The sequence below is a fragment of the Stenotrophomonas sp. TWI1151 genome (genome assembly GCF_039673135.1).
Classification (GTDB): domain Bacteria; phylum Pseudomonadota; class Gammaproteobacteria; order Xanthomonadales; family Xanthomonadaceae; genus Stenotrophomonas.
Genome location: NZ_JBDJLA010000010.1, coordinates 1 through 56,990, shown reverse-complemented (window position 1 = coordinate 56,990; position 56,990 = coordinate 1). Strand labels below are relative to the sequence as shown.

At 67.0% G+C, this 56,990-nt stretch carries 51 protein-coding genes, 1 other RNA gene and 1 riboswitch (1 of these 53 running past the window's edge); of the genes, 16 read left to right on the top strand and 36 right to left on the bottom strand.

The window, feature by feature from the left end; genetic code table 11:
• Nucleotides 1-921: the beginning of a prolyl oligopeptidase family serine peptidase gene (locus ABE422_RS12910; RefSeq protein WP_346483116.1), read on the bottom strand. It extends 1,614 nt beyond the left edge of the window; 921 of the gene's 2,535 nt are visible here — the first part of the coding sequence; its start codon is at nt 919-921; its stop codon lies beyond the left edge, outside the window.
• Between the two features lie 126 nt (nt 922-1,047).
• A riboswitch (S-adenosyl-L-homocysteine riboswitch) is annotated at nt 1,048-1,137 on the top strand.
• A gap of 35 nt (nt 1,138-1,172) precedes the next feature.
• On the opposite strand from ABE422_RS12910, the gene ahcY reads away from it, so the two are divergent.
• The 4 genes from ahcY to ybaK all read left to right on the top strand — a co-directional run bounded on the left by ahcY (nt 1,173) and on the right by ybaK (nt 4,196).
• Nucleotides 1,173-2,618, top strand: a complete 1,446-nt coding sequence (gene ahcY, locus ABE422_RS12905; RefSeq protein WP_313210192.1) for an adenosylhomocysteinase — start codon at nt 1,173-1,175, stop codon at nt 2,616-2,618.
• A 59-nt stretch (nt 2,619-2,677) separates the two neighbouring features.
• On the top strand, nt 2,678-3,412 hold the full coding sequence (locus ABE422_RS12900; RefSeq protein ID WP_346483115.1) for a hypothetical protein: 735 nt from the start codon (nt 2,678-2,680) through the stop codon (nt 3,410-3,412).
• Nucleotides 3,413-3,414: 2 nt separating this feature from the next.
• Complete coding sequence (locus ABE422_RS12895; RefSeq protein ID WP_346483114.1) at nt 3,415-3,654, top strand: hypothetical protein; 240 nt, start codon at nt 3,415-3,417, stop codon at nt 3,652-3,654.
• A 68-nt stretch (nt 3,655-3,722) separates the two neighbouring features.
• Complete coding sequence (gene ybaK, locus ABE422_RS12890) at nt 3,723-4,196, top strand: Cys-tRNA(Pro) deacylase (RefSeq protein ID WP_346483113.1); 474 nt, start codon at nt 3,723-3,725, stop codon at nt 4,194-4,196.
• Between the two features lie 130 nt (nt 4,197-4,326).
• Here ybaK and ABE422_RS12885 read toward each other — a convergent pair whose 3' ends face one another.
• From ABE422_RS12885 to ABE422_RS12865, 5 genes are all read right to left on the bottom strand, one after another.
• Nucleotides 4,327-4,884, bottom strand: coding sequence for a DUF3228 family protein (locus ABE422_RS12885; protein ID WP_346483112.1), 558 nt, complete (start codon nt 4,882-4,884; stop codon nt 4,327-4,329).
• A gap of 53 nt (nt 4,885-4,937) precedes the next feature.
• The gene (locus ABE422_RS12880) at nt 4,938-5,678 is read right to left on the bottom strand and encodes a LytTR family DNA-binding domain-containing protein (RefSeq protein WP_346481794.1); all 741 of its coding nucleotides are present in this window, start codon (nt 5,676-5,678) and stop codon (nt 4,938-4,940) included.
• Nucleotides 5,675-6,745, bottom strand: a complete 1,071-nt coding sequence (locus tag ABE422_RS12875; RefSeq protein WP_346483138.1) for a histidine kinase — start codon at nt 6,743-6,745, stop codon at nt 5,675-5,677. The genes ABE422_RS12880 and ABE422_RS12875 overlap by 4 nt, the downstream gene beginning before the upstream one ends.
• Before the next feature lie 20 nt (nt 6,746-6,765).
• Nucleotides 6,766-7,686 (bottom strand): alpha/beta hydrolase, encoded by a 921-nt coding sequence (locus ABE422_RS12870; protein ID WP_346483111.1) that lies wholly within the window; start codon nt 7,684-7,686, stop codon nt 6,766-6,768.
• Between the two features lie 121 nt (nt 7,687-7,807).
• A complete protein-coding gene (locus ABE422_RS12865; RefSeq protein WP_346483110.1) occupies nt 7,808-8,698 on the bottom strand; it encodes a TIGR01777 family oxidoreductase in 891 nt (296 codons plus the stop codon).
• Nucleotides 8,699-8,822: 124 nt separating this feature from the next.
• Between ABE422_RS12865 and metF the strand changes: the two genes are divergently transcribed.
• A complete protein-coding gene (gene metF, locus ABE422_RS12860; protein ID WP_313219979.1) occupies nt 8,823-9,650 on the top strand; it encodes a methylenetetrahydrofolate reductase [NAD(P)H] in 828 nt (275 codons plus the stop codon).
• Between the two features lie 50 nt (nt 9,651-9,700).
• Complete coding sequence (locus tag ABE422_RS12855; protein WP_346483109.1) at nt 9,701-10,267, top strand: hypothetical protein; 567 nt, start codon at nt 9,701-9,703, stop codon at nt 10,265-10,267.
• Here the strand turns inward: ABE422_RS12855 and ABE422_RS12850 are convergent.
• From ABE422_RS12850 to ABE422_RS12840, 3 genes are all read right to left on the bottom strand, one after another.
• Complete coding sequence (locus tag ABE422_RS12850) at nt 10,257-11,216, bottom strand: Nudix family hydrolase (protein ID WP_313219981.1); 960 nt, start codon at nt 11,214-11,216, stop codon at nt 10,257-10,259. The two genes, ABE422_RS12855 and ABE422_RS12850, sit on opposite strands and share 11 nt — an antisense overlap.
• 237 nt (nt 11,217-11,453) lie before the next feature.
• Nucleotides 11,454-14,186: a preprotein translocase subunit SecA gene (gene secA / locus ABE422_RS12845; RefSeq protein WP_346483108.1), complete on the bottom strand. Its 2,733-nt coding sequence runs from the start codon at nt 14,184-14,186 to the stop codon at nt 11,454-11,456.
• A gap of 168 nt (nt 14,187-14,354) precedes the next feature.
• Nucleotides 14,355-15,305, bottom strand: coding sequence for a M23 family metallopeptidase (locus ABE422_RS12840; protein WP_019182479.1), 951 nt, complete (start codon nt 15,303-15,305; stop codon nt 14,355-14,357).
• Nucleotides 15,306-15,317: 12 nt separating this feature from the next.
• Here ABE422_RS12840 and ABE422_RS12835 point away from each other — a divergent pair, with 12 nt between their 5' ends.
• Entirely contained in the window at nt 15,318-15,758 is a 441-nt protein-coding gene (locus tag ABE422_RS12835; protein WP_282258203.1) for a DUF721 domain-containing protein, read from the top strand.
• A 294-nt stretch (nt 15,759-16,052) separates the two neighbouring features.
• Here the strand turns inward: ABE422_RS12835 and lpxC are convergent, their stop codons facing one another.
• The 15 genes from lpxC to mraZ all read right to left on the bottom strand — a co-directional run bounded on the left by lpxC (nt 16,053) and on the right by mraZ (nt 32,937).
• Nucleotides 16,053-16,964: a UDP-3-O-acyl-N-acetylglucosamine deacetylase gene (gene lpxC, locus ABE422_RS12830; protein ID WP_313210219.1), complete on the bottom strand. Its 912-nt coding sequence runs from the start codon at nt 16,962-16,964 to the stop codon at nt 16,053-16,055.
• A 216-nt stretch (nt 16,965-17,180) separates the two neighbouring features.
• Nucleotides 17,181-18,413, bottom strand: coding sequence for a cell division protein FtsZ (gene ftsZ, locus ABE422_RS12825; protein ID WP_019182482.1), 1,233 nt, complete (start codon nt 18,411-18,413; stop codon nt 17,181-17,183).
• Between the two features lie 195 nt (nt 18,414-18,608).
• A complete protein-coding gene (gene ftsA, locus ABE422_RS12820; RefSeq protein ID WP_017355446.1) occupies nt 18,609-19,844 on the bottom strand; it encodes a cell division protein FtsA in 1,236 nt (411 codons plus the stop codon).
• A complete protein-coding gene (locus tag ABE422_RS12815) occupies nt 19,841-20,593 on the bottom strand; it encodes a cell division protein FtsQ/DivIB (RefSeq protein ID WP_313210222.1) in 753 nt (250 codons plus the stop codon). The genes ftsA and ABE422_RS12815 overlap by 4 nt, the downstream gene beginning before the upstream one ends.
• Entirely contained in the window at nt 20,590-21,573 is a 984-nt protein-coding gene (locus ABE422_RS12810; protein ID WP_313210224.1) for a D-alanine--D-alanine ligase, read from the bottom strand. The genes ABE422_RS12815 and ABE422_RS12810 overlap by 4 nt, the downstream gene beginning before the upstream one ends.
• Nucleotides 21,570-23,006, bottom strand: coding sequence for a UDP-N-acetylmuramate--L-alanine ligase (gene murC, locus ABE422_RS12805; protein ID WP_313210226.1), 1,437 nt, complete (start codon nt 23,004-23,006; stop codon nt 21,570-21,572). The genes ABE422_RS12810 and murC overlap by 4 nt, the downstream gene beginning before the upstream one ends.
• Before the next feature lie 37 nt (nt 23,007-23,043).
• A complete protein-coding gene (murG, locus tag ABE422_RS12800; protein WP_346483107.1) occupies nt 23,044-24,138 on the bottom strand; it encodes an undecaprenyldiphospho-muramoylpentapeptide beta-N-acetylglucosaminyltransferase in 1,095 nt (364 codons plus the stop codon).
• Nucleotides 24,135-25,463 (bottom strand): putative lipid II flippase FtsW, encoded by a 1,329-nt coding sequence (ftsW, locus tag ABE422_RS12795; RefSeq protein ID WP_070471723.1) that lies wholly within the window; start codon nt 25,461-25,463, stop codon nt 24,135-24,137. Before ftsW ends, murG begins: the two co-directional genes overlap by 4 nt.
• A complete protein-coding gene (gene mraY, locus ABE422_RS12790; RefSeq protein ID WP_088433957.1) occupies nt 25,463-26,548 on the bottom strand; it encodes a phospho-N-acetylmuramoyl-pentapeptide-transferase in 1,086 nt (361 codons plus the stop codon). The genes ftsW and mraY overlap by 1 nt, the downstream gene beginning before the upstream one ends.
• Nucleotides 26,538-27,932, bottom strand: a complete 1,395-nt coding sequence (gene murF, locus ABE422_RS12785; RefSeq protein ID WP_346483106.1) for a UDP-N-acetylmuramoyl-tripeptide--D-alanyl-D-alanine ligase — start codon at nt 27,930-27,932, stop codon at nt 26,538-26,540. Before murF ends, mraY begins: the two co-directional genes overlap by 11 nt.
• Nucleotides 27,929-29,410, bottom strand: a complete 1,482-nt coding sequence (locus ABE422_RS12780; RefSeq protein WP_313210235.1) for a UDP-N-acetylmuramoyl-L-alanyl-D-glutamate--2,6-diaminopimelate ligase — start codon at nt 29,408-29,410, stop codon at nt 27,929-27,931. The genes murF and ABE422_RS12780 overlap by 4 nt, the downstream gene beginning before the upstream one ends.
• Nucleotides 29,407-31,251: a penicillin-binding transpeptidase domain-containing protein gene (locus ABE422_RS12775; RefSeq protein ID WP_121042695.1), complete on the bottom strand. Its 1,845-nt coding sequence runs from the start codon at nt 31,249-31,251 to the stop codon at nt 29,407-29,409. Before ABE422_RS12775 ends, ABE422_RS12780 begins: the two co-directional genes overlap by 4 nt.
• Nucleotides 31,248-31,511, bottom strand: a complete 264-nt coding sequence (gene ftsL, locus ABE422_RS12770; RefSeq protein WP_019182492.1) for a cell division protein FtsL — start codon at nt 31,509-31,511, stop codon at nt 31,248-31,250. Before ftsL ends, ABE422_RS12775 begins: the two co-directional genes overlap by 4 nt.
• Nucleotides 31,508-32,476, bottom strand: coding sequence for a 16S rRNA (cytosine(1402)-N(4))-methyltransferase RsmH (gene rsmH, locus ABE422_RS12765; RefSeq protein WP_313219984.1), 969 nt, complete (start codon nt 32,474-32,476; stop codon nt 31,508-31,510). Before rsmH ends, ftsL begins: the two co-directional genes overlap by 4 nt.
• A 14-nt stretch (nt 32,477-32,490) precedes the next feature.
• On the bottom strand, nt 32,491-32,937 hold the full coding sequence (gene mraZ / locus ABE422_RS12760) for a division/cell wall cluster transcriptional repressor MraZ (RefSeq protein WP_019182494.1): 447 nt from the start codon (nt 32,935-32,937) through the stop codon (nt 32,491-32,493).
• A 324-nt stretch (nt 32,938-33,261) separates the two neighbouring features.
• Here mraZ and ABE422_RS12755 point away from each other — a divergent pair, with 324 nt between their 5' ends.
• The 3 genes from ABE422_RS12755 (at nt 33,262) to rnpB (ending at nt 35,150) form a co-directional block, all read left to right on the top strand.
• A complete protein-coding gene (locus ABE422_RS12755; protein WP_346483105.1) occupies nt 33,262-34,038 on the top strand; it encodes an NRDE family protein in 777 nt (258 codons plus the stop codon).
• A 237-nt stretch (nt 34,039-34,275) separates the two neighbouring features.
• Nucleotides 34,276-34,755, top strand: coding sequence for a DM13 domain-containing protein (locus tag ABE422_RS12750; protein ID WP_313210244.1), 480 nt, complete (start codon nt 34,276-34,278; stop codon nt 34,753-34,755).
• 44 nt (nt 34,756-34,799) lie between these two features.
• Nucleotides 34,800-35,150, top strand: an RNA gene (rnpB, locus tag ABE422_RS12745) — RNase P RNA component class A.
• A 354-nt stretch (nt 35,151-35,504) separates the two neighbouring features.
• On the opposite strand, the gene rsmI is transcribed toward rnpB, so the two are convergent.
• The gene (gene rsmI / locus ABE422_RS12740) at nt 35,505-36,326 is read right to left on the bottom strand and encodes a 16S rRNA (cytidine(1402)-2'-O)-methyltransferase (protein ID WP_313219986.1); all 822 of its coding nucleotides are present in this window, start codon (nt 36,324-36,326) and stop codon (nt 35,505-35,507) included.
• A gap of 79 nt (nt 36,327-36,405) precedes the next feature.
• Here rsmI and ABE422_RS12735 point away from each other — a divergent pair, with 79 nt between their 5' ends.
• From ABE422_RS12735 to ABE422_RS12720, 4 genes are read left to right on the top strand one after another with little or no spacing between them, the layout of a single operon-like run.
• A complete protein-coding gene (locus tag ABE422_RS12735; protein WP_313210249.1) occupies nt 36,406-38,127 on the top strand; it encodes a penicillin-binding protein activator in 1,722 nt (573 codons plus the stop codon).
• Nucleotides 38,128-38,132: 5 nt separating this feature from the next.
• Nucleotides 38,133-38,501: a YraN family protein gene (locus ABE422_RS12730; RefSeq protein WP_346483137.1), complete on the top strand. Its 369-nt coding sequence runs from the start codon at nt 38,133-38,135 to the stop codon at nt 38,499-38,501.
• Nucleotides 38,501-39,040 carry a metal-dependent hydrolase gene (locus tag ABE422_RS12725; protein ID WP_346483104.1) on the top strand — a complete coding sequence of 180 codons (540 nt, stop codon included), beginning with the start codon at nt 38,501-38,503 and terminating at the stop codon, nt 39,038-39,040. Before ABE422_RS12730 ends, ABE422_RS12725 begins: the two co-directional genes overlap by 1 nt.
• Nucleotides 39,040-40,431: an FAD-linked oxidase C-terminal domain-containing protein gene (locus ABE422_RS12720; protein ID WP_346466260.1), complete on the top strand. Its 1,392-nt coding sequence runs from the start codon at nt 39,040-39,042 to the stop codon at nt 40,429-40,431. The genes ABE422_RS12725 and ABE422_RS12720 overlap by 1 nt, the downstream gene beginning before the upstream one ends.
• A gap of 48 nt (nt 40,432-40,479) precedes the next feature.
• On the opposite strand, the gene ABE422_RS12715 is transcribed toward ABE422_RS12720, so the two are convergent.
• From ABE422_RS12715 to ABE422_RS12670, 10 genes are all read right to left on the bottom strand, one after another.
• Entirely contained in the window at nt 40,480-42,480 is a 2,001-nt protein-coding gene (locus ABE422_RS12715) for an acyltransferase family protein (RefSeq protein WP_346483103.1), read from the bottom strand.
• 324 nt (nt 42,481-42,804) lie between these two features.
• Nucleotides 42,805-44,016, bottom strand: a complete 1,212-nt coding sequence (locus tag ABE422_RS12710; RefSeq protein ID WP_346483102.1) for a hypothetical protein — start codon at nt 44,014-44,016, stop codon at nt 42,805-42,807.
• Nucleotides 44,017-44,037: 21 nt separating this feature from the next.
• The gene (locus tag ABE422_RS12705; RefSeq protein WP_346483101.1) at nt 44,038-46,509 is read right to left on the bottom strand and encodes a TcfC E-set like domain-containing protein; all 2,472 of its coding nucleotides are present in this window, start codon (nt 46,507-46,509) and stop codon (nt 44,038-44,040) included.
• Between the two features lie 92 nt (nt 46,510-46,601).
• Nucleotides 46,602-47,105, bottom strand: coding sequence for a CS1 type fimbrial major subunit (locus tag ABE422_RS12700; RefSeq protein ID WP_313209319.1), 504 nt, complete (start codon nt 47,103-47,105; stop codon nt 46,602-46,604).
• A gap of 113 nt (nt 47,106-47,218) precedes the next feature.
• Nucleotides 47,219-47,953, bottom strand: coding sequence for a CS1 fimbrial subunit B flags: Precursor (locus tag ABE422_RS12695; RefSeq protein ID WP_313209317.1), 735 nt, complete (start codon nt 47,951-47,953; stop codon nt 47,219-47,221).
• 198 nt (nt 47,954-48,151) lie between these two features.
• Nucleotides 48,152-49,132, bottom strand: coding sequence for a hypothetical protein (locus tag ABE422_RS12690; RefSeq protein ID WP_346483100.1), 981 nt, complete (start codon nt 49,130-49,132; stop codon nt 48,152-48,154).
• A gap of 63 nt (nt 49,133-49,195) precedes the next feature.
• The gene (locus ABE422_RS12685) at nt 49,196-49,861 is read right to left on the bottom strand and encodes a hypothetical protein (RefSeq protein ID WP_346483099.1); all 666 of its coding nucleotides are present in this window, start codon (nt 49,859-49,861) and stop codon (nt 49,196-49,198) included.
• Between the two features lie 141 nt (nt 49,862-50,002).
• The gene (locus ABE422_RS12680; RefSeq protein WP_346483098.1) at nt 50,003-51,004 is read right to left on the bottom strand and encodes a fimbrial protein; all 1,002 of its coding nucleotides are present in this window, start codon (nt 51,002-51,004) and stop codon (nt 50,003-50,005) included.
• A gap of 64 nt (nt 51,005-51,068) precedes the next feature.
• Nucleotides 51,069-51,578: a fimbrial protein gene (locus ABE422_RS12675; RefSeq protein ID WP_346483097.1), complete on the bottom strand. Its 510-nt coding sequence runs from the start codon at nt 51,576-51,578 to the stop codon at nt 51,069-51,071.
• A gap of 32 nt (nt 51,579-51,610) precedes the next feature.
• Nucleotides 51,611-54,055, bottom strand: coding sequence for a fimbria/pilus outer membrane usher protein (locus tag ABE422_RS12670; RefSeq protein WP_346483096.1), 2,445 nt, complete (start codon nt 54,053-54,055; stop codon nt 51,611-51,613).
• Between the two features lie 460 nt (nt 54,056-54,515).
• Between ABE422_RS12670 and ABE422_RS12665 the strand changes: the two genes are divergently transcribed.
• Complete coding sequence (locus ABE422_RS12665; protein ID WP_070471763.1) at nt 54,516-55,028, top strand: fimbrial protein; 513 nt, start codon at nt 54,516-54,518, stop codon at nt 55,026-55,028.
• Between the two features lie 76 nt (nt 55,029-55,104).
• A complete protein-coding gene (locus ABE422_RS12660; protein ID WP_346483095.1) occupies nt 55,105-55,827 on the top strand; it encodes a molecular chaperone in 723 nt (240 codons plus the stop codon).
• 79 nt (nt 55,828-55,906) lie between these two features.
• Here ABE422_RS12660 and thiL read toward each other — a convergent pair whose 3' ends face one another.
• Nucleotides 55,907-56,872: a thiamine-phosphate kinase gene (thiL, locus tag ABE422_RS12655; protein WP_313219993.1), complete on the bottom strand. Its 966-nt coding sequence runs from the start codon at nt 56,870-56,872 to the stop codon at nt 55,907-55,909.
• Between the last annotated feature and the right edge of the window lie 118 nt (nt 56,873-56,990).

Sequence of the window (56,990 nt, the reverse complement as noted above, 5' to 3'; positions counted from 1 at the left end):
CAGATAGGAATACGGACGCACCACCCGCTCGCTCAGCAGGTAACGGCCATCCGGGGAGAGGGTGACATCCCAGTACACCCCACCGGTGGACAGCGGCGTGGTCACGCCGTTGAGCGCGACCTTGGCCGGCTGCGCGCTGGCGTAGTAGTCGAAGAGGCGGGCATCGGCCTCGTTCTTGAGCATGTCCTGGTAGGTACGGATCGTGCGCACACCGGCGTCGGCCTCGGTCTGCTGGATCGCAGGGCCGGTCGGGATGCCGCCGGCGGCCGGTGCCGCACCCTGCCCCTTGAGCTGCTGCATCACCAGCAGGCCGCGGCTGTCGGGCTGCCAGCTGTAGCCATCGCCCATCACGGTGTTCAGATCACCGACCAGGCGGCGCGCCGAACCGGCCTCGACATCGACGATCCACAGCTCATTGGTGCGGGTGACCGCTTGCACCTGGTTGAAGGCGATGTACTTCTGGTCCGGCGACCAGGCAAAGGTGGCGATCGACAACGGCTGCGGCAACCCGCTGATCTGGCGCTCCTTGCCATCGGCGACGCTCATCAGCCACAGCTTGTCGGCGAAGCTGAAGCGGCTGGCCGAATGCGTGGCCGGGTTGATGCGCAGGCCGGCCAGCTTCAGTTCGGGCTGGGCCACGTCGTTGATCGACGGCAGCGGCGGTGTCTGCAGCAGCGCGGCCAGGTCACGGCGCGGGGACAGGCTCAGGGTCGGGGCACGCGGCGCATCGACCACGGCCTGCAGGGCCGGCGACGGTAGCTCGTAGCCGCCCTGATCGCCCTTGGCGGCGGCTGCGGTCGGCGCAGTGGTCTTCGCGGCCGGGGCGGCGGCCAGCGCCAACGGCGGCACCGCCAGCAGGGCCAGTCCGAGGATCAAGGTATGGCGCCACTGTGGAGCGCGTCGACCGGGGGTGCGTGTCATGGTGTGTGCCTGTGCTGATACGAACCCCCGACCTTAACAGCCGCGCGCCGATCGCCCCCCTGCCGATGGTTGGGGGCAGGGACCGATTCATGCCAATGCAACCGGCCGCGATATAATGGGTGACCCTCCACCGAGGGGCGCTGCGACCGTTCCGGACCTTCTCCGGGGGCGGCCAGGCTCGGTGGCCAGGATTGGTTCCAACGGCGCCCGGCGAACACGAGTATCGACTCGTCATTACACCGGAGCTTTGAATGAACGCTGTTGCCAAGACCTTCTCCACCGAAGGCGATTACAAGATTGCCGATATCTCCCTGGCCGATTGGGGCCGCAAGGAGCTGGACATCGCCGAGCATGAAATGCCGGGCCTGATGTCGATCCGTCGCAAGCACGCCGCCACCCTGCCGCTGAAGGGCGTGCGCGTGACCGGCTCGCTGCACATGACCATCCAGACCGCGGTGCTGATCGAGACCCTGAAGGACATCGGCGCGGACGTGCGCTGGGCCTCGTGCAACATCTTCTCGACCCAGGACCACGCGGCGGCGGCGATTGCCAAGTCGGGCACCCCGGTGTTCGCCTGGAAGGGCGAGTCGCTGGAGGAATACTGGGACTGCACCCTGGACGCACTGACCTTCACCCTGCCCGACGGCACCCTGACCGGCCCGGAGCTGGTGGTGGACGATGGCGGTGACGTGACCCTGCTGATCCACAAGGGCTATGAGCTCGAAAACGGCAGCGACTGGGTCAACGAGAAGGCCGCCTCGCACGAAGAGCAGGTCATCAAGAACCTGCTCAAGCGCGTCGCCAAGGAGCGCCCGGGTTACTGGGCCCGCGTGGTCAAGGACTGGAAGGGTGTCTCCGAAGAGACCACCACCGGCGTGCACCGCCTGTACCAGCTGGCCCAGGCCGGCACCCTGCTGATCCCGGCGATCAACGTCAACGACTCGGTCACCAAGAGCAAGTTCGACAACCTGTACGGCTGCCGCGAGTCGCTGGCCGATGGCCTCAAGCGCGCGATGGACGTGATGCTGGCCGGCAAGGTCGCCGTGGTGTGCGGCTACGGTGACGTGGGCAAGGGCTGCGCCGCGTCGCTACGCGCCTACGGCGCGCGCGTCGTGGTCACCGAGATCGATCCGATCTGCGCCCTGCAGGCCGCGATGGAAGGCTTCGAGGTCAACACCCTCGAATCCACCCTGGGCCGTGGCGACATCTACGTCACCACCACCGGCAACAAGGACATCATCCGCATCGAGCACCTGAGCGCGATGAAGGACCAGGCCATCGTCTGCAACATCGGCCACTTCGACAACGAGATCCAGGTCGATGCGCTGAACGCGCTGGCCGGCGTGCAGAAGATCAACATCAAGCCGCAGGTCGACAAGTACATCTTCGACAACGGCAATGCGATCTTCCTGCTGGCCGATGGCCGTCTGGTCAACCTGGGCTGCGCGACCGGCCACCCGAGCTTCGTGATGTCCAACTCGTTCGCCAACCAGACGCTCGCGCAGATCGACCTGTGGGCGAACAAGGACAGCTACGAGAAGAAGGTATACCTGCTGCCGAAGAAGCTGGACGAAGAAGTGGCGCGCCTGCATCTGGAAAAGATCGGCGTGAAGCTGACCACCCTGAGCCAGGAACAGGCCGATTACATCGGCGTGCCGGTGGAAGGTCCGTTCAAGCCGGAGCATTACCGCTACTGATCGGCGTGAGAACCGCAGGGCTGCCACGGCAGCCCTGCCAGCTTTAGGAGAGAGGTGCCTTGCTGAGCAATAGTCGCGTCACTAAGTTGGGTGACCTGCTAAGAGGGGGTTACGACGATGCATCGACCCTTACCGAACTTGAAGAATACAGATCCGAGTTCATCCCCTCCTACAACTATGTCGTCCGCATTCTTCAAGAGAAGCTATATCTTTCAGTCACAGGACGGTTTAAGTCTACGTTGTCGATTATTGAGAAGCTTCGCAGGAGCAGTTCAAGGCTAGCCCAGATTCAGGACATCGCCGGATGTCGAGTTGTCGTTGCTTCCACAATGGAGCAAAGACGGGTTACTGACAGCCTTCGCCAGTGGTTCCTAGACATCAGAATCGTGGATCGGACCATCGATTCAAGCCATGGTTACAGAGCCATTCACGTCTTGGTAAAGCACGGCGGCAGAATTGTTGAAGTTCAGATCAGGACGATGATCCAGAACTTCTGGGCCAGCATCTCAGAGAAGATGGCCGATATTCATGGCCAGGAAGTGAAGTATGGGGGCGGCCCTCCCGACCTTCAGGAGCACTTACTTTTCTTAGCAGAGTCCTTCGAAGTAGCAGAAAGAGCAAACGAAGATTACGCGAAAGCAACAGTGCGATTTAACAGCGCAAGGAAGGCCGCTGTACCGAACAGCGTCTGGAAGGCACTCCGCGAGGAGAAAGCGGACGCCAAGAAGAGATTTGATACGTCTATGCGTCAGGTATCGCGCTTACTCGGCAGCGATAAATTGAGAGGAATTTAATAATGTTTTACCTCGTCCACTACAATCGCAAACTGAGAACAGTAGTGAGACTGTCTGAATTCACCGACAGAAGCTCTGCTTCTAGCGAGAAGCTAGCAGTCGAAATTCAGATGCTGGGACATCAAGATGGCGATGAAGTTGTCGTCCTTGAGGCCAACGACATGTCTGATCTGAAGCTGAGCCATAGTCGTTATTTTGACGATCTGACAAAGATGAAGCCGTTTGGCCGGAGAAATGATTAGACCCCGCTCGTTGAGTGAACCAATTGATTTGGCCAGCTCAGCATTACTCGTCGCGCTAGGATGCCGCCATGACGCCCGCCATCAACCTGCTGAAGCAATCCGGCATCGCGCACAGCGTGCTGTCCTATCACCATGACGCCGCCGCCGACTCCTACGGTGGCGAGGCAGTGCAGCAGCTCGGCCTGGATCCAGCGCAGGTATTCAAGACGCTGCTGGCCAGTACCGAGAAGCACGAGCTGCTGGTGGCGATCGTGCCGGTGAGCGGCACCCTTGACCTGAAGGCGCTCGCCGAAACAGCCGGCTGCAGGAAGTGCGAGATGGCACAGGTCGAGCAGGCACAGCGCGCCACCGGTTACCTGGTCGGCGGGATCAGCCCGCTGGGGCAAAAGAAAAAGCACCGCACCTTCCTCGATGCCAGCGCGCAGGCGCTACCGACGCTGCATGTCAGCGCCGGCCGGCGCGGGCTGGAGGTGGCGCTGGCACCGGCCGATCTGCTGCAGCTCACCGGCGGCAGCTACGCGAGCGTCGGCAAACCGCGTTGACCGGTAGTGCCGGCCGCTGGCCGGCTCCCCGTGACGCTTGCCTCATGCGTCAGACAGACTGAGGAGCCGGCCACCGGCCGGCACTACCCGTCGTCTTCGATCAACGTGCCATCGCTGCGGCTCCAGCGCCTCAGGGCCGCCAGTTGGCGTTGCGGTCCCAGAACGTCACGGCGCGCTGATACGCCTCGCGATCCAGCGGCACGCCCGAGCCACCCTCTTCCACGCCCAATGCGTTGCGCATCATGGTGATCGGGGCCATCGGCACTTCCTCCGGTTCGGCGGTGTAGATGCAGCCGACGATGCCCCACTCCGCATCGATGGGTGAGCCCTCTTTGGCCAACTGCTCGGCGCTGTACAGGATCACCACCAGGTAGTTCGCGCGCGGCGATTCCACGCCTTCGAACCAGCGCACCAGCACCGGCAGTTCCTCGCGGTTGCGCGCCTCGTAGCCACTGCGCAGCTGGTGGCGGTTGCCCTCCGTGATCGGCACGGTCAGGCAGCGCGTGGAGGTCCAGTTTTCGTACACATGCAGTTTGCAGAACGGCGCGTAGCCATCGAGCACCTTGAACGGCGCATGCGTGTTGAGGTGCTGTTTGAACTGCTCGGCGGTGCAGTCCTGGATGGTGTTGCCGCGTGGGACGCGCGGGAACAGGCGGGGACGGGCGAACGCAGTGAGAACGATGGACATGGGCACAATCAGGCGGTGGAGATCCCCACAGGGTAACGCGTGCGGCGCGTGCCCTACAGCGCCAGCCGCTCACGCAGCTCGCGGGCCTGCCGCCGCGACACCTCCACCTGGCTGCCATCATCCAGGGTCAGGTCGTAGCCATCGCCGAGGGACGGTTCGATCGCACGCACACGTCGCAGATTGACCAGGGTGTTGCGGTTGGCGCGGAAGAACAGCGCCGGCGACAGCCGTGCCTCCAGCGTGCTGAGGCTGCGTGCCAGCACCGCGTTCTGGTCGCGGAACCACAGCCGCGCGTAGTTGCCGTCAACCACGACCTTGCGGATCTCCCCGAGCGCCACGAACCAGCAGCGCTCCCCATCGCGCAGGAACACCTGATCCTCGGCACCCAGCGCATCGCGCACGCTGTCCGCCGCAGTGGGGGCGGCCGGTGCCGAGAGGCGCTCCCGGCCGCGTTCCAGCGCCGCCTGCAGGCGGCCTGCCTCCACCGGCTTGACCAGGTAGTCGAGCGCGTTGGTTTCGAAGGCGCGCACCGCGTACTGGTCGTAAGCGGTGACGAACACCACCATCGGCACCGTCTCCAGAGCCTCGAGCACATCGAAGCCCTCGCCCGAGGGCATCTGCACATCGAGCAACACCAGATCGGGCTGCTCGCGCAGGATCGCCTCGCGGGCCGCGGGCACGTCGTCGGCCTCGCCGACACACACCACCCACGGGATCGCCGCCAGCAGGGTACGCAGCTCGCGGCGCGCCAGTCGCGCATCGTCCACGATCAACACCCGCAGTAAGGCGCTCATTGCTGCACCTCCAGGCGGGCCAGCATGCGCTCACCCTGTCGCTCCAGCAGGAACGTGCCCCGGCTGGATGAAGAGGGCGCCGCGTCGATGCCCAGCTGCGCGCGCAGATAGGCCAGCCCGATGCCGTGGCCTTCGCTGCTGGCGTCGTGCGCGGCGGGATTGTCCACCGCCACCCGCAGCCGGCCGCCATCGAGGCGCACGCGGATCGTCAGCTCACCGCCGCCGGGATGGACGGCGATGCCGTGCTTGATCGCATTTTCCACCAGCAGCTGCAGCGCCATCGGCGGCAGCCGTGCGGACAGCGCGGCCGGCTCGATGTCGGTGTGAACGCGCAAGCGGTCCTCGTAGTGGATCGCCTCCACCGCCAGGTAGTCCTGTACCACGCGCCACTCCTCGGCCAAAGTGACCCAGCCCCCGTCGGTATGCACCAGGGCGTGCCGCAACGTGCTGGAGAGATGGGTGACCATGTCGCGTGCACGCGCCGGGTCTTCATTGATCAGGGCGCGCAGGTTGTTGAGCGCATTGAACACGAAGTGGGGATTGAGCCGCGCACGCAGCGCCTGGTGCTCCAGCGTCGCCCGCTGCGCTTCGGCGCGCAGCTGCGCCATCTCGCTGTGGCGCGCACGCTGCAGCGCGCGGCGACCGGTCCACAGTGCGCACCACACGCTCAGAACGATGGCGGTGCTGAGCCAATAGTTGAAGATGTCGATCGGCCTGTAATAGGCGCGTTGCCCCGGCAGCTTCACCCACTCCCAGGCCACCGCGGGCAACAGCACAGCCGCGGTAGCGAGCTGGATGGCGGCCGCGACGATCACCACGGCCAGCGTCATCCGCCACGTGATTCCCAGCAGATCGCGCTGCAACCAGGCATGACGAAGCGCCCAGGCGCGAATCGCTGCGCTGCCGGCGAACAGACCAAGCGCGACCATTACGTAGATCAGGGTCCCGCCGGACCAGTTGCCGCGGTAAGCGATGCCCATGCCGAGGCTCAAGCCCAGGTAGCAGGACCATAGACCCGCATTCGCCCACCAGAAACCGGTATCGCGTGCTGTCCGCTTCTCGCTCATCGTCTCCACGCCGGCCTCGATCAGGGCGCTGCAGGCAGATCAAGGAAGCCCCGGATCTGCGTCTGCAGCCAGCGCGGATCATCCCACATCAGGAAGTGGTAGCCGGCGCGGCTCATCTCGATCCGCACGCCGGGCAGCGCGGCGTACTGGGTGGCGAATACCTGCCGCGTACTGGCTTCGGTCGCACCGAACGGCTGATAGGCCGCCCACGCGCCCAGCACCAGCACCGGGGCCGTGATGCCGGCGATCGGCTGGCGCAGGTCGGTCATCGTCATCGAGTACATCGCGTTGGCGGTGGTGGCGCGGTCACTGTCGCGTCCCCACAGCTTCAAGGTCGCAACCTGTTCGGGGGCGTGCGCCATGTTGGCGACGGCGGCGTCGGTCTGCGCCGCGTACTGCGTGGCGTCGGCGGCGAGCATGCCGGCCCGCATCTGCTCGGCCATCGGCTTGAGCGTGGCCGGCGTCGCGGCCGGATTCTGGACCGCGCCGAAATACGGCAGGGCATCGACGATCACCAGTGGCCCGATCTTCTGCGGCGCCGCGATCGCCATCTGCAGCGCCAGCACACCACCGAGGCTGTGGCCGATCACGGCCGGATGATCGAGCTTGCGGTCCGCGCTGTAGGCCAGCAGGCGGTCACGCATGGCGCTCAGAAAGTCATCGCTGACCACCGCAGGCGCACCAGCAAAGCCGGGCAGCTGTATCAAGTGGCATTGCACCTGTGGCTGCAGCGCGGCGCAGGTCTCGCGCCAGACCTGCGCACCGCTGTTGAGGCCCGGGATCATCAGCACCGGCCGGCCGCTGCCGATCACCTCGACCTGCAGATCCTGGAAATGCTCGGTGGCGGCATGCGCGGGACTGACCAAGGTGGCCCATGCGGTCAGCGCGAGCGCGGCCAACGGGGCGATGGAGTAGAGGCGGCGGGGACGGACGGTCGACATGGCAGGCTCCTGCTGGGTGAGCATGAAGACTGCCGCGGGACGTCGCCGCCGGGGCGATTACATGAGCAGCGGCGGCAGACAGACGATGAGCGGTCGGCAGTGGCGGATGAACATCCCCGCCTCAGCGATCCGGCGCACCCACGATCGCCTGCAACGCTTCAGGCAGCGACGGATACTGGAAGACAAACCCCTCCGCCAAGGCGTGCGCCGGCTGCACGTTCTGCCCGGTCAGCAGCAGCCCGCTCATTTCCCCGAAGCCCAGTTTCAACGCGAACGCCGGGGTGGTCAGTCGTGCTGGACGATGCAGCACCTCGCCCAGCGTGGTGGCGAAGGTCCGGTTGGTGACCGTGCCGGGCGCGGTGCCGTTGTAGGCGCCGCGTGCCCGGTCGGTGGTGAGCAGCCACAGGATCATCCCGACCAGGTCCTCGCGATGGATCCAGCTCATCCACTGCCGCCCATCGCCCATCGGCCCGCCGAGCCCCATCCGGAACGGTGGCAGCATCTTCTGCAGTGCGCCGCCCTCACGGTCGAGCACGATGCCGGTCCGCAGCACGCAGGTGCGCACGCCGAGGTCCTCGGCCTTGAACGCCTCGGCCTCCCACTGCCGGCACAGCATCGCGGCGAAGTCGTGCCCCGGCGAGGCGGTCTCATCCAGCGGTGCGCTGTCGCGGGGGCCGTACCAACCGATCGCCGAGCCGGACACCAGCACCTTCGGCCGTTCGGGCAGCGCGGCCATCCAGGCCAGCAGCGCCTGCGTCGTGCCGATCCGGGAATCGCGCAACGCCTGCTTGCGTTCATCACTCCAGCGGCCGTCCATCAACGGCTCGCCCGCCAGGTTGACCACCGCCTGGACCGGACCGACCTCCTCCAGCGCTGCAACGCTGCGCACGCCCTTCTGCGGGTTCCGGCCAGGCCGCCGGGTGAGGACGATGGGGTCATGGCCCTCGGCCAGCAGGCGCGCGCACAGGCGGCTGCCGATGAAGCCGGTGCCACCGGTCACGAGAATCTGCATGGCGATTGCTCCGGAAGATCAGCGCTCACTGTACCCGGCCCGGCGTGCACGGCACATCGAAGCACCTCACATTCATCGCGATGAAGAGATATGATTGAACCACACCCGTCGACGCACCCCCGCCATGACCGCCATCAGCTTCGAGTTCTATCCGCCCAAGACCGACGAGCAGCGCGCCCAGCTGGACCGGACCGCGGCCAAGCTCAAGGTGTTCGCGCCGGAATACGTGTCGTGTACGTTCGGTGCCGGCGGCTCAACCCTCAGCTATACCTCCGAAACCGTGCGCCACCTCAAGCAGCACCATGGTTTCGAAGCCGCCCCGCACCTGTCCTGCGTCGGGGGCAGCCGCGAGGAAATCCGCGAACTGCTCAAGCTGTACCGCGCGATCGGCTGCCGCCGCATCGTCGCCCTGCGCGGCGACCTGCCCTCGGGCATGGGCCACCCCGGCGACCTGCGGTATGCCTCCGAACTGATCAGCTTCATCCGCGCCGAGCATGGCGATGCGTTCCGCATCGAAGTGGGCGCGTATCCGGAGACCCACCCGCAGGCCAACGACGCGCTGCTGGACCTGAAGCACTTCAAGACCAAGATCGACGCCGGTGCCGATGCGGCGATCACCCAGTACTTCTTCAACGCCGATGCCTACTTCCACTTCGTCGATGCGGTGCGCAAGCTGGGGGTCACCGTACCGATCGTCCCGGGCATCATGCCGATCTCGAATTTCAGCCAGCTGCGCCGCTTCTCCGAGCAGTGCGGTGCCGAGATTCCGCGCTGGATCGGCAAGCGCATGCAGGCCTACGGCGACGATGCCGACTCGGTCCGCGCGTTCGGTGCGGAGGTCGTCGCCAGCCTGTGCGAACGCCTGGTCGCTGGCGGTGCGCCGGGCCTGCACTTCTACACGCTCAACCTGGCCAAGCCGACCACCCAGGTCCTGAAACTGCTGCGCGGCTGAGGCCGCCACGCATCGCTTGCAGATAACACCCACGCCGCTACGCTGCTGCGATGAAACCGCTCGTGTGGCTCCTGCTGTGTGCACTGTGCCTGCCCTCGCCGCCTGCCCTGGCGCAGGCACCGCAGCGCGTGAACCGCTGCACCAACGCGCAGGGCGAAACCGTCTTCACCGACCGCCGCTGCGATGCACTGGGTGCCACCTCACGACTCCCGCGGCGCACCGCGAGCGTCGGCAACACCGGCATCTACCGCGCCGGCTGCGCGCGCCGGCTCAGTGAACTGACCGGGCAGATCCGCGACGCGGTCAGCGCGCAGGACGTGAACCGGCTGTCCTCGATCTACCTGTGGAGCAACGTCTCCAACGCCACGGCGAACCAGATCATCGGTCGTCTGGAATCCGTCGTGCAGCGCCCCTTGGTCGACATCGCCCCGGTCTACCCGGATGCCGCCCCGGTGCCGCTCGCCCCCGGGCTCGTCGCCGTGGGCACGACGGAGGCACCGGCACGACCGCGCCCGGTCGGCCTGCGTATTGAACAGACCCTCGGCAGCACCGCCACCCCGGCCAGGACCGTATTCGGCCTGCGCCGTCAGTACGGCTGCTTCTGGATCACGCTGTAGCCGGCCACAGCGATCGGATCGCCGCAATGCCCTGCGCCCCGTGGCGGCGCGCCTCCTCGATATCACCGGGGGTCATCCCGCCGAGCGCATACAGCGGCAACGACACCTGCTCGCGCAGCGCCTCGAACGCCGCCCAGCCCAGCGGTGCCGCCCCCGGGTGGCTGGCCGTCGCCTGCACCGGCCCCAGCACCGCGAAGTCGCAGCCCAATCGCTGCGCCGCCTGCAGCTGCGCCAGATCGTGGCAGGACGCGGCCACCAGCTGACCCACCGGCAGCGGCCGCGCGTCCAGCGCCAGCAGCTGCTCACTGCCCAGATGCACCCCGACCCCCAACCGACCGGCCAGGTCGATATCCCGGTTGACCAGCCACTGCGTGCGCGGCCCATGCTGCTGGATCACCCGCTCGGCCAAGGCCACCCGTGCCGGACTGGACGGCGTACGCAGCTGCACCCGGCGCACCCCGCTTTCCAGCGCCTGCGCCAGCCGCCCCAGCCAGGCCTGGTGGAGGCTGTCCTCCTCCCCCTCCGGCTCCGGCGTGATCAGATAGCGGTCCGGCTGCCGCAGCGCCGCCACCACCGGTAGATCGGCCGGCGGCATCGAATACCGGTGCAGCTTGTCCGGCGCCACCCAGGTGATCGCCTGTCCCTCGCGGCCCCGCGGCGAGCCCTTCCAGCTCTGGATCCGGCGCACCTCCAGCCGCAGCCGCTTGTCCGGATAGATCTGCGGCACGTCCATGATCCACTCACCGACCTCGGCCTCGATCCCCAGCTCCTCGCGCAGCTCCCGCACCAGCGCCTCCTCGGAGGTCTCGCCGGGCTCCCGCTTGCCGCCCGGGAATTCCCACAGGCCGGCCATATCGCGGTTCTCGGTACGACGGTTGAGCAGGATGCGGCCACGGGCATCGGTGATGACGCCGGCCACGACATGGATCGAACGAAGGGGAGATGACATACCCCGAGGATGCCCAAACCGGGGCCCGTGACGCAATGCCCCTGCGGGTAGTTGTAGGGGCTCGTTGTGGCTCGTGGTGGCGTCTCCGCTCGGAGCTGCCGCGAGCGTAAGGGCCCCGCAGCGACCGCCGTGCCTGGAAGGGTCAACGCGCACCACATACCTGCCACGCGGATGGAAGAAGAACCAAAAAAAAGCCCCGCACAAGGCGGGGCTTCTTCAGCACTTCCGATCAACCGATCAGCTCAGCTGACCATGGCAGTGCTTGTACTTCTTGCCGCTGCCGCACGGGCACGGGTCATTGCGGCCGACCTTCGGCTCATCGCGGGTGACCTGCGGCACGCCGTTCTGCGCCGCCTCCACCTGCGCGGCCTCTTCGTCCGCACCGTAACCGCCCGCGTCCTGATGCTGGAACTGCGACTGCAGCAGACGGGCCTCCGCCTGCTGGCGCTCGGCCTGCTCCAGTGCCGCCACTTCCTCTTCGCTGCGGATACGCACGCGCGCCAGCAACGTCACAACTTCGCGCTTCACGTTCTCCAGCATCTCCGAGAACAGTTCGAAGGCTTCCTTCTTGTATTCCTGCTTCGGCTGCTTCTGCGCATAACCGCGCAGGTAGATGCCCTGGCGCAGGTAGTCCATGCGCGCCAGATGCTCCTTCCAGCTCTGGTCCAGCACGGTCAGCATCACGTGCTTCTCCAGCGCGCGCATGGTCTCGTCACCCACGCCGGCTTCCTTCGCCGCGAAGTGCTCGTCGACCTTGGCCTGCACCTTCTCGGCGATGCCCTCGGCATCCAGCTCTTCGTGTGCCTTGACCAGGTCGGTCAGCGACATGTCGATGCCGAAGTCCGACGCCAGCGTTGCTTCCAGACCCTGCAGGTCCCACTGCTCGTCGATCGAGTTCGGCGGCACGAAGCGCGCCACCACGTCGAAGATCACATCGCCACGGATGCCATCCACGTTGTCCTTCACCGACTCCGCATCCAGCAGCTCATCGCGCTGGCTGTAGATCACCTTGCGCTGATCGTTGTTGACGTCGTCGAAGTCCAGCAGGTTCTTGCGGATATCGAAGTTGTGCGCTTCGACCTTGCGCTGCGCCTTTTCGATCTGGCGGCTGACCAGGCGATCCTCGATGACGTCGTCTTCCTTCATGCCCATCATGCGCATCGCCTTCTGGACCCAGTCCGAGGCGAAGATGCGCATCAGGTTGTCTTCCAGCGACAGGTAGAAGCGGGACGAACCCGGATCGCCCTGGCGGCCCGAACGGCCACGCAGCTGGTTATCGATACGGCGCGACTCATGGCGCTCGGTGCCGACGATGTGCAGGCCACCGGCCGCCTTGACCGCATCGTGACGGACCTGCCACTCGGCCTTGACCTGGGCGCGCTGTTCCGGCGTCGCCTCTTCGCCCAGCTCATGCAGCTGCGCTTCCAGCGAACCGCCCAGCACGATGTCGGTACCACGGCCGGCCATGTTGGTGGCGATGGTCACCGCGCCCGGCATGCCGGCGTTGGCGATGATCGTCGCTTCGCGGTCATGCTGCTTGGCGTTGAGCACTTCGTGGTGCACACCGGCCTTGCGCAGATGCTCGGACAGCATCTCCGAGGTTTCGATCGAGGTGGTACCCACCAGCACCGGCTGGCCGCGCTCGTTGCAGGCCTGGATATCGGCCAGCACCGCGTTGAACTTGCCGTTGCGGTTGAGGAACACCTGGTCCGAACCGTCCTTGCGGATGGTCGGGCGGTTGGTCGGGATCACCACCACTTCCAGGTTGTAGATGCTCTGGAATTCGTAGGCTTCCGTATCGGCCGTACCGGTCATGCCGGACAGCTTCTTGTACATGCGGAACAGGTTCTGGAAGGTGATGCTCGCCAGCGTCTGGTTCTCGCGCTGGACCGGCACGCCTTCCTTCGCTTCCACCGCCTGGTGCAGGCCATCGGACCAGCGGCGACCGGCCAGGGTACGGCCGGTGAATTCATCCACGATCACCACTTCACCATCGCGCACGATGTAATCCACGTCGCGCTGATAGATCGCATGCGCACGCAGCGCCGCGTTGAGGTGGTGCACCACGGTCAGGTTCTGCGCGGCGTAGAGGCCTTCGGTCTCGGCGTTGAGGATGCCGGCTTCGACCAGCAGTGCCTCGGCATGCTCCATGCCCGCTTCGGACAGATGGACCTGCTTGCCCTTCTCATCGACCCAGAAATCGCCCTCGCCCTCCTCGGCCTCCTGCTTGATCAGGTGCGGGACGACGCGGTTGACACGGATGTACAGCTCCGGGGAATCATCGGCCGGGCCGGAAATGATCAGCGGGGTGCGGGCTTCATCGATCAGGATCGAGTCGACTTCATCGACGATCGCGTAATGCAGGCCGCGCTGGTAGCGGTCCGCACGGGACAGCGCCATGTTGTCGCGCAGGTAATCGAAGCCGAATTCGTTGTTGGTGCCGTAGGTGATGTCGCTGGCATACGCCTCGCGCTTGTCGCCGTGCGGCATGCCCGGGTAGACCACGCCCACCCTCATGCCCAGCCAGTTGTAGAGCTTGCCCATCTGCGCCGAGTCACGGCGGGCCAGGTAGTCGTTCACGGTGACCACGTGGACGCCCTTGCCTTCCAGCGCGTTCAGATACACCGGCAGCGTGGCGACCAGGGTCTTGCCTTCACCGGTGCGCATTTCGGCGATCTTGCCCAGGTGCAGGACCATGCCGCCGATCAGCTGCACATCGTAATGGCGCATGCCCAGCACACGGCGGCTGGCTTCACGGCAGACCGCGAACGCTTCGGGAAGCACCTTGTCCAGGGCCTCACCGTCAGCGATGCGCTGCTTGAACTCCGGGGTCTTGGCCTTGAGCTGCTCGTCGGAGAGCTTTTCGATTTCCGGCTCCAACGCATTGATCTTGGCGACGATGCGGTTGAGCTGGCGCAGCTGTCGTTCATTACGACTGCCGAAGACGCGGGTAAGCAGGCTGTTGATCATTGAAGGAACCGGTTGGAATGAGACGCCCCAACGGCGGCGCTCTCCCCAGGGGATGCGCACGCCGCAAACGAAACAGGGCGCACTGCGCCCTGTCTATGGCAACACCCATTGTAGCTTGGGACGGGGGTCCGGCGTTTCAAGCACCCCCGTTCAAGTTCATTACCGTGATCAGCCCCGCGAAACGCGGCCGACCGGGGTGTTGCCGCCATCACCGAGGAACTTGCGCGGATTGACCACCTGGCCGCGTTCCCAGACCTCGAAGTGCACGTGGGCACCGGTGGAACGGCCCGTGGAACCGGCCTTGGCCACTTCCTGGCCGGCCCGGACCAGATCGCCCGGCTTCACCACCAGGCGCGAATTATGCGCATAGCGGGTCACATAGCCGTTGCCATGGTCCACATCGACCACGTTGCCGTAGCCGCCCTTCACACCGGCAAAGCTGACCACGCCGTCGGCCACCGACATCACCGGGTCACCGACCTTGGCGTGGAAATCCATGCCCTTGTGGGTGGCCGCACCACGACCGAACGGATCGCTGCGGGTGCCGAAGTTGGAGGTGATGTAGGTATTGCGGATCGGCATGCGCGAGGGCACCGCGTTCTGTTCGAGCTGGTGGTCGAACATCAGCGATTCCATCACCGACAGCTGGCGGCCTGAAGCAGCAAAGCGCTGCTCCAGCACCTGTAAGTCGGCGTTGACCGCGCTGACCGGGATGTCCTGGGTCGGGCCGGGCTCACCTTCACCGAGGCCGGGGGTCTCGTTGAAGTCGAATTCGCCGTCTTCCAGTTTGCCCATCTGGGTGAGTCGTTCGCCCAGGGCATTGAGACGGGTGGCCTGCGCCTGCAGCTCGCCCATCCGCGCAGCCAGCGCGTTGACCTGGGTCTGAGCGTCCTTCTGGGCCTGCGCCAGCTCGCGTTCCTGCTGTGCGACCTTGGCGTGGAGCCGGGAATCGTTGAACATGCTGCCACCGATACCGGCACCGAAGCCGATCAGGCAGCCCACCCCCAGCACACTGCCCAGCAGGGCCCGGGGGGAATCTTCGAAGTAGAAACGCAAACGCGCCAGCGGCGTCTTGGCCTGTCCTTCACGCGTTTTGATTACGATCTTTTTGAATGCCATCAGTGAGTTTTCATGTCTGAGCCGAAATCCAGTGCCCGTTCCCCATCCACGCCGAAGCCGGCGCTGGATGCGGTCATGGCGGACAAAGCCGGTAACCCGCTGCGTCGTGCCTTGTGGCTCGACGCGCTGGACCGTCAATTGCGCCCCCATTTGCCGCCTGCACTGGCCACCCGTTGCCGGCTGGCGAATGTAAACGGCGAGCACCTCGTTTTTCTCGTCGAATCTCCCGTGTGGCATGCCAAGGTCCGGCTTGCCGAAGCACAGTTGATCGACGCGGCCCGGTCCATCGGGCTGAAGGTCACCAAGGTGACCGTCAAAACAGCATCTGCCCCTCCCCCACGCTCCCCAGCGGTCGACAACAGGAATGGCCCCCACGCTGTTTCAGCCGCCACGCACAAAGGGCTACGCGACGCGTTGGCTTGTCTGCGCGATGTGGATTCCTCCAAATCGTGAAGCCATCGGGGCATCCCGCCCCTTCCCGGCCGCGTCACGATCACGTGAACTTTGGCTGGGAGCCGGTCTGCACTGTAGCGGCGTCAGTGCCGCCAGTCGTTAGTGTTTTATTAAATTATCGTTAAATTCGGCAGAAACCTTGATGAGGTTCACAAATCTGTGCGCTGTGCACCCCTACGGTTCATTGACGTCAAGATCACGCCGCCTTCCATCGGCCTGGACCGCAGGAAACAGAAACGGCGCCCCAGGCGCCGTTCTATTTTGTTTCATATCAATGACTTACGCGATGACGGCTCAGGCGTACGCCGGCAGCCCGTAAACCACCGGCGCCGTGGCGGCAGGCGAGTCGTAGCTGACCCACTCCCACGCCGTGGCATCGGCCAGCAACGCGCGCACCAGCTTGTTGTTGAGCGCGTGGCCCGACTTGAAGCCTTCGTACGCGCCCAGCACCTGGCCGCCGGCCAGATACAGATCGCCGATCGCGTCGAGGATCTTGTGGCGCACGAACTCATCGGCGTAGCGCAGGCCGTCGTCGTTGAGCACGCGGAACTCGTCGAGCACGATGGCGTTGTCCATCGAACCGCCCAGGCCCAGGTTGCGCTCGCGCATGTACTCCAGATCCCGCATGAAGCCGAAGGTCCGGGCGCGCGAGATTTCCTTGGTGTAGGCCAGGGTCGAGAAGTCGATTTCCGCCCGCGACTGCTTGGCCGGGATCATCGGGTGGTTGAACTGGATGGTGAAACCGAGCTTGTAGCCTTCGTACGGCTCGAAGCGGGCGACCTTGTCGCCCTCGGTGACTTCCACCGTCTTGAGAATGCGGATGAAGCGTTTCGGCGCGTCCTGCTCGGCGATGCCCGCCGACTGCAGCAGGAAGACGAACGGGCCGGAGGAACCGTCCATGATCGGCAGCTCGGCCGAGGACAGTTCCACGATGATGTTGTCCACACCCAGGCCGGCCAGGGCCGACATCAGGTGTTCGACGGTCTGGATCTTGGCCTCGTGATAGGTCAGGCCGGTGCACAGCGTGACTTCGGTGACCAGGTCCGCACGCGCGGGCACTTCCACCACCGGGTCCATATCGACGCGACGGAAGACGATGCCGTGGTTGACCGGGGCCGGGCGCAGGGTCATGTAGACCTTGTCACCACTGTGAAGGCCAACGCCGGTGGCGCGGATCGTGTTCTTGAGGGTGCGTTGCGGAATCATCGGGGGGCAGGACCAGAAAGCGCGCGGTCAGCGCGGCTGTGACAAACAAGAATAACACGCACTACCGCTGTCCCTTCCGTGAACCGTGGTGCGTCGACAGCACTGCCCGGACGTGCGCGATGCACGACGGCGGTCAGACTGCCGGGCCGATCCTGGCCCGGCAGCATGGGACATGGAGGTGCTTACCGGGGAGGACAAGGCCCCGGCACGCAGTACTCAGTCCGCCTGGCGGCGCAGGAACGCCGGGATGTCCAGGTAATCGTTCGGCAGTTCAGCAGCAGCCGGACCCGACGCGCTCGGGGCCGACGGGGCCACGGTGTCGGCGCTCGGACGACGCAGGCCCATGCCCATGCCCATTCCGCCCACGGCCTTGGAAACCGCATCGCCGCCGTTGTCGAACTCGCCGAACTCCGGCTGGCCGGTGGTGGCGTTGCGGACCAGCTTGATCGGTGCGCGCTCGCCCGGACGCTGGGTCTTGGCGGTGACGGCACGGTTCAGGCCGGTGGCGACCACGGTCACGCGGACTTCGTCCTGCATGTCCGGATCCAGTACCGTACCCACGACCACGGTGGCATCTTCGGAGGCGAAGCCATCGATGGTGCGGCCGATCTCGTCGAACTCGGCCATCGTGAAGTCGGCGCCGGCGGTGATGTTGACCAGGATGCCGTTGGCACCGGCCAGGTTCACATCGTCCAGCAGCGGGTTCTGGATGGCGGCTTCGGCAGCGGCCTGGGCGCGGTCATCGCCACGCGCGGTGCCGGTGCCCATCATCGCCAGGCCCATTTCGGACATGACGGTGCGCACGTCGGCGAAGTCGACGTTGATCAGGCCCGGACGCACGATCAGGTCGGCGATGCCCTGCACGGCGCCCTGGAGGACGTCGTTGGCGGCACGGAAGGCCTGGATCATGGTGGCGTTGCGGCCCAGCACGGTGATCAGCTTTTCGTTCGGGATGGTGATCAGCGAGTCGCAATGCTGGCTCAGTTCCTCGATGCCCTTCAGCGCGACCTGCATGCGGCGACGGCCTTCGAACGGGAACGGCTTGGTGACCACGGCGACGGTCAGGATGCCCATCTCCTTGGCCAGCTGGGCCACGACCGGGGCTGCACCGGTGCCGGTACCGCCGCCCATGCCGGCGGTGATGAACACCATGTCCGCACCCTGCAGGGCGTCCATGATGCGCTCGCGGTCTTCCAGCGCGGCCTGGCGGCCGACTTCCGGGTTCGCGCCTGCGCCCAGGCCCTTGGTGACGTTGGTACCCAGCTGCAGCTGCAGCTTGGCACCGCAGTTCTTTATCGCCTGCGAGTCGGTGTTGGCGGTGATGAATTCCACGCCGTCCACACTGGTGCTGACCATGTGCGCCACGGCGTTACCGCCGCCGCCGCCCACGCCGATCACCTTGATCACCGCATTGGGTGCCATCTTTTCAATCAGTTCGAAATGCGCCATGTCCGTGTCCTCGTTGTATCCGCTTTCGGTGGCATGGGCGGTCAGGCCTCCTGCCTTTCGCGCGTCATGTTGCCGTTGCGGCTGTGTGGGTTGTGTGTTGCCGGTGCTGCCGTGTTGCGGTGGTGCGTTGCGTTGCAGTGGTGCGGGGGTGCAGGTGATGCAGCCGACCAACGGTCGGCTCTACCGCGGGCCGCGTCAGAACTCGCCGCGGAACCAGGTTTTGAGTTTCTTGAACATGCTGCCGGCGCGGCCGGTGGGCAGCGACGGGCGACGCGGGTGTTCGATCTGGCTGCCCATCAGCAGCAGGCCCACGCCGGTGGCATGCACCGGGTTGCCCACCACTTCGCCCAGCCCGGTGACGTGCTGCGGAATGCCCACGCGCACCGGCATCTGCAGCATTTCCTCGGCCAGTTCGACCACGCCTTCCATCTTCGAGGCACCGCCGGTAAGCACCATGCCGGCGCGCACCAGCTCCTCGAAACCGGAGCGGCGCAGTTCGGCCTGCACCATCTCGAAGATCTCTTCGTAACGGCCCTGCACTGCCTGGGCGAGTGCGTGGCGTGGCATCCGGCGCGGCGGACGATCGCCGACGCTGGGTACCTGGATGCTTTCCTCGGCGGTGGCCAGCTGGGCCAGGGCGCAGGCATAGCGCACCTTGATCTGCTCGGCTTCCGGCGTCGGCGTGCGCAGCATGTGCGCGATGTCGTTGGTGACGTGGTCGCCAGCGATCGGCAGCGAGGCGGTGTGGCAGATCGCGCCCTGCACGAACACGGCCAGGTCGGTGGTGCCGGCACCCATGTCGACCAGCACCACGCCCAGCTCGCGCTCGTCGGCGGTCAGCACGGCCACGCTGGAGGCCAGCGAAGAGAGCACCAGGTCATCGACCTGCAGGCCGCAGCGCTGCACGCACTTGGAGATGTTGGCCGCCGCCGACTGTGCACACACCACCAGGTGGGCATGCACTTCCAGGCGCACGCCGGTCATGCCGACCGGGTTGCGGATGCCTTCCTGCGAATCGTCCAGCACGTACTCGCGCGGGATCGCATGCAGGATCTTCTGGTCGGCCGGGATCGCCACCGCCTTGGCCGCATCCAGCACGCGATCCAGGTCGCCCCAGGTCACTTCGCCGTCGCGGATCGGCACGATGCCGGGCGAGTTCTTGCACTGCACGTGGTTGCCGGAGATCGAGGCATACACCGAGCGGATTTCGCACCCGGCCATCAGCTCGGCCTCTTCGACCGCACGCTGGATGGACTGCACGGTCGATTCGATATCCACCACCACGCCGCGCTTGAGACCGCGCGATTCGTGCGAGCCGATGCCGATGACCTCGATCGGATTGCCCGGCGAATACTCGCCGACCAGCGCCACCACCTTGGAGGTGCCGATATCCAGACCAACGATCAGTGATTTGTCACCCTTGCGATTCATGTCCTGTCCTGCGTCCTGTGCGCCACAGTGGCCGGCGTGGCCGGTGCGGCCGGAGCCGGGGTACCCCAGCTCAGCGTGAAACCATTGGTGTATCGGAGGTCGGCGCGCTCGATCGGCGCCGCCTGGTTGGCCAGCTGTGGCAGTACGCGCACGAACCGCTGCAGGCGCGAGCGGGCATCGTCGCGGCCCACCACCACTTCGGTGCCATTGCTCAGCACCAGCGACCAGCTGCCGCGTGCGTCCATGGTGACCCGCTTGACGTCCACCCCGGCCGGCGCGAACAGCGCGCGCGCATCGTTGTAGAGCGCCACGACTTCTTCAGTCTGGCTGTCCGGCCCGTCCAGGTCGGGCAGCTCCAGGTCCTGCAGCTTCTTCGGCGTGGCGAAGAGCTTGCCCTGCTCGGAAAGCAGGCGGTCGTGGCCCCAGCGCGCGAACGGCTTGTGCTCGACCAGGGTGATTTCCAGCACGTCCGGCCACTGCTTGCGGACCTGCGCGCTTTCCACCCACGGCAGTGTTTCGATGGCGTCCTGGGCATCCTGCAGCTTGACCGCGAAGAAGCCGGACTTCGCGTACGGCAACACGACCTGCTGCAGCTGTTCGGCCGGGACCCGCTTGAACTCACCGTGCACGCGCAGCTTGGCCAACGGCCACCGCTCGGCACCGACCCAGCCGTTGAGCACCGCCACTACGGGCAGTGCCACGACCGACAGGGCCAGCAACCAGACGAAGATGCGCAGCACCGCGTTCATGCGTGGCTGTGCTCCTGTGCTGCGTGACCCGGCAGGGTCTGTTCCAGCACGCGCCAGACCAGCTCTTCAAAGCCGATCCCGGCCTGGCTGGCCGATTTGGGCACCAGCGAATGGCTGGTCATGCCCGGCGCGGTGTTCACTTCCAACAGGTAGAAGCGGCCGCTGCTGCGGTCGCGCATCACGTCCACCCGGCCCCAGCCACGGCAACCGGCGGCGCGGAACGCGGCCAGTGCGAGGCGGCGGATCTCGATTTCATCCTCGCCCTCCAGGCCCGGGCACAGGTACTGGGTGTCCTCGGCGATGTACTTGGCGTTGTAGTCGTACCACTGGCCCTTGGGCACGATGCGGATCGACGGCAGCGCCTGGTCGCCCAGGATCGCCACGGTCAACTCATCACCGACCACCATCTGCTCCATCAGCAGCTGGCCGTCATAGCGCACCGCCAGCGCGACCGCCTCATCCAGCCCGGCCGCTTCCACCACGCGGCTGATGCCGACGCTGGAGCCTTCGTTGGCCGGCTTGACCACCACCGGCAGGCCGAGCTCGGCCGCGGCGGCGTGGACATCGGAGGCCTGGTCCAGCGCGATGAAGCGCGGGGTCGGCAGGCCGTGCGACAGCCACACCTGCTTGGTGCGGATCTTGTCCATGCTCAACGCCGAGCCCAGCACGTCCGAGCCGGTGTAGGGCACGCCGAAGGCTTCCATCAGGCCCTGCACGATGCCGTCCTCGCCACCGCCGTTATGGCCGTGGAGGATGTTGAACACGCGGTCGAAGCGCTTCTCGACCAGCGCCAGCGCCAGGGCTGGGATGCCGTCGACCGCGATCGCATCGACGCCGCGCGCGCGCAGCGCTTCGATCACGTTGCGGCCGGAATCCAGCGAGACGTTGCGCTCGCTGGAGGTGCCACCCAGCAGCACGGCGACGCGGCCGAACATGGCCGGGTCGGTGAGGCGCAGCGGCGGGAAGGTCAGCGCGTTCATGCCGCCGGGGTCTCCTGGAAACCTTCGCCGGCGATCTGCTGGGCGATGTAGCCGATGTCGCCGGCCCCCATCATCAGCAGCAGGTCACCGTCCTGCAGCACGTCAGGCAGCACGTGCGCCAGTTCGGCGGCGTTGCCGACCACGACCGGCTCGCTGCGGCCGCGCGCACGGATGGCGCGGGCCAGCGAACGCGAATCGGCCCCCGGGATCGGCGCTTCGCCGGCCGGGTACACCTCGCTCAGCACCAGCGCATCCACTTCGGACAGCACGGCGGCAAAGGCATCGAACTGATCGCGGGTACGGCTGTAACGGTGCGGCTGGAACGCCACGACCAGGCGCTGGCTCGGCCAGCCGCCGCGGGCAGCGGCGAACACGGCGGCCAGCTCACGCGGGTGGTGGCCGTAGTCGTCGATCACGCGGACCTTGGCGCCGGTGTGCGTGGTGACGATGCCCAGGTCATTGAAGCGGCGGCCGATGCCGGCAAAGCTCTCCAGCGCACGCGCGATCGCGTCCGGGGCCACGCCCAGCTGCCAGCCCACGGCCGCGGCGGCCAGCGCGTTGAGCACGTTGTGCGCGCCCGGCAGGGCCAGCGTCACCGGGTGGCTGCTGCCTTCCGGCAGGCGCAGGGTGAAATGCATGCGCGGGCCGTCCTGGACCACGTCCTCGGCGCGCACGTCGGCGTTGCTGCTCATGCCATAGCTCATGACATGGCGTGGCGTCTGCGCAGCCAATGCGGCCACTTCCGGATCGTCGATGCACAGCACCGCCAGCCCGTAGAACGGCAGGCGCTGCAGGAACTCGGCGAACGCGGCCTGGACGCGGGCGAAATCGTTGCCGTAGTTTTCCAGGTGGTCCGAATCGATGTTGGTGATCACCGAAACCAGCGGGTTCAGGCGCAGGAAGCTGCCATCGCTCTCGTCGGCTTCGGCCACCAGCCACTGGCCACCGCCGAGCTTGGCGTTGGCACCGGCGGCGAGCAGCTGGCCGCCGATCACGAAGGTCGGGTCCAGCCCGCCTTCGCTCAGCACCGCGGCGGTCAGGCTGGTGGTGGTGGTCTTGCCGTGCGTGCCGGCCACCGCGATGCCGCGGCGGAAGCGCATCAGTTCGGCCAGCATCGCCGCGCGCGGCATGATCGGAATGCGCTGGCTGCGTGCTTCCATCAACTCCGGGTTGTCATCGCGGATCGCGCTGGAGACGACCACGCAGTCGGTACCGAGCACATTGGCGGCCGAGTGGCCGCGCATCACGCGCGCACCCAGGCCGGCCAGGCGGCGGGTCGCGGCGTTGTCGGCATTGTCCGAGCCGGACACTTCATAGCCCAGCGTCAGCATCACTTCGGCGATGCCGCTCATGCCGGTGCCGCCGATGCCGACGAAGTGCACGCGCGGGAACGCGCGTACCAGGTCGTTGGTGTCGTGGAGGCGGCGGATCATGCGCGGCCTCGCGCCAGGCTGGCGCGCGTAGCGGTGTTCATTTGGATTCCTCGAGAATGATGTCGGCGATGCGCTCAGCGGCATCGACCTTGGCCAGGGCACGCGCGGCATTGGCCATCTGCATGCGTCGGGCGGAATTTTCGGACAAATCGCGCAACACGCCTTCCAGCTGCGTCGCCAGCGTTTCATCCTGCTTCAGCAACACAGCGGCGCCGCGCTCGACCAGATACTCCGCATTGCGGGTCTGGTGATCGTCGACGGCCGCGGCGAACGGCACCAGCACGCTGCCCACGCCGACCGCGCACAGCTCGGCCAGGGTGGAGGCGCCGGAGCGGCACACCACCAGATCGGCCCAGGCGAACGCCTCGGCCATATCGGCAATGAAGGGTTCCACGCTTGCCTGCACGCTGGCATCGGCATACGCCTGCAGCGCCTCGGCATGCAGCTTCTCGCCGCTCTGGTGGCGCACCTGCACCGGCAGGCCGGCGCCCAGCGCAGCCAGTGCCTTGGGCACCGCATTGTTGAGCACGCGTGCCCCCTGGCTGCCACCGAGGACCAGCAGGCGCAGCGGGCCCTGACGGTTGGCCAGGCGCAGCTCGGGCGGCGTGATCGCGGCGATCTCGGCGCGCACCGGGTTGCCGACCGCTTCCTCACGCTTGGCGAAGCTTCCCGGGAAACCGGCCAGCACGCGGCGCGCGAAGCGCGACAGCACGCGGTTGGTCATGCCCGGTGCGCGGTTCTGTTCGTGCACCAGCAACGGCAGGCCATGCAGGCGCGCGGCGATACCGCCGGGGCCGGAGGCGAAGCCACCGAAGGCGATCACCGCCCGCGGCTGGCGATCGCGGATCAGGAAGCCGGCCGCGCGGATCGCGCGCAGCAGCCGCAGCGGTGCGCCGATCAGGGCCAGCTTGCCCTTGCCGCGCAGGCCACCGATGGCGAGCGTATCGATGTGGATATCGTGCTGCGGCACCAGGCGCGTTTCCATCGCGCCATCGGCACCGAGCCAGGTGACCGGCACGCCGCGTTCGCGCAGCACCTTGGCCACGGCCAGGCCGGGGAAGATGTGCCCACCGGTACCGCCGGCCATGATCATGACCGGGCGCTGGGACGGATCGAGGCGAGGCGTGCTCATCCCATCCTCCCCAGCGTCGGTTCGATGCGTTGCTGCATGCGGCTGGTGCCACGGGTGGCGCTGTCGCGCGGTGCGGCATCGCGGTTGCCGCTGTCCTGCATCGCCGCGGCGACCGCGCTGGCGCTGTCGGCCTTGGGCACGTCGCCCGGCAGCGGGCCTTCCTGGTCGGCGCCCATGCGCACGGCCTGGCGGCGCTCGGCGCGGTCCAGTTCATAGGAGACGCGCAGCAGCAGGCCCATCGCCACGCAGGTCATCAGCACACTCGAGCCGCCCGAGGAAATCAGCGGCAGGGTCAGGCCCTTGGTCGGCAGGATGCCGAGGTTGACCCCGATCGAGACGAAGCTCTGCATGCTGATCCACAGGCCGATGCCGAAGGCGATGTAGCCGGAGAAGTGGCGCTTCATTTCCACGCAGCGCATGCCCAGCCAGAAGGTGCGGCCGACCAGCAGCGCATACAGCGAAATGATCAGGCAGGTGCCAAGGAAGCCCAGCTCCTCGGCGGTGACCGAGAAGATGAAATCGGTATGCGCTTCGGGCAGGTAATAGAGCTTCTGCACCGAGTTGCCCAGGCCCACGCCGGTCCACTCGCCACGGCCCACGGCCATCAGCGCGTTGGACAGCTGGTAACCGTCGCCCTGCTGATCGGCCCACGGGTCCAGGAAGGAGGTGATGCGGCGCATGCGGTACGGTTCGATGATCGCCAGCGCGCTCATGCCGACCATGCCGATGATCACCGGCATGGACATGCGCGGCATGTTGACCCCGCCCAGCACCAGCATGCCGGCGGTGATCGCCAGCAGCAGCGTGGACGAGCCGAAGTCCGGCTGCAGCAGCAACAGCACCACCAGCGCGCCGGCCACGCCCAGCGGCTTGAGCATTGCCGGCCAGGTGGCGTTGACCTCATCGCGGAAGCGGACCAGGTAGCTGGACAGCCACACGATGTAGAGCACCTTCACCGCTTCGACGGTCTGGAACTTGGAAATACCCAGGTTGATCCAGCGGCGGGCACCGTTGACGCTGCTGCCCAGGCCTGGGATGAACACCACCACCAGCAGCGCGAAGCAGCCCAGCAGCAGGATCTGGTTGTACTGCTCGATGCTCTTGAGCTCGGTGCGCATAGCGATGATTGCCAGGCCGATACCCACCGCCAGGAAGATCAGGTGGCGGTTGAGGTAATAGAACGGGCTGCTCATCAGCGCGATCGAGCTCGACGCGACCATCACCACGCCCAGCCCGGTGAGCGCGATGATCGCGCCCAGCAGCCACTTGTCGAAGTGGCCTCCGATGGCTTCAAGGCGGGTTGCCTGGCGCGACAGGTCGTTCATCAGCGGACCTTCAACGTGGCCAGGCCGATCAGCACCAGCACGACCGAGATGATCCAGAAGCGCACGATCACGCGCGGCTCCGGCCAGCCCTTCAGTTCGAAGTGGTGGTGGATCGGTGCCATGCGGAATACGCGCTTGCCGGTCAGCTTGAACGAGGCGACCTGGATCATCACCGACAGCGTCTCGATCACGAACACGCCGCCCATCACCACCAGCACCAGCTCCTGGCGGGTGATCACCGCGATCGTGCCCAGCACCGCACCCAGCGCCAGCGCGCCGATGTCGCCCATGAAGACCATGGCCGGATAGGTGTTGAACCAGAGGAAGCCCAGGCCTGCGCCGGCGATCGCCGCGCAGATGATGACCAGCTCACCAGCGCCCGGAATCTGCGGGATCTGCAGGTAGCTGGAGAACACCACGTTGCCCGAGGCATAGGCGAACACGCCCAGGGCGCAGGCGACCAGCACCGTCGGCATGATCGCCAACCCGTCCAGGCCGTCGGTCAGGTTGACCGCGTTGGAGAATCCGACGATCCAGAAATACGCGATGGCCACGAAGCTGATGCCGGCCAGCGGCAGCGCGATCGATTTGAACATCGGGATGTAGAACGTCATCGCCGCCGGCACATCGGCGGTGTAGAACAGGAACAGACCGGCCGCCAGACCGAAGATCGACTGCAGCAGGTATTTCCAGCGCGACTTCAGGCCGTTCGGGTCGCGGCGGACGATCTTGATCCAGTCGTCGTACCAGCCGATCGCGCCAAAGCACAGCATCACCGCCAGCACCAGCCAGACGTAACGGTTGCGCAGGTCGGCCCACAGCAGCACCGACAGCGTGATCGTCAGCAGGATCAGCGAGCCGCCCATGGTCGGCGTGCCGGCCTTGGCGAAATGGGTCTGCGGACCATCCGTACGGATCGGCTGGCCGCCCTTGAACTGGGCCAGCTTGCGGATCATCGCCGGGCCGAGCCACAGCGACAGGAACAGGGCGGTCAGCGCCGCGAGGATGCCGCGCAGGGTCAGGTAGCCGAACAGCCCGAACAGGCTCTCCAACTGCTGCAGCCATCGGGCCAGTTCAAGCAACATTGGGGGTTTCCTCTCCTTGCGCGAGCAGCGCTTTGACGATCGTGTCCATGGCGCTGCCACGCGAGCCCTTGACCAGGCAGCGCACGCCGGCATGCAGTTCGGTGGCGAGCGCGGCGGCCAGGGCCTGGTGACTCTGGAACTGTTGGCCGCCTTCACCGAAGGCGGTCGAGGCGGCGGCGCTCAGCGGGCCGAGCGTGTACAGCCGCTTCAGGCCGGCATCGCAGGCGCGGCGGCCAGCCTGGGCATGCAGCGCCTCGCCGTCCGGGCCGAGCTCGCGCATGTCGCCCAGTACCAGCCAGCCCTCGTCCTTCGAGGCAGCCAGGGCATCGATGGCGGCGGCGAGCGAACCCGGGTTGGCGTTGTAACTGTCATCGATCAGCACCGCGCCGCTGGGCAGCTGGTGCGCGATCTGGCGGCCCGGCACCGGCTCGGCGCGGGCCAGGCCGGCAGCGATCTGCGCCACCGCAATGCCCGCGGCCAGCGCCAGCGAGGCGGCGGCCAGCGCATTGCTGATGTTGTGCCGGCCCGGCAGGCCCAGCGTGATCTCGGCGTCGCCCGCGGGCGTGGACAGCACGAACTGGCTGCCCTGCGCGGCCGGGCGGATCGCACGCGCGGTGACATCGGCGGTGTGCTCCAGGCCGTAGCGCAGCACGCGGCAACGCGGCGGCTGGCCGACGATGTGCTGTTCGAACCAGATCCCGAAGGCGTCATCGGCATTGATCACGGCCACGCCATCGGACGGCAGCGCCGCGTAGATCGCGCCCTTGGTGGTGGCCACGCCCTGCAGGCTGCCCATGCGTTCCAGATGCGCCGGGGCGATGTTGTTCACCAGCGCGTAGTGCGGGCGCACGATCTCGGTGAGGTAGGCGATGTCGCCCGGCTTGCCGGCGCCCATCTCGTAGACGGCGTAGTCGGCATCTTCCGGCGCATCGAGCACTGCCAGCGGCAGGCCGATCTCGTTGTTGCGGTTGCCGGGGTTGGCGTAGACCACCTTGCGGTCGTCACGTGCCACCTGTTCCAGGATCGCCAGCAGCAGGCTCTTGACGCTGGTCTTGCCGTTGCTGCCGGTGATGGCGAAGACCGCGGTGTCGCGGTCACGCTGCATGCCGGCGGCGATGCGGCCCAGGGCGTGTTCGCTGTCGGCGACCACGATCTGCGGCAGGGCGACATCAAGCAGGCGTTCGACCAGCATCGCCGAGGCACCGCGTGCCAGCGCGTCGGCCGCGAAGTCATGGCCATCGAAACGCTCGCCCCGCAGCGCCACATACAGGCTGCCGGGCGCGAGCGTACGGGTGTCATTGCTGATGGCATCGATGGCGGTGTCTTCGCCATGGATCTCGCCACCGGCCCAGTGGGCGATCAGCGACAGCGGGGTGCGCTTCATGTAGTCACCCCCGCGCGCGCGGCCAGCACACGGCCGGCCACCTCGGTGTCATCGAAGGCGTGCTGGACCCCGTGGATCTCCTGATAGGGCTCGTGGCCCTTGCCGGCGATCAGCACGATATCGCCCGCGCCGGCCTGGCCGATCGCGGTGGCAATCGCGGCGGCGCGGTCGCGCTGCACAGTGACGGCAGCGGGTGCGTCAAATCCCTTGAGGATGTCGGCCACGATCACGTCGCCGTCTTCGCCGCGTGGATTGTCGTCGGTGACGATCACCACGTCGGCATGTTGCTCCGCGATGGCGGCCATCTGCGGGCGCTTGCCGGTATCGCGCTCGCCGCCGCAGCCGAACACGCAGATCAGGCGCCCGGCCAGATGGCCCTGCACGCTGGTCAGTGCCTGTTCCAGCGCATCCGGGGTGTGCGCGTAATCGACCACGACGGTGGGCAGGCCACCCTCGCCGCCCAGGCGGTTCATGCGCCCGGCGATCGGCTGCAGCTGCGAGAGCAGCGCGGCGATCGCGGCCGGGGCGTGATCCAGCGCATGCAGCGCACCGGCCACGGCCAGCAGGTTGTCCACGTTGAAGCGGCCGAGCAGCGGCGACTGCACCGGATGGCGCTGACCGTCCACGACCAGATCGAAGGCGATGCCGCGACCGTCCAGGGTGAGCGAATCAGCGCGTACGGTGGCCTGCGCGGCACCGCGCGAGCTCACGCCGATCGGGCGGACGCTCTCACCGACAGTGCGCAGCAGTTCGCTGCCGAAGCTGTCATCGAGGTTGACCACGGCGGCCTTGAGCCCGTCGCGGTGGAACAGCCTGGCCTTGGCCGCGCCGTACTGCGCCATGTCGCCGTGATAGTCGAGATGGTCGCGGGTGAGATTGGTGAACACCGCCACGTCGTAATGCACGGCATCCACGCGGCCCTGATCAAGCGCGTGCGAGCTGACTTCCATCGCCACGGCCTGGGCACCCCCGTCGCGCAGCTGCGCCAGCACCTCATGCATCTGCAGCACCAGCGGCGTGGTGAAGCCGGTCGGCACCACGTCGCCATACAGTCCGACGCCCAACGTGCCGATACTGCCGCTGCGGGTGCCGAGCAGGTGCCAGGCCTGGGCCAGCAACTGCACGGTGGACGTTTTACCGTTGGTGCCGGTCACGCCGACCATCGTCATCGCGCGCGAGGGGTGGCCGTGGAACTGATCGGCCATCGCGCCCATGCGGTGGCGCAGGCCCGGCACGGCAATCGCATCGGCCGGGGCCGGCAGCTCGGCCGGGGCCGGCGGGTCGAACAGGATCGCCCCGGCGCCATTGGCGCGGGCCTGATCGACAAAGCCCAGCCCGTGCGCGCCGAAGCCGGCGATCGCCACGAAGGCATTGCCCGGGCGCACCGCGCGGCTGTCCAGCACCAGGCCGGTGATGGTCGGGTCGTGGCTCAGCACCACATCGGGAAGCAACTGCGACAGCAACATCATCTGGCTCATTGCGTGCCTCCCTGCGCGGGCGGCACTGTGGCGTGCGCGCTGGGCAGCGCGGCATCGAATTCTGCGGCGGCATCGGGCGCGATCACCGTTTCCGGCGGCGGCATCGGCAGCACCGAGGCCGAGTGGCCCATCTTTCCGGACTGCTGGGCGGCCAGCCACGACTCGATGTCATCCGGCGGCACGTCCATCAGGCGCAGCGCGCCTTCCATGACGTTGTGGAACACCGGTGCGGAGACCAGGCCGCCGTAATACTTGCCGCCCTGCGGGTCGTTGATGACGATCACCGTGGCGAAGCGCGGGTTGGTGGCGGGCACCACGCCGGCGAACAGCGCGTTGTAATGGCCACGCTCGTAACCGCCGGGGCCGGCCTTGCGGGCGGTGCCGGTCTTGCCGGCCACGTGGTAACCCAGCACCGCCGCCTGCTTGGCGCCGCCCTGGGTGACCACGGTTTCCATCATCGCCACGACTTCCTTGGCGATCTTCTCGTCGATGATCTGCTTGCCTTCGTTGCGCTGGCCCTTGACGAAGGTCGGCGCGATCAGCTTGCCGCCGTTGCCCAGCGCCGAGTAGGCGGTCGCGATCTGCAGCGGGCTGACATTCAGGCCGTAGCCATAGGACATGGTGGTCTTGGACGGACCACTCCAGCGCGCCGGGCGCGGCAGCACGCCGGCCGATTCGCCCGGGAAGCCGCTGTGCGGGGCGACGCCATAACCGAAGCTGTGAATGTGGTCGTAGAAGACCTGGTCCGGCATCTTGGCGGCGATCTTGGCCGCGCCGATGTTCGAGCTGCGGGTGATCACGCCGGTGACGTTGAGCACGCCATTGTTCCGCGGCACGTCCTTGATCGTGTAGCGGCCCAGCGCCATGTAGCCCGGGTTGGTGTCCACCGTGGTGTCTTTGGTGACCACGCCGGACTGCAGCGCCGAGGCGATGGTCAGCGGCTTCATGGTCGAACCCGGCTCGACCAGATCGGTCACCGCGCGGTTGCGGCGGGTGTCCGGCGCAGCGCCACCCACGGCATTGGGGTTGTAGGTCGGCAGGTTGACCATGGCCAGGATCTCGCCGGTGGCCACATCCATGATCACCATCGAGCCGCCCGCGGCCTTGTTTTCGATCAGCGCGTTGCGCAGCTCCTTGAAGGCCAGGAACTGGATGCGGCGGTCGATGCTGAGAGTGAGGTCCTTGCCCGGCTCGGCGGCACGCAGCAGATCGCTCTCCACCGTGTCGCCCTTGCGGTTGCGGATCACACGCTTGGCGCCGGCCTTGCCGCGCAGCCATTCGTCGAAGGCCAGCTCCAGCCCTTCCTGGCCGCGGTCGTCGATGTTGGTGAAGCCGAGCACGTGCGCCATCGCCTCACCCTGCGGGTAGAAGCGGCGGAACTCGCGCTGCGAGGCCACGCCCGGGATCTTCATCGCGACCACTTTTTCCGCGTCGTCCGGATTGATCCGGCGGCGCAGATACATGAATTCTTTATCGGCCTTCTGCGAAAGCTTGGAGGTCAGCTCATCCAGCGGCATGCCCAGCGCGGTCGCCAGCTCGGGGATACGGTCGGGCGAGCGCAGCAGTTCCTGCGGGTTGACCCAGATCGAGGCGACCGGGGTGGACACCGCGACCGGCTCGCCATTGCGGTCGGTGATCATGCCGCGCGAGGTGTTGATCGGCAGTTCGCGCAGGTAACGAGCTTCGCCCTGGCGCTGGTAGAACTCGCTGTTGATGATCTGCACGTAGGCGGCGCGGCCGACCAGCGAGACCGAGCACAGGCCCAGCGCCAGCCCCACCCACTTCAGGCGCTGGCGGAGGTTGAAGCTGTTGCGCGCACGGTTGCGGCCGGACTTGTTCATGGCCGGATCACCACGACATCGGCCGCTTCGGGGAACTTCATGCCCAGGCGCTCGCGGGCGACGCGGTCGACCCGGGTCGCCTCGGCCAGGGTGGCCTGCTCAAGCTGCAGGCGACCGAACTCGATGTTGATCTCATCGCGCGCACGCTCGACCCGGGACAGCTCCACGAAGGTCTGGCGGTGGCGATGGCGCATGAACACCACACCGATCGCCGAGGCGACGGTGCAGGCCAGCAGCACGATCAACAGCAGGCGGCTCATCCGGCCACCTCACGCTTTTCGGCGACGCGCAGCACGGCACTGCGCGAGCGCGGATTGACCGCCAGCTCGTCGTCTTCGGCCTTGATGGCGCCACCGTGCAGGTCCAGCGTCGGCACGAAGGCAGCCAGCTCGGGCAACCGGCGGTTGCTCGGCGGTGCCTTGGCGTAGCGGTTCATGAACTGTTTGACGATGCGGTCTTCCAGCGAATGGAAGCTGATCACCGCCAGCCGGCCACCGGGCTTGAGCCGCGCCATCGCCGCCTCCAGGCCCGCCTCGAGGTCGGCCAGTTCGCGGTTGATATGGATGCGGATCGCCTGGAAGCTGCGCGTGGCCGGGTGGATCTTGTCCTTGCCACGCGGCATCACCGAGGCGATCACCTCCGCCAGCTCGGCGGTGCGGGTGAAGGGTTGCTTGTCGCGGCGGGCGACGATGGCCTTGGCGATGCGGCGGCCCTGGCGTTCTTCGCCGTAGGTCCACAGCACGTCCATCAACTCGCGCTCTTCAACGCGGTTGAGCCACTGCGCCGCACTTTCACCGCTATCCGGGTCCATGCGCATGTCCAGCGGGCCGTCCTTGCCGAAGCTGAAACCGCGCTCGGCGACATCCAGCTGGGGCGAGGACACGCCCAGGTCGAACAGCACGCCATCCAGGCCCTGCGCGGTGGCATCCCAGTGCAGCAGATCAGCAAAGCTGCCACGGAAGATCGAGACGCGCGGGTCCGGCGCGAAATCACGCTCGGCTACCGCAATCGCCTCCGGATCCTTGTCCATGACCAGCAGTCGGCCTCCCGGACCGAGTTGCTCGAGCACGCCCCTGGCGTGACCGCCACGACCGAACGTGCCATCGAGATACACGCCGTTTTCGATCACCTTCAGGCCATCCAGGACCTGCGTGTACAGGACCGGCAGGTGGCCTGCCGGCGACTGCGACACCGGAAGGTGACCGGCCTGCGCTGCTCCGCGCATCCGGGCACCCCGGCTCACAACTTCAGGTCGAGCAACCCATCGCCGAGATCCTCGTCAGACAACGTCTGCTGGATCAACGCGCGATGAGCCTGCTCGCTCCACAATTCGAATTTGTCGCCCATACCGAGCAGCACCGCCTTCTTTTCAATGCCAACGGCACCACGGTGGCTGGCGGGAATACTGATGCGGCCGTTGCCGTCCAGCTCCAGATGCGCGGCCGAACCGACCAGCTTCTGTTGCAGGAGGCGCACGACGCGCTGTGTGTTGGGCTTGGACATGACGTCATCACGGACGCGTTCCCATTCCTGTTCGGCGTACAGCCACAGACAGCCGGACTCGAACGGGTTGTAGGTCAGGACCAGACGGTTGTTGCTCACACGCGCGACAAGGTCGCGATGCGCGGTCGGAACCGCCATGCGCCCTTTGTCGTCAACAGTGATGGCCGTCTCGCCTTGAAACACGACGTTTTCACCTTTCCTTCGCCTGGTGAAACATTGAACCACGAAAAACCACAAAAAACCCGGTTTCCCCTCTGATGCCCACCTTAGCAGTGCCGATTGGGTTGTCAACAACTTTGCGAAGGGGAAATCACTTTGAACATCAAGGGCTTGCAGCAATGTTTAGAGACTTGTTCAAGGCTTATCCACAAGTTGCTGTTTCGTCTCATTTTTTGAGATTTCGCCGAAGTTCAGGCCTGTGGAGGCCGCGTGAAACATCGCCCCGTATTCAGTCCTGACCCGGCCGCCATCGCCTCCGCCCTGCGCAGAACCGGCACAATGTGAGGCATGTGTCTGCTCGCCCTTGCCTGGAAAACCCACCCCCGCTGGCAGTTGGTGATGGTCGGTAACCGCGATGAGTTCCACGCGCGGCCGACCGCCGCCCTGGCCCGGTGGCCCCCTCCGGATGACGGGGTGGCCGCAGGCCGCGACCTGCGCTCGGGCGGGACCTGGGCCGGGATCGGTGCGGACGGACGGATGGCGGTGGTGACCAACGTGCGCGACCCGCTGGCCCGGCAGACCGGCCCCTCACGCGGGGCCCTGGTAGCCGACTACCTGCGTGACACCGCCCCGGCCGCCCGCTTCGCCGATGGGCTGACCGCCCGCGCCGCCGACTTCGCCCCGTTCAACCTGCTGCTGGCCGATCGCAACAGCTGCCAGTTCCTGGGCAACCACCCGGCGGGCCGGCAGGCGTTGGCGCCCGGCGTCCATGGCATGTCCAACGGGCCGCTGGATGCCCCGTGGCCCAAGACGGAGCGCTTGAACGCCGCCCTGCAGGGCTGGATCACCAGCGGCAGCGACGACCTGGGCCCGCTGTGGGCGGCGCTGGCCGATGAAACCCGGGCCGACGACAGCGCCCTGCCCGACACCGGCATCGGCCTCGAACGCGAGCGCTGGCTGAGCGCAGCGTTCATCCGCAGCCCGGAGTACGGCACCCGCGCCAGCACGCTGATCGCGCTGGATGCCGACGGCCAGGGTTTCATCCACGAGCGCCGGTTCGGGCCGGACGGCAGCTGCATCGGCGATACGCGGCTGGCGGTTACGGCGCCGGCTGCGGGGATATGACGCGACGAGCCCGTTTTCGCCGGTGTGCGACGGGGCACTTCAGCCGCGATTGAAGGTGTTCACCGAAGTTTAACGCGTTGCGCCGCAACGGATTTCAGGCCATGACGCCGGGCTGGACCCGGGCGGGCGCCGGCCACGGCCGGCGCCGGCATCGGCCGTGGCTTGACCCCGGACACCCCGCGACGAGGATGAGGCGGACGGCACCTTCGCCGCGCCCTCTTCGGACCCGAGACCTGCATGCGACGCATCCTCTTTCTATTGGCCAGCCATCTGCTGGTCCTTGGCGTGGGCTTCGGCCTGGGCGTGTACTTCCTGCCGATCCTGACCGCCCCCGACGATCCGCCGGTGCAACAGGTACAGGACGCGATGGGACAGGCCCGCTACCACGCCACCTTCCACCGCGACCAGAAAGGCAGCGACGCGCTGCACTGGGCCGACGGCGCACTGAGCGTGAGCGCCACCCAGGTCGCGTTCACCGGCAAGATCGCCCCGGGGCCCGACTACAAGGTGTATCTGACCCGCGAGTTCGTCGATACCAAGGCCGGCTTTGAACGGATCAAGACCGATGCCGTGCGGATCGGCGAGGTGAAGACCTTCAACCGATTCCTGGTCGATGTGCCACCGGGCGTGGATGTCGAGGAATTCACCACCGTGGTGGTGTGGTGCGAACGCTTCGCGCAGTTCATCTCGGCCGGGCAGTATCGAACACCGGGGTGATCGCCCGCCCTCCGCATGCCGGGATGTGGGACAATGCGCGCGGCGGAGTCGGCCAGACAGTCGCGTCATCCCTTGCGGATGCCGAGGAAAGTCCGGGCTCCATAGGGCAAGGTGCCAGGTAACGCCTGGGCGGCGCAAGCCGACGGAAAGTGCAACAGAAAGATACCGCCTACGTTTCCTTCGGGAAGCCGGTAAGGGTGAAATGGTGCGGTAAGAGCGCACCGCGAGTCTGGCAACAGACCGGCACGGCAAACCCCACCTGGAGCAAGACCAAATAGGGACCTAATGGCGTGGCCCGCGTCGGGTCCGGGTAGGTTGCTTGAGCGCTGCGGTGACGTAGCGCCTAGAGGAATGACTGTCCACGACAAAACCCGGCTTATCGGCCGGCTCCGCCGCTTTTTTCGTCATGACGAAAAAATCCCCAAGGTTTGCAGCGCAAACCTTGGCCCCCGGGCCACCAGCGCCCAATTCCCCGCGGCTGTACGCCCGCCGTCCTGGCGGGCGCCCTCCGGGCCGTTGCGATTCAACGTTAGGAATCGCTCCTGCGATTCCTTTCGCCGCGCCCCCTTTACTAAAGGGGGCTGTGCCTCCAGACGGTTGGCGTGGGCCGGCATTCAATCTGCACGCGCGGTAGAGCCACCCCATGGGTGGCTGCCTCACGTTCTGGCACCGCGTGCAGCCACCCATGGGGTGGCTCTACCTTCTCTGGCACCGCGTGCAGCCACCCGTGGGGTGGCGCGACCGGCCGATCAACCGCCGTACAGGGCTTTTCTGGGGGCACCGGTGAGTTCGGCGGCGAGCTTGGCTGCGGTGGACGGCGGGAGGTGTTCGCTGAGCTTGGCGTACATGCGGCGGCCGGCGGCCAACTGAGCCTCCTCATCGTCGGCCGCGCCCTGCACCATCACCACGAATTCGCCCTTGCGCTGGTTGTCGTCCGCCTCGACCTGCTGCAGCAGCGAGGCCAGATCACCATCCAGCACGGTCTCAAACAGCTTGGTCAGCTCACGCGCCAGCACCGCGGGCCGCTCGGGCCCGAACGCGGCGACCATGTCCGCCAGCGATTCGGTGATCCGGTGCGAGGATTCGTAGAACACCAGCGTGCGGGTTTCACCGGCCAGCGCATGGAGCCGCTCGCGGCGGCCGGAGGCCTTGGCCGGCAGGAAGCCCTCGAAGGTGAAGCGATCGCTGGGCAGGCCGGCCACGCTGAGCGCCGCGATCGCCGCACAGGCACCGGGAATCGGGCTGACCTTGATCCCGGCTTCCCGCGCGGCGCGCACCAGCCGGTAGCCCGGGTCGCTGACCAGCGGGGTACCGGCATCACTGACCAGTGCCAGCGACTCCCCGGCCAACAGGCGCGCCACGATCCGCTGCGACAACGCTTCTTCATTGTGGTCATGCAGCGCCACCAACGGCTGCTGGATGCCGAAGTGGGCCAGCAGCTGGCCGCTGCGGCGGGTGTCCTCGGCGCAGATCGCGGCCACCGAACGCAGCACGTCCTGCGCGCGCGGTGTCAGATCGGCGAGGTTGCCGATCGGGGTGGCAACGACATACAGCGTGGGGACAGCACTCATCAGCGGCTCTTCCGTGGTCAAGGGTAGAATCGTACCGTTCCCCGGCCACGGCCGCTGCCCCCATCGAATGGACCTGATCATGAACAAGCCCGTCGTACGGATCTCCGCCCTTTCGTTGTCGCTGATGCTGCTTGCCGGCTGCGCCACGACCAGCTTCACCAGTGCGCCGGATTCGCCGGCCCAGAGCCAGGCCCTGGCGCTGATCGAGCAGGGCAAGCCGCGCGATGCGGCGGTCCAGCTGGAAGCCCTGGCCAACACCCTGCGCGGCAGTGCCCGCAGCGCCGCCCTGGCCGATGCCGCCTTTGCCTGGCACGAAGCCGGCGATGCCACCCGCGCCCGCACGCTGCTGGCCCAGGTCACTGCGCGCCAGCTCAGCGGCGCCAGCCTCCAGCGCTACCAGCTGACCACGGCCGAACTCGCGCTGGCCGACAAGCAGCCGGCACAGGCGCTGGCCGCACTGAAAGAATCGGCCGACGCGGTCACCCCCTCGCTGCGTACCCGCTGGCAGTTGGCGCGCGCCAACGCACTGCAGGCCACCGGCGACAACCTCGGCGCCGCGCTTGAGCGCGCCCGTGCGCACGCCGCGCTCTCCGGTAAGGCGCGCAGCGACAACCAGCAGGCCATCGCCGGCCTGCTTGGCACGCTGGACGATGCCACCCTGCGCGCCCGCGCGGCGGCACTGCCGGCCAACGAGCCGCTGTACAACTTCGCCGGCCGTGCGCTGATCGCCCGTGGCCTGCCGCTGCCGCGTCCGTTCGATCGCGAAGGCGCCTCGCAGTTCGATACCAGCAAGCGCCCGCCGGCGATGAGCGATGGCTATCGTCCGCCCGTGAAGATGGCCGTGCTGCTGCCGCTCAGTGGCCGCCTGGCCACCGCCGCGCAGCCGGTCCGCGATGGCCTGCTCAGCGGTTACTACGGTGAAACCCGCCGCCGTCCGGACATCCAGTTCATCGACACCGCCGGTACCGCCGCCGGTGCCGTGGCCGCCTACGACAAGGCGGTGACCGCCGGTGCCGATTTCATCGTCGGCCCGCTCGGCCGCGATGAAGTGGATGCCGTGTTCGGCCGCCGCGAACTGCCGGTGCCGGTGCTGGCCCTGAACCGCGGCAAGGACACCCCGCCGGCGGGCAGCGCCGGTTTCTCGCTGGCCCCGGAAGACGACGGCATCATCGCCGCCGAGTACCTGCGCGGCCGCGAGCGCAGCAAGGTGCTGGTGATCCACAGCAATGATGACAACGGTCGCCGTGCCGCCGCCGCCTTCCGTGAGCGCTTCGCGCAGCGCGGTGGTCAGGTGGTGGCCACCATCGGCGTCAGCGACACGGTCGGCGACATTGGCGCGCAGGTGCGTGCGGCCGGCGCCATCGACGGTGTGTTGCTGGCAGTGAAGGCGCCGCAGGCGCGTGCACTGACCCCGCAGCTGGCGCTGGCGGGTGCCGGTGGCGCCAGCCGCGTCGGCACCTCGCAGCTGACCGTCGGTGCCGGCAAGCCGGAAGAAGACATGGCGCTGGACGGCATCGTCTATCCGAACGAAGCCTGGAACGTGCGTGGCGTGCCCGGCCTGCCGGCCGCCTCCACGGCCGGGCAGATCCTGCCCTCGGCGCGTGGTGCCTCCGGTCGCCTGTTCGCGTTCGGTTTCGATGCCTGGAAGATCAGCGCCTACCTGGACAAGGTCGCGACGGAAGGCGGCCTGGCCGGCGCCACCGGCACCCTGTTCCTGGACAGCAACGGCAACGTACTGCGGGTGCCGGCATGGTCGACCTTCAGCGGCGGCCGGCCGATGCCGATCGCCAGCAGCAACTGAGCCACGTGCCCACCGGGCGCGCGGTACGCGGTGCGGCGGTGGAAGCCGCCGCGCAGCACCATCTCCGTCAGGCCGAGCTGCGCCCGGTCACCACCAACGCGCGGTATCGCCGGGGCGAGATCGACCTGATCATGCGCGACGGCGATGTCGTCGTGTTCGTGGAAGTGCGCTACCGCGCCACTGCCCGCTTCGGCGGCGGCGCGGCTTCGGTGGACATGCGCAAGCGACGCAAGCTGGTGATCGCCGCGCAGCTGTTTCTGCAGTCCCATCCCTGGCTGGCCGAGCAGCCCTGCCGCTTCGACGTGGTTGAAGCCAGTGGCGAGCCCCCGCAGCTGAACTGGCTGCGCGACGCGTTCCGGCTGGACGACTGCTGATGCCCTCCATCTTCACCCACGCCGCCATTCCGCTGGCGCTGTGGTGCGCCGCGGATCGCGGCCGCATCGCCACCCCGTTGCTGGCCGCTGGCGTGGTCGCGGCGATGCTGCCCGACGCGGATGTGCTGGCCTTCGCGCTGCACATTCCCTACGCCGACAGCTTCGGCCACCGCGGGGCCAGTCATTCGATCGTGTTTGCCGCGGTGCTGGCCGTGCTCGCTGCCCTGCTGCATACGCGCCTGCGCGCCAGTGCAGTGCAGGCCGCCGCATTCGTTGGCATCAGTGCCCTGTCGCACCCGCTGCTGGACGCGTTCACCTCCGGCGGTCTCGGGGTTGCCCTGTGGTGGCCATGGAGTGGCGAGCGGTTGTTCGCGCCGTGGCGCCCGATCCGTGTGTCGCCATTCGCCGGGCAGTTCTTCAGCGCGCGCGGGCTGGCCACCGTTGTGTCTGAAGTGCGTTGGGTGTGGTTGCCGCTGGCCGCCGCCGTGATCGGCTGGAGGCTGATCCAACGCGCCCCTGTGAATTCCCGGAACGCCTGATGTCGACCACCCCCGCCCTGCCCGCCGCCTTCCTGTCCACCGTGCATGCGCTGCTGGGCGACGATGGGTGGCGCACCGATGACGCGGCACTGGCCGCCCATGCGCAGGACAACTCCTGGCGCAGCCAGCTGCCGCTCGGCGTGGCGTTTCCGCGTGACCGCGAGCAGGTGGTGGCGCTGGTCCGCGCCTGCCGCACGCACCATGTGGCCGTGGTGGCGCGCGGCGCGGGCACCGGCACCACCGGCGCGGCGGTACCGGTCAACGGCAGCATCGTGCTGTCGTTCGCGCGCATGGCGCGCATCCTCGCCATCCAGCCCGGCAACCGCTGCGCGGTGGTCGAACCGGGCGTGCTCAACGGCGACCTGCAGCAGGCGCTGATGCCGCACGGCCTGTTCTGGGCACCGGACCCGTCCAGCGCCGACATCTGCAGCATCGGCGGCAACCTGGCGTGCAATGCCGGTGGCCCGCGCGCCGTGAAGTACGGCACCAGCCGCGACAACGTGCTCGGCCTGGTGGCGGTCACCGGCGCAGGCGACCTCATCCACTGCGGCGGCGCTTACACCAAGGACGCCACCGGCTACGACCTCACCCACCTGCTGGTCGGCAGCGAAGGCACCCTGGCGCTGATCGTGGAAGCCACGCTCAAGCTCACCCCGCTGCCGGTCGCCCAGGCCGGGTTGCGCGTGCTGTACCGCGATGCGGATGCCGCCGCCGCAGCCGTGTCGCGCCTGATGGCACAACCGGTGGTGCCCACGCGGCTGGAATTCATGGACGCGCGCAGCCTGGCGCTGCTGCGTCGCAATGGCGCCGACGTGCCCGAGGCCGGTGCGATGCTGCTGGTGGAAGCCGACGGCGACCACGACACCCTGCCCTACCTGCTGCAGGCACTGGCCACCGCTGCCGAGGGCGACGGCCTGCTGGCGCTGGACGTGGCGATGGAAGGGGCCGCACGCGAGAAACTCTGGGCCGCGCGCAAGGCGCTGTCGCCTGCGCTGCGCAGCATCGCCCCGGGCAAGATCAACGAAGACGTGGTGGTGCCGGTGTCGCGTATTCCGGACCTGGTGGCCGGCGTGCAGGCGCTGGCGCGCGAGTACACGCTGACCATCGTCACCTTCGGCCATGCGGGCAACGGCAACCTGCACGTCAACATCCTGTACCACCCCGACGACGCCGACGAGAACGCACGCGCGCATGCCGCGCTGCCGAAGATCTTTGAACTGACCTTGGCGCTCGGCGGCACGTTGTCCGGTGAGCACGGCATCGGGCTGGCCAAGCGCGATTTCATGGCCCAGGCCTTCTCCCCCGCCACGCTGGCGGCGATGCGGGCGATCAAGCACGCGCTGGATCCGGACGGCATCCTCAACCCGGGCAAGGTGCTGCCGCCGGGGTGATGCGGGTTCATGCCGCGGGCGCGGATGGCAGCCGGATGGCGCCCCGCTCTACGGCAACCGGGCAGAGCCCGGCTCTACGGTGCGTGGTCCGCGCTGGGTGATGTCGATCAGCGTGGTGCGGAAATCCGGCAGCAGTACGCGGTTGCCGTGACCGCTCAGGTGATCGTTGTCGAAGAACAGCGGCTGGTCACCGTCCATGGCCGAACACGTCTGCGCACCACACAACAGCGGTAGCGGATCCCAGACGTGCAACGACGGATAGCGGTCGCTCAGCGCGGCCAGCAGTTCCAGCTGCGGTGCACGCAGCAGCTCCAGGTCGGCCCGCGCCATGTCCAGCCCGCCGGCGCAGGCCGGATTCATCCGGTTGAATCTGTCCGTGCAGCGATACGCCCCCGCCTTGAACAGCGGCAACGGCGCATCCACCACCACGTGCACGCCCAGCCGCTGCAGCCGGTCCAGCACCCCCTCCGCCTCGGCGCGCGCAGCGGCGGCATCGGACGGCGTGCGCTCTGCCAGCATCTGCTGGAACACCACCGCATCGCCATTGCCCCAGTCGCGGCCACGCAGCTCGGGCATGCGCAGCGATGCCAGCAGCACGATGTCGCCCGGTCGCGCCTGCGCCTCGATGCGGGACAGCGCCCGCTCGGCGAAGGACCGGCAGTCGGCCGGGGCCGCGCGCAGCAGATTGACGATGCCGCACCCACCCTGATCGTCCTGGCGCACCTCCATGCCGGTCTGCCGCGCCACCATCGACGTCAGGGTGCGATACGCGGCGGCATGCGAGTCACCGGCGACGAACAGGCGGCGGCCGGCCAGCCCGGGCGCGTTCACCGGGTCAAGCGGCCGCCATGCCGGGTACTTGCGTGCCTGCCACGCGTAGCCGTCGCGGGTGCTGCTGAGCGATATCTGCTCGTGGAAGTTCACCATGCTCCAGGCCAGCAACGCGGCGCCGGCCACCACCGGCACCGCCATCGCGAGCACCCTGGCGGGGGCCTTTGCAGCCAGCGCGGGGGCGCGGCGCAGCGGCACTTCCACCCAGCGGTAGGACGCCGAGGCCACCAGCAGAAGCAGGATCGGGTACAGCCACAGCACAGCCCCCTGAAGGCCGTAGGTCCAACGCAGCAGGACCAGCAGCGGCCAATGCCAGAGGTAGAGCGAGTACGAGATGCGGCCCAGGTAGGTCAACGGCTCCCATGACAGCATTCGCGCGTACCCGGTCGTGGCGGCACCCTGGGTGGACACCGCGGCAAGCAGCATCAGCGTGCCGATCACCGTGAGGGCCACCCCCGGGAATGGCAGCGGCAGCGACGGTGCCAGCACCACGCCTGCGCCCAACAGCGCCACCCCTGGCCATGCCAGCCAACGTCCGCGCGGCGCGCCGCCACGGGCCGTCATCCATTGATACAGCAGCGCGCCAGCGGCCAGTTCCCAGAAGCGCGCCGGCAGCAGATAGAAGGCAGTAGTGGGCGCAACGCGGCTTTGCCATGCCGCCAACACCAGAGACACCAGCGACACGACCGGAAGCAGCCAGCGCAACGAAGGGAAGCGCTGGCGACCGCGCAACCAGGCGATGAACAGCACGGGAAAGACCAGGTAGAACTGTTCCTCCACGCCCAATGTCCAGGTATGCAGGAACGGATTGAGGTCCACACCGGGCGAGAAGTAGCTGTCCTGTTGCCCCGCCAGCACGATATTGCTCAGGCCAAGCAGCGCGGCCATGCCGGTCTGGTCGAACTGTTCATTGCGCCATGCCCGCGGAATCAGCAACGCCGACAGCACGAACGTGACCACCAGCATCAGCAGCAGCGCGGGCAACAGGCGCAGCACGCGGCGACGGTAGAAATCGAGCAGCAACGTGCCCGGTGGCGTGTCACCCCGTGCAGCCAGGGACTGGCTGATCACGAAGCCTGAAATGACGAAGAACAGATCCACACCGGTGAAGCCGCCCGGCAGCAGCAGGGCATCGACATGGAAGACGATGACGGCCAGCACGGCGAGCGCGCGCATGCCGTCAATGGCGGGATTGTGGGAGCATCCAGACGTGCGCATGTGGGCAGCCGAAGTAAGGTGGACCACAGCATCAAGGCAAGGTGGGATTCGGTTCAAAGGGCAAACGCGACAGCACGCGTCGTCGTTACGCTGCGGTATGGGTTGCGTGCAATCGGCGCCGGGGTGCGGGTAGCACGACACGGCGTTGCCGATAGGTCCAGCGCTTTGAACGCGCCGCAGCGATACCGCAAGACCATGTGCGCCGTTTGATCGCGCGTTGTTGCGCTTGCCTGATGATATGCCGGACGTGAGCACGCGCATGGGCACCGCGACGACGCTCTGACGCACGCGCCGGGCTTCGTCAGCGACCGTCGTCTGGTGTGCTCAGGGATTGGCGTCAAAGACCACGGTGATGTCGCCGGACCAGTGTGAGCCGGGCGTCCGCAGCATCTCGGTCACCGCATCACCCTCGGCGGTAAAACGAAGCGTCGAGCGCCGCTGCATCAGGTAGCCGTCCGGGGTGAAGCGTGGTGCCTGCCCGTCGTCCGGCGACAGCGCGGTGTACTGCGCCGGCCGGCCATCACGCAGGTTGGTCATGCCGGGCAGCGTCACGTCGACATCCACCGGCACCACCACGTCATCGGCGTGGTTGCGGATGCCACAGCGGCTACCCGCCGCATGTTCGCAGCGCAGCTTCATGCTGAAGTCCATTGACGTCGTCAGCTGGAATGGCAGCGCCTGGCGCAGGCGCGCGGGCGGCAGCCCGTGGTCGACCCAGCGCGACCAGCCACCCTCCGGCGCCAGCTGTACGCGCGGCGATTCGGCGGGAAACGCTACCTTGAAGTCGTGGGCTACGTTCAGCAGCAACTGCAACGTCAGCTCCGAATCCGAGTAGTCGCCCTGGCCCAGATCAATCTGCTGCCCATTGCCCACGGTGTAGGTGACGCTGCCGGTGTACTGGCCGTCCTGGGCCTGCAGCGGGTTGGGTGTTTCAAGGTGGTAACCGATGGAGAAATTCAAGTAGGACGCCACCCGGTCGGTGGCCGCTCTCGGTGAGCGGACGCAGACGACATTTGCGTCTGCGACGTCCCAGGCATAGCGATAAAAGCGCCCTGAGCCCACACCGAGTCGACCCCTACAGCCGCCGGTTGCGGCGCCGTTGGCACCGGGCGCCGTACCGTCAGATGGCAACCCCCACTGCATGCCAACCAGGAACACGCGGATTCGCGCGTTCAGCTCATGATGGTTCGCGTTGCGGACAACCACGTCCCGCCAGTTCCCATCGACGGCCAGATACCATTTTTCGCGCGGATCATCGCCGCCGCCGAACAATCGGCGCTGCGCTACGTTCACCCCGGTATTGATGGTGAAATCGCCTGCCCTGCAGAAGTTCGCATGCTGCGCACAGTAGCCGGACTGGGGCGTCGTATTGACGAACCGGTTATGGGTGGGATCCAGTGCGGAGGGACGGAATTCGGCGGTGATGTTCAACTCGGCTGCCTCTGCGGGCACAAGCAGCCCCATCAACAGCCCCAGCATCCACGCAATGGGCCAGCACGCGCCGGCATCGGCGATGGAACGTTCATCAGCGGTCACGGGATCTCCTCGGAAATGGGTTCACGGGCCCGCCAGCGGGCGCGGGCAACCAATGCTGCCCACCATCAGGACATCGCCCTCGCGGGGATGCTGCCCTTCTTCCATGGTCAGCACGCAGCTGACCAGATTCGGGTAACGCAGCTCCACCACTGGCGCACGTGCACTCAGTTCGAGGGTGAAGAAGCCGTCTTCCTGGCTGACGCTGCGCCCGGCATGGTTGATTACCTGCACGCCGCGCACGCCGTTGCCATCGCCATCGCGCACCTGGCCCATCACGGTGAAGGTGCGCAGCACATCCATGGTGGCGTACAGGACCCCGCCCTTGTTGAGGTGGTAGTTGACCGCAGCCGGTTGCAGGGCCGCCGCCGGCGCATGGCGGCCGTCGAAATCGAACTGCACGTGGCCGGCACGGTAGGCCGTGACCGGTACGAAGTTCCGGCCGGGCCGCAGCACCACACCGCCACCGCGGCTGTCGTCGGCACGCAGCGTGATATCGGGATAGTCGCTGCGCACATCCACGATCAGGCCCGTGTCCACGCTGCCGCTGCGGCCCTGCCCCAACACGGCAACCCGGCCTCCCCCAAGCACCACGGTGCTGTCCAGGTTGGCCGTGCCGGTGATGTGCCCGGATTCGGCACCGCGGTACAACTGCACGTCGCCCTCGAACAGTGGACTGTGCAGGTAGGCGCCGGCGCCGGCACCCACGCCACCGCGCTCGACGCTCACCTGCCCATTCACGCTTTGCAGCACGGCACCGTCCACGCGCTGGGTCGCCGCGGCCGTCACATAGGTGTCGCGGCGGTTGGCCTCGCCCGTGCGGCTGCCCAGGCTGCCGCTGTAGCTGCGGCGTTCGCTGCCCAGCGACACACTGACGGTGAGGTCGATGCCGCGCTGGCGGCGGTACTGGGTGAACCGGCTGCCCGGGCGGTCGTACGCCGACACGCGCCAGTTCACATCCTGCGTGCCGAACAGTGTTTCGCGACGGCCGTAGGAGACATCAATGCCGGTGCCGCGGGTGAAGCCTGCGCTACGTGCCACGCGCAGGCTGGCATTGTCGCGGTGACTGAAGCGGTGGGTGATGGACACCGCCGTGGTGTCCTGCCAGCCACCGTGGGATTGCCAGTGAGGCGGTGCGCCATGGCCGGGCACAACACGCTGGCGTTGCTCGGCCCAGCTGCGTGCATGGTTGGCGACAACCGAACCGGCGCGGTAGCGATACAACCCCTGCAAATCCATGCCACGGCCGGCATCGCGGGAAGTATAGATATTGGTGTAGGTGCTGAACCGGTCGCTGGCCTGCCAGTCCATGGAGATGCCCGCGCCCGGGCGCTGGTCGACCTGCTGAACGGTGGCCCCGGCTACCGCGCGCGGATGCACCAGGTAATTGACCACCGCACCGGCGGTGACCTTGCCGTTGCGGGTTGAACGGCCACTGTCGAGCAGGCCACGCTGCTGGCCCGCAAAGACGCTGTAGCGCCAGCGGCGCGACGGGTCCTGCCAGCGGCTGGGCTTGTGGATCGAAGCGGTTTCCCGCGATGCCTCACGGCCCTCTTCGATCACCCGCAACTCGACGTCGTAGATGCCGCCGGGCAGGCGCCGCGTGTCGATTTCCTGGATGCCCGGCTTCACTGCCTGGGTGGACAGCAGGTTGCCGTCGCGAAAAATCTCCACCACGCCTTCGCGGCTGGCGGTGACATAGACCGGGTAGACACTGGGGCTGCGCGTATCGGCCAGCAGCACGTCCGACGACCCCAGCATCAGGCCGAGGGCGGTGTCATTCTGCGTCCCCGGCGCCCGCGGCTGCCGGATGATGCCCTCGAAGGTGGGCAGGAAGTAGCCCGCGCGAACGAAGTGGTCCCCCAGCTCGCGCTGTGCGTACAACGCACTGAGATAATGCTCACGGCTGCCAGGCTGGGCGTAATACTGGTAGCCGCCCACCGTGCTCCAGTGGCCGACACTGCCCCGCAGTTCGGCGCTGTAGCGCGCCGTGGTGGGCTGATCCTGGCCACCGTGCACGGTCAGGCTGTTGCGTACGATCAGGCCATGGCTGCCGGCGTCCGGCAGCGCGATATGGCGGCCTTCGGCCTGCGGTCCCGCCGGGGTAAGCAGGCTGAGCAGGGAGTTGGCCAGGCTGTAATGCACCGCGGCCAGGCCGCGGCAGTGCGGGCTGCACACGCCCAGCGCGATCGGCTCGGACAGCTGCTCGGCCCAGCGCACGCGTTCTGTGTGCGGCCACGGGCTGTCATGGCTTTCGCCAAAGCCGATCAGCTGCATGCGGTTGTCTTCGTGCAGCACTACCTCGGCATCGCCGAGGTAGTGACCATCGAGCTCCACGCGCACGGTCAGCGGGTTGCCGAACAGATGCGCACGGAACTCCGCCGGCATGTGCTCGCGCTGTTCCAGAAGGCTGGGCAGCTCATCCGGTGCCAGGCCCCCGGCCTGCGAGGACGCGGCAACGACAATGGCACCGATGGCGACGGTCAACCGGGCCAAGGGCGGGCATGCGCGAGGGCGCCTGGGAAACATGGTGCGTTCTCCGGCCTCCCTGCCGCATCGGTGGATGCGGCAGGGAACGCCTGCAGGGCTCAGGGATCGGCGATATCGCTCTCGAAGATCATGTGGAACTGGCCGCCATAGCTGCCCGGCTTGTAGCCACCGGCCGGCACGGTCGGGGCGACCGCAAACGCCACCGACTTGCCAGCCGCGGCCTGCGCCGCATTGGCGACGGTGATCTTCGATGCGGATGTGGCCGGCACGGTCACGTTGTCCAGCTTCACCACCAGGTTCACGACATCGGCAGCGGATGCCATCTGCGCCGGGGCCGACAGGTAGGCGGTGATGGCGGCCGACGACTTGACGTTGATGACGCGACCGGTCAGCTCACCCAACACCTGGCGCGCGGTGTCCCACGGCAGGTTCTGCGGCAGGCCTTCCCAGCCATCGGGCGTGGACACCTGCAGACCGGCGGTGTTGGGGACATCGGCCGTTACGTTGACGGTAATCGACTTGGTTTCGATGGCGGCGTGGCTGAGCGCCGGGGCCAGCAGCGCGGCGGTGGCGGCCGCCAACGCGTAGGTTTTCAAGGACATGGTGTTGCTCCAGGAAGAGTGGATGGATACAAGACGCCAGGACATGGGCACAGCACCCCCGGCGGGTGCCTGGCGGACCCGATGGGGCATGAACAGCGGGAGGAACGGAACGGTCAGCGGCGCGAATCGATACCGCGCTGGCTGTCGCCCTCCTTCAGGTCGTAGCGGGTGAACTGGCCGTCGGCCAGTTGCAGCGCGTAGGAGCGCCCGGGCCGGACGTGGACGATGATGCCGGGCGTGCAGGTGTCCGGGCGGGCGCGCTCGCACTGGCGAAGGTTGTCCAGCACCACGGTGGCGTTGCCGTGGTTGTACACGCGGCCATCCTGCAGGCGGGTGTCGTAGTGCGCGTGTTCCGGCGCGATGAACAGGATCGTGCCGTACCCGGTGAACATGCGGATGGACGCGTTCAATTCCGCCGCTTCCTGCGCCTGTTCTTCGCTGAGCGAGAATTCCTCTGCACTGGGTGCCACCGGGATGAAGCGCAACCGGTAATAACGTTCCTGGTCACGTGCGCCGCGATAGACCAGGCGCGTGGCCTGTTGGCCGTTGCCGGCAATGATCAGGCGGCTGGGGCTGGCGATGACACCGTGCGCGCCAGGGGCGTTGCGTACCAACGCCGCGCCGTCCACCGGCGTTTCACTGGCCTGTCCTTCCGCATCGAAGTGCATCTGGGTCACTTCCACGCGCACGTAGGCCGTGGCGTCACCGGTGTTGCGGATGCGCTTGAGCAGGTTGCTGTGGGTGGGTTCCAGGTAGTCGAACAGCGGCCCGACGCTGATCTGCGGTGTCGCGGCGGCGGCCGGCAAGCAGAGCGTGGACAACAGCAGGGCAATGAGGAAGCGGGGCATGACGCAGCTCGCGTTGGAGAGCGCACAGTCTGTGCACTGACCACCTGGGTGGCCATGCAATTAGTTGCAAATGCAAATATCTATCGATTGCATTGATGCGGTGGATCACCATGCGATATGGCCTGCCGCGGTCTGCCCAGTATGTGATGTGCAACTGCAGGCGGCATGAGCCGCTACAGCAATATGGGCATTCCCGTCTCAACGATGGTCGAGGGTCAGCGTTGCTTCGCCTTGCAGGCGCCCGGGCACCAAGGCAGCGTCCGTACGGATGTACTGGACCTCAAAGGGAATACGCTGTTGACCGGCCGCGGAAAGGCCATGCCGCCAGCGGCTGGAAAACCGCACGGGTGCCCCCGCTCTCAGCAGGCGCAGACGCACCCCCCGGGCCACCGAATCGGTGGTGGGAACCAGTTGCCCGGGCTCGCCGCTGTCGCCATGGATATCGGCCACGGTGAGGTTCAACGGCGTACCCGCCGACCTGCAGTTCACAACGACCTCCAGCGGGCGGGTTCCTGTGGTGGCACCTGGTGTGGACAGATCCACAGCCTGCGCCGGATCCAGCACGAGCGCAGCGTCGCTTGCCGTGCAGGGCAGGTGTGGCAGACGGATCTTCAGCTCCACGGTGTATCGCAGCAATACGGCAGGATTGTCTCTCAACGAGAATTCCACACTGCCGCCGAACGCTGGCACCTCCGTCATCACCCCGCCGCGTGAAAACAGAACCACACCCAGCATTGGCTCGGCGACACGGCCGAATCCGGTTTCGATCGTGGTCTCTGTCGACTGGTCGATTCGTAGCGGGACCGGTTGGTTGCCGCCGGCCGAAGGAAGCCGCAGCACGCGGAACGCAATCAACGGCGATGACGCGCTGAACGCGTAGGCCGGGTACCACTGACCCGACCAGAAGACGTCACGGATGTAGGTCAGTCCTGGCATCGACGGGCGGATGAGGACCGGTATGCGAGCACCTGGCGAGCAGCCGGTGAAACGGGACACCGTTGGCGCTGACAGCGGCCCATCCAGTAGTACGTCGGCTGTGGATTCCTGGGCGATGCCACGGTCGCCCCACAGCTCATGCTGCATTGCATTGACAGCGGTGCAGGCCAGCACCGGCGCACTGGCCGTGACGGTTGCCCACAACAGGCAGAGGCGCGCGGGACGAACCGTGGCAAGCGTCATGAATTTTCCCCGGCGGAAGTCGATTCTCCCTCGCCGCTACCGCCGGTGCGTATTCCCTGCAGATCAGGGCTGAAAGCAGGCGCAAGATAGTAGTACGCACTGCTGTCCAAGCCAGGGTACATCGGCGACCGCAGCGAGACGACTCCGGTGCGGACACTGGACGAGCGCATCTGTCCGCCGCGCGAGAACACCAGCGCCGTGTAGCTGACGGTGTATTGCAGGCCATCGCCGGCGCGTTTCGTACATCATTTCCATCTCCTCACCCAAGCGCAGCGGCCTGCGGTCGAGAGCATTCCAGTACACGTCAAAGGCCAGCAGCGCCGAATCGGCCGAGGTGGCGTAGGACGCATACGTTCTGCCCTCGTACTGCAGTTCACCCACATAGGTAAATCCCGGGATGTCCAGACGCACGATGACAGGACTCGGCCCTCCGGGGAACGAACACTTCCTCATTGCCAAGCGCCCGCGCTCCTGATCCATGAAAATCCGAGGTTGTGTCGGAGCAGATGCATAGAACGAATCGAGCACAACGTCGGGATACGCCGTGTAGTGCTCGCATGCTGCTGCCGTCCCTGAGATCATCAGCGCACCGGCAAGGAGCGCGGCCGCCAGCCGGAGTGGGCCACGCAAAACCTGTTTGTTGCCGCCGTTGTCCACGTCTGGTGCGCGGGGCACGTGGGTTCGGCGTGGTGGAGAGAAACGTGTGGAACGAATGGGCTCAAGTTTCATGCTGGCGCCTCAGCGAAGATCGGACCATCCTCGCCGTTGCCGCTGTGCCATGCCATCCAATTTGTTGCAGAATCGCCAACATTCGGGTACCTGCAGGAAATTGCCGCGCGCGCATCATCTGCACGGGCGAGCTACACGGCCTTACCAGTAGTCGACATTGAGCACCGCCTCCCCCTTGATCAGACCAGGCATCAACGGCTCATCGGTCCGGATGTAGCGAGCGGTGAATGCAATGTCATGCGTTCCGCCAACACCCGGTTCGAAATTCCAGATACGTCCGAAGTTCACTTCACTCCCCGCTTGCAGGAGCTGCACCCGCACACCTTTGGCATCTGAATCAGCCGTGGGTGTCAGTTGGCTTCCCGAATTTGTCGGGTCGCCAGCATCGGTCAGGGTGATCTGCGCGCGCGGCGCATCCGTGCCGCAACTCAGGCGGACCGCCACCGGCTTCTCCTTGGCAGTGCTGCCCGGCGTGGGCAACTCTGCCCACTGGACATCCTGAAGCGTTTCCGAGACATCCTGCAGCGGACAGGTCACGGCCGGGAACTGGGGCGCGAGATAGTAGGCCGATGTCACATCAAGCTCAGGGTGTGCCGGCGATCGCAGCGACACCTGCCCGGTCCGCACGCTGGACGTGCGCATGCGCCCGCCGCGCGAGAAGACCAGCGCCGTGTAGTTGATGGTGTTCTGCGCGACGTCTCCTGGAAAGGTTTCATACGGCAGCTCCAGTTCCTCGCCCAAACGCACGGGCCTGCGATCAAGGAAGTTCGAGAAGGTATCGAAGGCAAGCAGCGCTGAGTCGGTGGCAGTGGCATAGGATGCGTAGGTACGACCTTCGTACTGGATGTCCCCGACGTAGGTCAAGCCAGGAACCTCCAGGCGCACGAAGACCGAAACGATGCCACCGGGCAGCGCGCATTTTTGATAGGCAACCCGGCCTCGCTCCTCAGCCATGAAGACATTGGGTCCAGTCGGAGCAGACGTATAGACGGTGTCGAGCAGCACGTCCGGCTTCGCCGAGTATTGCTCACAGGCAACGGCGGCGCCAGCGGTCAGCAGGAGTGCCAGTGAAGTGAACAGTTTCGCGGGGAGCGACATGCGCGTCGATACCCCGGTAGATGAGGTGCGGACAAGGACAGACATACAACGATCTCCATTTCAGCAGATAGCCAGTGGCCGGCGCACATCGCGCGCGTACGGCCATCACTCACTCGTAGTCAGCAGTAACCACGATCTCAGTGGACACATCGCCGGCACTCAGCGAAGAACCGGTCGGCGCGTGGTACGCCGCGCGCAGGTCGTAGCGCGCGGTGTCGCCGGTCACCGGCACATCGATGCCGGTGTCGCCGTCTTTCAGATAGGTGTTGCCGGTGGTGCCCGACAACAGCGAGATCGAGACGCCGCTGGCCGCGTCGGCGGCGGCGGTGTTCTTCCAGCGCTCGGCATCGCCATCGGCCGCGGTGCCGGCGAAGGACAGCACCGCCTTGCTCACGCCCACGCAGCCATTGAACTCCAGCGCGCCGGCCTTGATCTGGCTGTCCGCGCCGGGGGTGAGGTCGCTGGCCTTGACCGGGTCCAGGGCGATCGGCGCGGCGGTGAGCGTGCAGGTGCCGGGCAGCACCCGGCCGGTGATGGTGAGGGTCTTGGTGTCAGCCACGGCCAGCGGCGCGGCGGCCAGCAGGGCGGTGCACAGGGTGATGCGGTTGAACAGGTGCATGCGGAACTCCAGATAGAGAGAGGAAAGGGAACTCAAAACGAGGATTCGCCAGGCGCTTCCAGTGCGGCCTGCAGACCCGGGCTGGGCGCAGGCAGCGGGGTGCAGACCGCCGGGCTCCACGACAGGCCGTAGGCATCGGGGGCATCGGGGGTGGTGTATTCCAGGCGGCAGCGCTGCGCGCCGTCGGGGTCGACGATCAGGGCGCCCTGCGCCGGCGCGCCGCGCAACTGGATCACCCCGCCCTGCCCGACCGCACCGAATGCGCGGCCGGCCTCGTCTTCAACGCGGGCGGCGAACGGCAGGGGCTGGCCCAGCGCGTCGGTGGCATCGATGAACAGCGTGCGCTCGCGCTTGGCGTTGAAGGCCACCCGCACGATGCTGCCGGCGGTGGGGGCGACACGCTGCGAGGTCTGCAGCAGTTCCACATCCAGCGGCAGGCCGGACGGGTCCAGGTCGATCTGGTTCCAGCGGTAGGGGCTGACGTGCGGCAGCAACGCATAGCCATTGCGCGCCACCCGGGTATCGCTTCCGTACCCGACCTTTGCCCCATGCGCACCCTCGGCCTGGATCAACGCAAAGCCGTCGCCCACCGGGGCGCCGAGGTTGACGCCGCCGCCATGCAGCACCACGCTGCCGGCCGCGCTGGCCGACACCGCGCTGTAGTCGCCGGAACGGGTATACCCCGCGCTGAAGGTGCCACGTCCGCCCTGGTAGGTGGTGTAGGCACTGGTACTGCGCTGGCCGTTGCTGGCATCGCTGGCCGACAGGCTGTAACTCAGTGCGCGGTCCTCACCCAGCGTGCCGTTGATGCCCAGCTGCGCCTGGTGACCGGCAGCGGACTGCCCGACCTGGCTGCTCAGGCGCGGCGCACTCGGGCTGCGGCCCAGCGGCACGCTCACGTTGAATGCATAGCGGGTGTCCTGGCGGCCGTTGCCCAACTGGTAGCGCATCGCGGAGATGCCGTAGTTGGCGCGGCCCCAGGTGCTCTGGAAGCGCAGCTGGAAATCGTTCTGGCGGTCGGCGCTGTCCCAGTAGCTCACATGGCCCCCGCTCAGCGACAGCGTGCTGCGCTCGCCCACTCGCTGCGAGAAGTTCACCTGGTAGCGCTGGCGCGCACGGCGGCCATAGCCCCAGTCGTCGCTGCGTGCGTCGGCGAAGTCGGTCAGGGTGAGATAGCCCTGCGTGCTGTAGCGGTGCGCGGCCAGGCCGAAGTTGGTGCCGGTGGCGGCAACATAGCGCTGGAAGTTGAGCCGCACACTGTTGCCGGTCACCTGCTCGCCGTTGCTCAGGCGTGCGCGCGAATGGGTGATGTCGGCACCGAACGCGCCGATCGGCGTGTTCACCGCACCGCCGACCAATGCCGCCTGGAAACCTTCACTGGCCTGTACGCCGCCCAATGCGGTGAAGCGGTTGTTGATTCCGCGTGCGTAGGTGCCTTCGGCAAAGCGCAGGTCCTCGCCGCCGCGACGGGAGGCGCGCAGTTCACCGGCGGTGGCGCTGAAGCGGCTCGCGCCGGGGCGCAGCGCCTGCGGCACGGCCGAGAAGCTGACCTTGAAGCGCTGGGTCCGGCCGTCCGCTTCGGTGACAGTCACGTCCAGGTCGCCGCCGAAGTTGGTGGGGTACAGATCCTCGATGGAGAACGGCCCCGGCGCGACGGTCACCTCATGGATGACATGGCCGTTCTGGCGGATGGTGACCACCGCGTTGCCCTCGGCAATGCCCTGCACCACCGGGGCGAAGCCGCGCAGCGAATCGGGCAGCATGCGCTCGTCGGTGGCCACGCGTGCACCGCTGAAGGCCACGCTTTCAAACAACTCGCCGCCGGTGTTGCTTTGGCCGATCAGCAGCTGGCTGTTGAGCCACGGCAGGTCGCGCTGCAGGTGGCTGCTGATCACATCGTGTCGCGAACCGTGCGTGCCCTGGCTGAACGACGCGCGATGGCGCAACCGCCAGGCACCCAGATTGATGCCCGCATTGACGCTGGCGTAGGTGTTGTCCTGCCCTTGGCTGCGATTGTGGTTGACGTTGTAGTCGAAGAATCCTGCCGTGACGCCATAGTCGCGCTGCGCCGGTGCCACGTAGCCACGCGCGGTGCTGACCTGTGCGGCCTGCGGAACCGTCACCAGCAGCTGCAACGCGCCGCTGTCGAAGCTGACCGTGGCGCCCGGCACGATGGCCACCAGGTCGACACAGGCCGACGCATCATCACCCAGTGGCGTCAGGTAGGCATCCTTCAGACCCAGTTCGCGCACCAGTGCCACCGGCAGGCACGGCACGGCGCCCTGTTCGCCCGGCACGAAGGTGATGTCGCGGCTTTCGCGGAACGCCCCGTTGACCACCAGGTCCAGCGGGTACACGCCTGGCGCCATCGGATTGCCCTGCGCGTAGCGCTGCAGGTCGATGGCCTCGCCGCCGATCAGGAACCCTTCGCTGAACTGCAGGCCGTCGAGCGGATCGGCCCGGCTTGGCGCGACCATACCCAATGCCAGCGAGACGGCGATAGCCGTTGCCAGGCAGTGGCGCGTGCGACGACGAGGCGGAGCGAAGACTGGCGAGCATGCATTCATGGCGACGATCATTCGACGTCGGCTGAAACCGACATCGCCCTGTGGATGAGGGGTCGCAGCGTAGGGGTCTACCGCGCGTCATCCCATGCAATTAGTTGCAATGCTCAATGCAACCCTTGGAACTAGAGAGATTTTGCCTATCTAAGTTTCAAGCGCATTCATTTTCAGCGTCACCCGATCTGCAGTTTTTGAAATGCGGCGGATTCCCTATAGGTGTCACGCGCGGGCACGGTGCGCCGTGCATTGAACGCCACCTGTACAAACGGCGGCCATTTAAGACACCGCCTATCGTTTGCAACTTATTGCATGGTTCCGAGATATGTCTGGAACGACACTGCGCTCCTCGTATTTTCCAACCCGAGTGCAGATCATGTTGAACAAATTGAATGTAGCGATCATTTCCCTGCTGGCTGCCACGGCCGCACCGTCGGCCATGGCCGAGAAGCTGGAGATCACCGGCGAGCTGATGACCTCCACCTGCGCGGTGGACTCCACCGGCGGCACCATCACCGTGGCCATGGGCCAGGTCGACCTGAAGTCGGTCAACGCCAACACCCGTGCCGGCCAGAAGAACTTCAGCATCGGCCTGGACTGCTCCGGTTCGGGCAGTTCCCAGGAGGTGGGTGTGCGCTTTGGCGGCACGCCGCATGGCAGCACCGGCAACCTGGGTGTCGCTCCGGGCGGCGCGCAGAACGTGGGCGTTGCGCTGTACGACGCCGCCGGTGCGCACCAGAAGATCGGTGAAGATCCCACGCAGTGGGTGGTCATTCCTGCCGACGGCAAAGGCCAGCTGGACTACAGCGCGTGGTACGCCTCGCCGGGCCAGGACGCAACGGCCGGCAAGGCCGATGCCTCCGGTGATTTCGTGGTGCTCTACAAGTAACTCAACGCCCTTTCGCCGTACCTGCCGCACGTGCGGCAGGTACGGCACTTTCTTCTGGAGCAGGTGAGCAATGAACATGCGCATTACATCCCGGGCGTTCGCCCTGGTGACGCTGCTGCTGGCGAGCCATGCCTCGCTGGCCGCGGTTACGCTGCAAGGCACCCGCATCGTGCACGACGCAGGCAAGGGTCGCGACGTCACAGTGAAGGCAAGCAACGGTGGCGACCAGCCGGCCATGGTGCAGGTGTGGGTGGACGCGGGTGACAGTCATGCCCGGCCGGAGAACGTGCGCACGCCGTTCCGGCTTACCCCGGCCGACCCGCGCCTGCTGCAGGCGCATCAGGGCCAGGCCTATCGCATTACCTATGCACCGCGCCCGTCGGAGGCACCGCTGCCAACCGACCGCGAATCGGTGTTCTATTTCAACCTGCTGGACATTCCGCCCAAGCCGACCGATGCCGCAGGCAAGAATCTGCTGCAATTCGCCGTGCGCACGCGTGTGAAGCTGTTTCACCGTCCCGCCGGGTTGCCCGGCAACGCCCGCGATGCCGCGGCTGCGCTGGTATGGACCGGTGCGGGCAATGCCTTGCAGGTCACCAACCCTACCGCCTACCACGTCACCCTGAGCACGCTGACGCTGGCGGACGGCCGCAAGGTGGAGGTGGACATGATCGCCCCGGGCCAGCAGGTGCGCTATGCGCTGCCGGCGGGTGCGTCGATGCCGGCGAAGGTGACGTTCCAGTGGCTGGACGACTACGGCACGCCGCGGGACCAGCAGGCGACCGTGAGCATCCCGTAACACCCGCATCGCGACCGTGGCGCCGGGCTCTGCCGGCTGAACGACCTACGTAGAGCCGGGCTCTGCCCGGCTGCTCAACTCACTCCGCGAAATGCTGGTAACCGCCCGGGCCAGTCTCACCTTCGCACTGCACGCCCTGCCCGTCCACGATGCGGCCGATGCGGGTGAGCGGCAGGCGCAGCGATTCGGCTACGGCATGCAGCGCCTCGCGCTGGTCGGCGGCGGCGGTGAAGCACAGTTCGTAATCGTCGCCGCCGCGCAGGGCACACGCACGCGCGGCGTCGCGGCCAAGCACCGCACGCAGCGCCGGTGACAGCGGCACGGCGTCGGCATCCACTTCGGCACGCACGCCACTGCGCGTGGTGATGTGGCCCAGGTCGGCCAGCAGGCCGTCGGAGATATCCACGGCGGCATGCGCGAAGGCGCGCAGGCGCAGGCCCAGCGTCACCCGTGGGGTCGGCCGCAGCAGGCGCAGGCGCAGTGTTTCGTAATCACCCAGCACGGTGGCGGTGGCGATGTTCAACTCGCCGCGCTGCCACAGCTGCAGGGCACCGGCGGCGTCGCCGAGTGTGCCGCTCACCCAGATGTCATCGCCCACCTGGGCGCGGTCGCGGCGCAGCGCCTGGCCACGTGCCACCTGCCCCATCGCCGTGACCGACAGCGACAGCGGACCACGCGTGGTGTCGCCGCCGATCAACGCGATGGCGTGTTCGTCGGCCAGCGCGAAGAAGCCGTCGGCGAAGGATTCGATCCAGTCCGGGTGCGCGTCGGGCAGCGACAATGCCAGCGTGCACCAGGCCGGGCGTGCGCCCATCGCGGCCAGGTCGGACAGATTGACCGCCAGGGTCTTCCAGCCGATGTCGAAGGGCATGGTCTCGGCCGGGAAATGCACGCCGCTGTTGAGCGTGTCGGCGGTGACCACCAGCTGTTCGTTCGGGCGCGGCTGCAGCAGCGCCGCGTCATCGCCGATGCCGAGCACCACGTCGTCGCGCTCGGCGGTGCGGGCACGGATGCGGTCGATCAGGGCGAATTCGGCAAGGGACATGGGGCGCTCCCGCGGTTGTGCGTGCCGCGCAGTGCGCGGTGGGGCGGTTTTTCGTGCCGCGCGACGCGCGGTTGTCGGTAGTGCCGGCCGCTGGCCGGCAACCTCAGACTCCCGGTGG

Bases quoted from the DNA above. Each gene is read 5' to 3' on its own strand.
- ABE422_RS12725 (WP_346483104.1), top strand. From the start codon at position 38,501: ATGCCCTCCATCTTCACCCACGCCGCCATTCCGCTGGCGCTGTGGTGC.
- ABE422_RS12690 (WP_346483100.1), bottom strand. From the start codon at position 49,132: ATGACGCTTGCCACGGTTCGTCCCGCGCGCCTCTGCCTGTTGTGGGCA.
- ABE422_RS12850 (WP_313219981.1), bottom strand. From the start codon at position 11,216: ATGTCATCTCCCCTTCGTTCGATCCATGTCGTGGCCGGCGTCATCACC.
- ABE422_RS12695 (WP_313209317.1), bottom strand. From the start codon at position 47,953: ATGCCCCGCTTCCTCATTGCCCTGCTGTTGTCCACGCTCTGCTTGCCG.
- rsmI (WP_313219986.1), bottom strand. From the start codon at position 36,326: ATGAGTGCTGTCCCCACGCTGTATGTCGTTGCCACCCCGATCGGCAAC.
- ABE422_RS12835 (WP_282258203.1), top strand. From the start codon at position 15,318: ATGTCTGAGCCGAAATCCAGTGCCCGTTCCCCATCCACGCCGAAGCCG.
- ABE422_RS12865 (WP_346483110.1), bottom strand. From the start codon at position 8,698: ATGCAGATTCTCGTGACCGGTGGCACCGGCTTCATCGGCAGCCGCCTG.
- rsmH (WP_313219984.1), bottom strand. From the start codon at position 32,476: ATGCGCGGAGCAGCGCAGGCCGGTCACCTTCCGGTGTCGCAGTCGCCG.
- murC (WP_313210226.1), bottom strand. From the start codon at position 23,006: ATGATCCGCCGCCTCCACGACACCAACGACCTGGTACGCGCGTTCCCG.
- mraY (WP_088433957.1), bottom strand. From the start codon at position 26,548: ATGTTGCTTGAACTGGCCCGATGGCTGCAGCAGTTGGAGAGCCTGTTC.
- lpxC (WP_313210219.1), bottom strand. From the start codon at position 16,964: ATGATTCCGCAACGCACCCTCAAGAACACGATCCGCGCCACCGGCGTT.
- ftsZ (WP_019182482.1), bottom strand. From the start codon at position 18,413: ATGGCGCATTTCGAACTGATTGAAAAGATGGCACCCAATGCGGTGATC.
- ABE422_RS12735 (WP_313210249.1), top strand. From the start codon at position 36,406: ATGAACAAGCCCGTCGTACGGATCTCCGCCCTTTCGTTGTCGCTGATG.
- ybaK (WP_346483113.1), top strand. From the start codon at position 3,723: ATGACGCCCGCCATCAACCTGCTGAAGCAATCCGGCATCGCGCACAGC.
- metF (WP_313219979.1), top strand. From the start codon at position 8,823: ATGACCGCCATCAGCTTCGAGTTCTATCCGCCCAAGACCGACGAGCAG.
- ABE422_RS12715 (WP_346483103.1), bottom strand. From the start codon at position 42,480: ATGCGCACGTCTGGATGCTCCCACAATCCCGCCATTGACGGCATGCGC.
- ABE422_RS12670 (WP_346483096.1), bottom strand. From the start codon at position 54,055: ATGGTCGCGCCAAGCCGGGCCGATCCGCTCGACGGCCTGCAGTTCAGC.
- ABE422_RS12895 (WP_346483114.1), top strand. From the start codon at position 3,415: ATGTTTTACCTCGTCCACTACAATCGCAAACTGAGAACAGTAGTGAGA.
- ABE422_RS12750 (WP_313210244.1), top strand. From the start codon at position 34,276: ATGCGACGCATCCTCTTTCTATTGGCCAGCCATCTGCTGGTCCTTGGC.
- ABE422_RS12675 (WP_346483097.1), bottom strand. From the start codon at position 51,578: ATGCACCTGTTCAACCGCATCACCCTGTGCACCGCCCTGCTGGCCGCC.
- ABE422_RS12775 (WP_121042695.1), bottom strand. From the start codon at position 31,251: ATGAACAAGTCCGGCCGCAACCGTGCGCGCAACAGCTTCAACCTCCGC.
- ABE422_RS12755 (WP_346483105.1), top strand. From the start codon at position 33,262: ATGTGTCTGCTCGCCCTTGCCTGGAAAACCCACCCCCGCTGGCAGTTG.
- ABE422_RS12665 (WP_070471763.1), top strand. From the start codon at position 54,516: ATGTTGAACAAATTGAATGTAGCGATCATTTCCCTGCTGGCTGCCACG.
- ABE422_RS12855 (WP_346483109.1), top strand. From the start codon at position 9,701: ATGAAACCGCTCGTGTGGCTCCTGCTGTGTGCACTGTGCCTGCCCTCG.
- ABE422_RS12660 (WP_346483095.1), top strand. From the start codon at position 55,105: ATGCGCATTACATCCCGGGCGTTCGCCCTGGTGACGCTGCTGCTGGCG.
- ABE422_RS12720 (WP_346466260.1), top strand. From the start codon at position 39,040: ATGTCGACCACCCCCGCCCTGCCCGCCGCCTTCCTGTCCACCGTGCAT.
- secA (WP_346483108.1), bottom strand. From the start codon at position 14,186: ATGATCAACAGCCTGCTTACCCGCGTCTTCGGCAGTCGTAATGAACGA.
- ABE422_RS12700 (WP_313209319.1), bottom strand. From the start codon at position 47,105: ATGTCCTTGAAAACCTACGCGTTGGCGGCCGCCACCGCCGCGCTGCTG.
- ABE422_RS12680 (WP_346483098.1), bottom strand. From the start codon at position 51,004: ATGTCTGTCCTTGTCCGCACCTCATCTACCGGGGTATCGACGCGCATG.
- ahcY (WP_313210192.1), top strand. From the start codon at position 1,173: ATGAACGCTGTTGCCAAGACCTTCTCCACCGAAGGCGATTACAAGATT.
- ftsW (WP_070471723.1), bottom strand. From the start codon at position 25,463: ATGAACGACCTGTCGCGCCAGGCAACCCGCCTTGAAGCCATCGGAGGC.
- ABE422_RS12780 (WP_313210235.1), bottom strand. From the start codon at position 29,410: ATGAGCCAGATGATGTTGCTGTCGCAGTTGCTTCCCGATGTGGTGCTG.
- ABE422_RS12815 (WP_313210222.1), bottom strand. From the start codon at position 20,593: ATGAACGCGGTGCTGCGCATCTTCGTCTGGTTGCTGGCCCTGTCGGTC.
- ftsL (WP_019182492.1), bottom strand. From the start codon at position 31,511: ATGAGCCGCCTGCTGTTGATCGTGCTGCTGGCCTGCACCGTCGCCTCG.
- ABE422_RS12840 (WP_019182479.1), bottom strand. From the start codon at position 15,305: ATGGCATTCAAAAAGATCGTAATCAAAACGCGTGAAGGACAGGCCAAG.
- thiL (WP_313219993.1), bottom strand. From the start codon at position 56,872: ATGTCCCTTGCCGAATTCGCCCTGATCGACCGCATCCGTGCCCGCACC.
- ABE422_RS12870 (WP_346483111.1), bottom strand. From the start codon at position 7,686: ATGTCGACCGTCCGTCCCCGCCGCCTCTACTCCATCGCCCCGTTGGCC.
- ftsA (WP_017355446.1), bottom strand. From the start codon at position 19,844: ATGAATCGCAAGGGTGACAAATCACTGATCGTTGGTCTGGATATCGGC.
- ABE422_RS12685 (WP_346483099.1), bottom strand. From the start codon at position 49,861: ATGAAACTTGAGCCCATTCGTTCCACACGTTTCTCTCCACCACGCCGA.
- ABE422_RS12810 (WP_313210224.1), bottom strand. From the start codon at position 21,573: ATGAACGCGCTGACCTTCCCGCCGCTGCGCCTCACCGACCCGGCCATG.
- ABE422_RS12885 (WP_346483112.1), bottom strand. From the start codon at position 4,884: ATGTCCATCGTTCTCACTGCGTTCGCCCGTCCCCGCCTGTTCCCGCGC.
- murF (WP_346483106.1), bottom strand. From the start codon at position 27,932: ATGAAGCGCACCCCGCTGTCGCTGATCGCCCACTGGGCCGGTGGCGAG.
- murG (WP_346483107.1), bottom strand. From the start codon at position 24,138: ATGAGCACGCCTCGCCTCGATCCGTCCCAGCGCCCGGTCATGATCATG.
- ABE422_RS12875 (WP_346483138.1), bottom strand. From the start codon at position 6,745: ATGAGCGAGAAGCGGACAGCACGCGATACCGGTTTCTGGTGGGCGAAT.
- ABE422_RS12880 (WP_346481794.1), bottom strand. From the start codon at position 5,678: ATGAGCGCCTTACTGCGGGTGTTGATCGTGGACGATGCGCGACTGGCG.